This is a genomic window from Sinorhizobium chiapasense (assembly GCF_036488675.1).
GTDB lineage: Bacteria > Pseudomonadota > Alphaproteobacteria > Rhizobiales > Rhizobiaceae > Sinorhizobium > Sinorhizobium chiapasense.
The window spans coordinates 2,944,549-3,000,864 of record NZ_CP133148.1; the positions used below are offsets into that span (position 1 = coordinate 2,944,549).

Sequence of the window (56,316 nt, forward strand, 5' to 3'; positions counted from 1 at the left end):
CCAAACTATGCCAACTGGACGACCCATCCAAACAATCCGATGGCGCGGCCGGCCGCCGAGTGACTCGACGCTGATAAAACAGGAAGGCCGCCGGGTGAGAATTCCGGCGGCCTTCGTATTCGTGGCATGTCAGAACTCGATCACCAGTTTGCCGAACGGCCCGCGATCGAGATGCGCCAGCGCCTCGCGGAACTCGACGAACGTATATCGCCTGTCGATGACCGGTTTCAGGCGCAAGCGGTCGACGGCGCCGACCAGGTCTTCGAGCGCCCGGCGATGTCCCACGCTGATGCCCTGCAGCACCGGGGATTTCAGAAGCAGCGGCGCCGCGGGCCCCGAAATTTCGAAGCCTTCCAACACGCCGATCACGGAAATGCGCCCGTCCGCCGCGACGGCTTTCAACGACTGACCAAGGCCGGCGCCGCCGGCTATTTCCAGAATGTGGTCGGCGCCATGGTCTGCGGTCAGTTGATAGACCCGCTCGACCCAGTCCTCCGATTTGCGATTGATGCCGTGGTCGGCGCCAAGTGCCAGCGCCCGCGTGAGCTTTTCCTGGCTCCCCGACGTGACGATCACCTCCGCACCGTTCGCTTTGGCGATCTGCAGGCCGAAGAGAGCCACGCCGCCTGTTCCCTGGACGACGACGCGATCGCCGGGTCTGAGACGGCCCTTTTCCACCAGCGCGAACCAGGCCGTGAGGCCGGCGCAAGGCAAGGTGCTCGCCTCGGCCGCGTCGAGGCTCTTCGGCGCGGCGACGAACCAATCTTCGGGGAACGCCACAAATTCCGACATGACGCCCGGATGCACGCCGCCAAGCGTCGCATAGGAAGGCGCCCTGCCGCTTCCCGGCCTGAGACCATCGAGCCAGTCGGGGTGGAAGGTCGAGATGACGCGATCGCCGGGCCTAAAGCGCGTCACGCCTTTGCCCACGCTTTCGACGACACCACTCATGTCCGAGGCCGGCACGAAGGGGAAGTTGAGACCCAGTCCCATGCCGGTTTCAAGTATCAGCTTGTCGCGATAATTGAGCGACACGGCCGTCGTCCGGACGAGCACGTCATGGTCACCGATATCCGGCACAGGACGCTCGGCAACCTTGAGATTTTGCGGGCCGATCGCGTCGATGCTCCATTCCCTCATCCATTTCGTCATGATCACTCCTTTCACGTGAATGGTGATGGGACGAGCATAGTGTTGAAGTCAGATCGCCAGTTGCGATAAGATTTCCCATCATTGGTTCTCAAATGGATACAATCCGATGGAGAGGCTGAACGGTATTTCCGTCTTCGTGGAGGTCGCCGATGCCGGCGGTTTCTCCGCCGCCGCCGAGCGGTTGAACCTCTCCCGCTCGGCCGTGGGCAAGACGATCGCGCGGCTTGAGCAGCGACTTGGCGTGCGCCTCTTTCATCGCACCACCCGGACACAAAGCCTGACCGACGAGGGCCAGCTCTTCTACCGAAGCTGCCTGAAGGCGATTGACGAAGTGCGTAACGCGGAAGCGCTGCTAGAATCCGGCAGACAAGAAATTCGCGGTCGCTTGCGTATTTCGATGCCTGTGCTCTTCGGCCGCCAATGCGTCGCGCCGCTCCTGCACGACGTGCTTCGTGCGCACCCGCATCTGGAGCTGGATCTTTCCTTCAATGACCGCGTCGTCGATCTGTTCGACGAGGGCTTCGATCTCGCTATCCGCAACGGTTCCGCGGGCACTGACCCGGGCCTCATGGCACGGGCGATCGCCGATCAGCGCATGACTGTCTGCGCCGCGCCCGCCTATCTCGAAGCACACGGCACACCAACAAGCCTTGATGACCTCACCAGACACCATGCCGTTGTCTACGCGCGGAGCGGATACCAGCGCGCGTGGTCCTTTCCAGTCAACGGGAATACGACCGAAGAAGTGACGCCGAAGACCCGTTTGCGGCTGGATGATCTTGCCGCCATCGCTGATGCCGCGGCCGATGGCCTTGGCCTTGCCTGGCTGCCGTGCTGGCTGGTGCGCGAGCGCGTGCAGCGCGGCGAACTCGTGCGGGTCATTACGGACCGACCCGGTGAGATCTTCAAGGCCTACGCGGTGTGGCCGCAAACACAGCTTATGCTGCCAAAACTCCGGGTGGTGATCGACAAGCTCGCCAAGCGGCTACCCCGGATCATGGAGTAGCATAGGTACCCACGCTATCCGACCGAAGCCACCGGGCGCGCCATGGAAGCGATCGAGTACCGCTAACAATGCGGTCACGAAAACGAAACAGTTTGTGTAGAAAACGTAAGTTGTCGGTACCCGCGATCTGGTTAATAAGGAACGGAATCAGCAATAGCCGGCCAGAACCGGCGAATACCGGGCAGAGTGCTTGACGACCTTTTCCATCAGCGCACGCAAGAAGATACACCTGATCTCGGGGGCCGTGCTCGGCACATTCATCCTCTGCCATTTCTTCAATCATTCGCTCGGCCTGATCTCGATCGACGCCATGGAATCCGGCAGGCGGACGTTCAATCTCCTGTGGCACAGCGTACCCGGGACGATACTGCTCTACGGCGCGCTTCTCCTGCATTTCATGATGGCGCTCGAGAGCCTCTACCGGCGGCAGACGCTCAGAATGCCCGCCCGCGAGGCGTTCAAAATCGTCTTCGGCCTCAGCTTGCCTTTCGTGCTGATGGTGCATGTGGTCGCCGCCCGGGTGGAGCCGATCTTCTCCGGGATTGAAGCCACTTATCCCGACATCCTCCGATCGCTCTGGTCGAGTTCCATTGGCACGACCCGGCAGACGGCGGCGCTTCTGCTTGCCTGGAGCCATGGATGTCTTGGCGCCTGGTTCTGGATGCGCGGTCGAGCCTGGTTTCCGCGTTATGAGATCCTGCTCTACACGATTGCGCTGCTCGTCCCGATCTTCGCGCTGCTCGGCTTCGTCAACGGTGCGCGGTCGCTTGAGCGCGTCTATGCGGAACATGGCGGCTATGGCGACACGGCTTACGTCAGTCACAAGCCGCGGGTCGATCCGGCGCTCATGGAAAACATCCGCCTGGCGCTCTACGCCGGTTTCGGTGGCCTGATCGCGGGCACTCTCGCTCTTCGCGCACTGCCGACGCGCGGCCGGATTCGCGTGCGCTACCCCGACGGCCGTGTCGCGGCGGTGAGCCTTGGCTTCAGCGTCTTGGAGGCAAGCCGTGCCGCGGGTATTCCCCACGTCTCCGTCTGCGGCGGACGTGGCCGCTGTTCTACATGCCGGGTCCGCGTGATCCAGGGGCTCGAGGGCCAACCGGCGCCGGAGACAGCGGAGCGGGCGACATTGGCCCGAATCGGCGCGCCGGACAATGTGCGGCTCGCCTGCCAGTTCCGGCCGGTTCACAGCGTGACCGTCGTCCCCATTCTCGACACCGACAGCCTCGGTATAAAGAAGCAGCTCGCTCAGCAGGACGGCGAGGGCCGCGAGCGTCGGATCGCCGTGCTCTTCTGCGATCTGCGCGATTTCACCCGCATCGCCGAGCATAAGCTACCCTTCGATACGGTGTTCCTGCTCAACCGCTACTTCGAGATGGTCGGCGAAGCCGTCGAAAGTTCGGGCGGCGTGATCGACAAGTTCATCGGCGATGGTGCACTTGCGATCTTCGGACTGAAGAGCCCGTTTCAGGAAGCATGCCTTCAGTCACTCGCGGCCGCAGTCCGATTGTCCAAGGGGATCCAGGCGCTCAATCAGACATTTCACGGAGAGCTCGAACAGCCGCTGCGGCTGGCGATCGGCCTGCACGCAGGCCCGGCGATCATCGGCGAGATGGGATACGGCCGGGCGACTTCGCTGACCGCGGTCGGCGATACGATCAACACCGCAAGCCGGCTCGAGGGCCTGGCGAAGGAGCATGATGCCGAACTCGCGGTTTCGGTCGAACTCGTTCGTCGCGCCGGCCTCGATCTCGAAGGGAACATGCGGCTCGATATTGGCCTGCGCGGCCGGCAGGCGAAACTCGAAACCTGGATCGTCGACAGCGCCGATCACATCGCGGATGCCCTGCCGGCATCGGCTTGACGAGGAACACTCCGGTACCCGGTTCCGCAGGGCTTAGGATGCCGGTTGCTCGCGGACCTGCAGGCCGTCGACGAACAGCCGCTCAAGGAAGCGTGCGGCATCCTCGAAGCGCCCGTCGCCTGCGTTTTCCTGGCCGAGCACCGCGCGCACCTGCACGTCGAAATCGGCGTAGTGCTGCGTCGTCGACCAGATTGCGAAGATCAGGTGATAGGGATCGCACGTGGCGATCTTGCCGGCCTTTGCCCAGGCGCGGATGACTTCGGCCTTCTCGTCAACGAGTTCTTTCAGCGGGCCCTTCAGCTCATCCTCGATATGGGGCGCGCCCTGTAGCACCTCATTGGCGAACAGCCGGCTTTCGCGCGGGAAATCACGCGCCATCTCCAGCTTCCGCCGGATGTAGCTGCGGATCTCGGCGACCGGGTTTCCCTCGGCATTGAACTCGCGGAGCGGATCGAGCCAGGTATCGAGCACGCGGTCGATCAACGCCCGGTGCATCGCCTCCTTGGTGCGGAAGTAATAGAGCAGATTCGGCTTCGACATGCCCGCCACTTCGGCGATCTGATCGATGGTCGAGCCGCGAAAGCCGTGGGCCGAAAAGACCTCCAGCGCGGCCTCGAGGATCTGCTCCTCCTTCTCCTCCTGGATGCGTGTACGCCTCTGGGTTTTGGCCGCTCTTGGAAGTACCATCTTGCCCCCACCCCTAATGCAAACCCAACGATGCCCGCGCCGATTTGCCCAAAAATCGGACGCGCCATTTTTTTGGGCAACAACTCCGATTTTTTCTTTTTCCGGCTTGAGTGCCGCCACGGAAGTTGTAATGTTTACCAACCGGTCAAATTATCAGTCAGATTGCCGACAAAGGCAACGACTGATCGAAGGGCACCAAAAACAAAGCCTGGATTTGACCGGCGGGAACATGAGGGCTGCACCGCGAGGGCAAGCCGAAAAACGAGGAGAACGCCATGGCAGCACCTGGCGAGAACATGCGCGTCAACGCTGACCGCCTGTGGGATTCGTTGATGGATATGGCGAAGATCGGCCCCGGCGTCGCCGGCGGCAACAATCGCCAGACGCTGACGGATGAAGACGGCGAGGGTCGCCGGCTTTTCCAGTCCTGGTGCGAGGCGGCCGGACTTACCATGGGTGTCGACAAGATGGGCACCATGTTTTTCACCCGCCCCGGCACCGATCCGGATGCGCTGCCCGTGCACATCGGCTCCCATCTCGACACGCAACCGACCGGCGGCAAGTTCGACGGCGTGCTCGGTGTGTTAAGCGGTCTTGAGGTCGTGCGAACGATGAACGATCTCGGCATCCGCACCAAGCACCCCATCGTGGTGACGAACTGGACCAATGAAGAGGGCGCGCGATTTGCCCCAGCGATGATCGCCTCAGGCGTGTTTGCAGGCGCGCTCACGCTTGACTACGCCTATGCCCGCAAGGATCCCGAGGGAAAAAGCTTCGGCGACGAACTGAAGCGCATCGGCTGGCTCGGCGACGAGGAAGTGGGTGCACGCAAGATGCACGCCTATTTCGAATACCACATCGAACAGGGGCCGATTCTGGAAGTCGAGAGCAAGCAGATCGGTGTCGTCACGCACTGTCAGGGCCTGTGGTGGCTGGAAGTCACGCTCACCGGTCGGGAGGCGCACACCGGCTCAACGCCGATGAATATGCGGCTCAATGCCGGTCTCGCCATGGCGAGGATCTTCGAGATGGTGCAGAACGTCGCTATCGAAAACCAGCCGGGTGCCGTCGGCGGTGTCGGCCAGGTGTTCTTCTCACCCAATTCACGCAACGTGCTCCCCGGCAAGGTCGTCTTCACCATCGACATTCGCTCGCCCGACCAAGCCAAGCTCGACGGTATGCGCGCGCGGATCGAGGCCGAGGCGCCGAAGATCGCCGAGGCGCTGGGTGTCGGCTGTTCGATCGAGGCGGTCGGCCATTTCGATCCCGTGACCTTTGACCCCAAACTCGTCGCAACTGTGCGCGGCGCCGCCGAGAAGCTCGGCTACAGCCACATGAATCTCATCTCGGGCGCCGGCCACGATGCCTGTTGGGCCGCGAAGGTCGCCCCGACCACGATGATCATGTGCCCCTGCGTCGGCGGGCTCAGCCACAACGAGGCGGAAGATATCTCCAAGGAGTGGGCTTCCGCGGGGGCCGATGTCCTCTTCCATGCCGTGGTCGAAACGGCCGAAATCGTAAAGTGACATTGTGGGCGGGACGACGGTTCCGCCCTTTTTCTTGGCCCTCCGGCGGCCGAAAACACAATCGCAAGGGAACTAGCCAATGAGCACTGTGATCAAGGGTGGTACCATCGTCACGGCCGACCTCACCTACAAGGCCGACGTCAAGATCGATGGCGGCAGGATCGTCGAGATTGGCCCCAACCTCTCCGGCACCGAGACGCTGGATGCGACCGGCTGCTATGTCATGCCCGGCGGCATCGACCCGCACACGCATCTCGAAATGCCCTTCATGGGTACCTATTCCTCGGACGATTTCGAAAGCGGCACGCGCGCGGCCCTCGCCGGCGGCACGACCATGGTCGTCGATTTTGCCCTCCCCTCGCCCGGTCAGTCGCTCTTGGAAGCGCTCACGATGTGGGACAACAAGTCGACTCGCGCCAATTGCGACTATTCCTTCCACATGGCGATCACCTGGTGGGGCGAGCAGGTCTTCAACGAGATGGAGAGCATCGTCAAGGAAAAGGGCATCAACACCTTCAAGCATTTCATGGCCTACAAAGGCGCGCTGATGGTGGATGACGACGAGATGTTTTCCTCGTTCCAGCGCTGCGCCGGCCTCGGCGCCCTGCCGCTCGTCCACGCCGAAAACGGCGACGTCGTCGCCCAGTTGCAGGCGAAGCTGCTCGCCGAAGGCAACAACGGCCCCGAGGCCCACGCCTATTCACGGCCTGCGGAAGTCGAAGGCGAGGCGACCAACCGTGCGATCATGATCGCAGACATGGCCGGCTGTCCCGTTTATATCGTCCACACCTCCTGCGAACAGGCGCATGAGGCGATCCGGCGCGCTCGCGCCAAGGGCATGCGGGTCTTCGGCGAGCCGTTGATCCAGCACCTGACGCTCGATGAAAGCGAATATTTCAACAAGGATTGGGACCACGCCGCTCGCCGCGTGATGTCGCCGCCCTTCCGCAACAAGCAGCATCAGGATAGCCTCTGGGCCGGGCTTGCCTCCGGCTCGCTGCAGGTGGTCGCGACAGACCATTGCGCCTTCACCACCGACCAGAAGCGCTTCGGCGTCGGCGATTTCACCAAGATCCCGAACGGCACCGGAGGCCTCGAAGACCGGATGCCGATGCTGTGGACCCACGGCGTCGCGACCGGCCGCATCACCATGAACGAATTCGTCGCGGTGACCTCGACCAACATAGCCAAGATCCTGAACATCTACCCGAAGAAGGGCGCGATCCTTGTCGGCGCCGATGCCGACCTCGTCGTCTGGGATCCGAAGCGGTCGAAGACGATCTCGGCCAAGACCCAGCAATCGTCGATCGACTACAATGTTTTCGAGGGCAAGACCGTGACGGGGCTACCTCGCTTCACGCTCACCCGCGGCGTTGTTTCGATCGAGGAAGGCGCGCTGAAGACGCAGGAAGGCCACGGAGAATTCGTCAGGCGCGATCCCTTCCCCGCTGTCAGCACGGCCTTGACCACATGGAAGGAAGTGACGGCGCCGCGGGCCGTACAGCGCACCGGCATTCCGGCAAGCGGGGTTTGATCGGGGGCGACGGGGACAGGCTGCTAGCGATGTATGCTCATGAGCGGGCGAACTGGTTTCCACGGCTACACGCGGCGGCTGTCCTCGGGGGCACCTACACGGCGTTTGCGATGCTGATATTCGTCGAGCCTCAGTCGATTTCCGATGTCTCTCTCCCGGCTCTCATCCCGGTCAGCATTGTGTTGCCATGCTTCGCATCCCTGGTCGCATTTCCTGTCTTTGCTCCGGCAAGTTTCGGGCTGTACTGGCTCATGGAGCGGTTTGGCCGACGAAATCTGAGCGACCACTGCCTTGCAGGCGTCGTGTGCGTCGCGCTGACATTCGCATTCATTTGTCTGGCGGCATATGTGGGCTCTCTTTTCGAAAATGCGCCTGAGCGACCGGAGGATATCGGCCTCTACGGCCAGCCATTGGGATGGCAGGATCAACTATTTTTCGCAGCCTGCGCGATCAGCGGCGCAGCAGGGGGAGCAGCCTTCTATTTCGCGCGGAAGACTCGGGGTTCAAGACGCCCGGCGGGGAAAGCAACCGGGGGGCTAACATAGATGGTTCAAGTGCTGTCAGTTCGGGCATCGCTGCCGTTGTTCGCCTACGTCAGCCTCACTGACCTTGCGCCTTCAAGAGGCGAGACCCGGAACTTGCGGCAAGTTGCGGCAATCTCCGCTTCACGGCACCAGCCCGTCCAGTTCGGGCAGCAGTACGACGCTCTCCTGTTCGTTCGGATCTGTCCGGGCGATCACCGCCGAGCACGGCTTGTCGGAGAGATTGGCGGGCAGGTGCGGCACGCCGGCCGGGATGTAGAACATCTCGCCGGCCTTGACGATCACATGCTGTTCGAGCCGGTCGCCGAACCAGGTATGCGCCTCGCCGGCAAGAATGTAGATCGCGGTTTCGTGGCTTTCATGCAGATGCGCCTTGGCCCGCGCGCCAGGCGGAATGGTCAGGAGGTGCATGCAAATGCCCGTCGAGCCGACAGTTTCCGCGGCAATGCCCTCGAAATAGTTAAGCCCTTGCTTGCCGGCATAGGTGTCGCCCGGACGAACCACGCGACAGCCAGAATTGGATGATCGAGACATGAACGCTCTCCAGAATTCGCTGAAAAAACCGCAACAGACGACATCGGCGGCATTGCATGTTGCAGGTTCGGATAGCAGTCTGCCACAGACAAGCCACAATGAGAATCCGCCCATGACATCCAATTCTGCCTCCGTGGTCTCGGCTCGGGACCTCGGCCTCACGTTCCAGACCAGCGACGGGCCGGTCAGCGCATTGACGGGCGTGAACCTCGACGTGGCCAAGGGCGATTTCGTTTCCTTCATCGGCCCGTCCGGATGCGGCAAGACGACATTCCTGCGCGTTATCGCCGATCTCGAGAAACCGACCTCCGGCGCTATCGCGGTCAACGGCATGACGCCGGAAGAGGCCCGCCGTCATCGCGCCTACGGCTATGTTTTCCAGGCGGCGGCCCTTTACCCCTGGCGCACGATCGAAAAGAACATCGCGCTGCCGCTCGAAATCATGGGCTATTCGAGAGACGAGCAGAAGGCGCGGATCGAGCGGACGCTCGAACTCGTCAACCTTTCGGGTTTCGGCAAGAAATATCCCTGGCAGCTTTCCGGCGGCATGCAGCAGCGGGCCTCGATCGCCCGCGCGCTCGCCTTCGACGCCGATCTCCTGCTGATGGATGAGCCGTTCGGCGCCCTCGACGAGATCGTCCGCGATCACCTCAACGAGCAGCTTTTGAAGCTCTGGGCGCGTACGAACAAGACGATCTGTTTCGTCACCCATTCGATTCCGGAGGCGGTGTATCTCTCTACCAAGATCGTCGTCATGAGCCCACGTCCGGGTCGTGTGACCGACATCATCGAATCCACTCTCCCGCGGGAGCGGCCACTCGGCATTCGCGAGACGCCCGAGTTCCTGGAAATCGCCCATCGGGTGCGCGAGGGTTTGAGAGCGGGGCACAGCTATGACGAGTAGCTGTTGGAACGTTTTCACCCCTCCCCAACCCCTCCCCACAAGGGGGAGGGGTTTCATCGCGTACGCCTCACGGTCACGCTCCAACCGCACCATTCGCGCAAGTGGTGGTCGCACGAGAAAGGTCGTGGTCAACAGCAGGGATTCGGTGGGCAGGAGTGTTTGACATGCGCGAAGAGAGCTTCTTCAGAGACAAGCTGCTTCCAATCTCTACAGTGGTCCTCATCCTGATCGCCGTTTGGTACGTCGCCGCCATTTTCCTCAACGCGCCCTTCGAGCGCGATGCGGCCGCACGTGCTGGCACCGAGATCGGATTCTCCGATATCGTCCGGAACACAATGGCGCAGGAGCGGCCCGTCCTGCCCGCCCCTCACCAGGTCGTCGCCGAAATCTGGGATACGACCGCCAACAAGGCGATCACGTCGAAGCGCAGCCTCGTCTATCACGCCTGGATCACGCTTTCCGCAACGCTGCTCGGCTTCGGCATTGGCGCCGCACTCGGTGTGCTGCTCGCCGTCGGCATCGTTCACAACCGTGCAATGGACAGGTCCTTGATGCCGTGGGTAATCGCCAGCCAGACCATCCCGATCCTCGCCATTGCCCCGATGATCATCGTCGTTCTGAACGCGATCGGCATCGCCGGATTACTGCCGAAAGCGCTGATCTCGACCTATCTTTCGTTCTTTCCGGTCGTGGTCGGCATGGTGAAGGGACTGCGCAGTCCGGAGACGATCCAGCTCGATCTGATGCACACGTATAATGCATCGCCGGCGCAGACTTTCTGGAAATTGCGCTGGCCCTCCTCCATGCCCTACCTCTTCACTTCGCTGAAAGTCGCCGTCGCAATCTCGCTTGTCGGCGCAATCGTGGGCGAGCTGCCGACAGGCGCGGTGGCGGGGCTCGGCGCCCGCCTGCTTGCCGGGTCCTATTACGGCCAGACAGTGCAGATCTGGGCGGCCCTGTTCATGGCTGCAGCGCTCGCGGCCGTCCTCGTAATGATTGTCGGCCTCGCCCACACCGCCGTCCTCAAGCGCATGGGAGCCAAGCCGTGAACCTTCCCGTTCTCGCCGGAGCCGTTCTCTTCTGGCTCGCTGCCTGGGCTTTCAACGAATGGCTTGTGCGCCAGCGCTTCGCGCACCCTTCGGCTGCCAACGCCGCGCGTTTCGCCGTTCCCCTCCTCTTCGGCATCACCATTCTTGTGCTTTGGGAGGGCATCGTCCGCGGCTTCGGCATTCCGTCGGTGCTGCTGCCGGCGCCGTCGATGATCTGGCAGCGTCTCGTCAACTCGCTGCCGACGCTGGTGGCCGATTTCCGGCAGACCTTCCTCAAGGCTGTGCTGACCGGCTATGCGCTCGGCTGCGGCCTCGGCTTCGCCGTCGCGATCCTTATCGACCGCTCTCCTTTCCTGCAGAAAGGCCTGCTGCCGCTCGGCAACTTCGTCTCCGCCCTGCCCGTCATCGGCGTCGCGCCGATCACGGTCATGTGGTTCGGCTTCGACTGGCAGTCGAAGGTCGCCGTCGTCGTCATCATGACCTTCTTCCCGATGCTGGTGAACACGGTCTCCGGCCTGGCGGCGGCCAGCCACATGGAGCGCGACCTGATGCGCACCTACGCCGCGACATGGTGGCAGACGCTCGTCAAGCTGCGCCTCCCCGCCGCCTGGCCTTTCATTTTCAACGCGCTCAAGATCAACTCCACGCTGGCGCTGATCGGCGCCATCGTGGCCGAATTTTTCGGAACGCCCATTGTCGGCATGGGCTTCCGGATCTCCACGGAAGTGGGCCGCATGAACGTCGACATGGTTTGGGCCGAGATCGCCGTGGCGGCGGTGGCTGGCTCCGCCTTCTACGGGGTGGTCGCGTTCGCCGAGCGTGCCGTCACCTTCTGGCATCCGTCCATCCGCAGTGGACGGGCTTAACGCATGTCGCCCGAAAGTGTGCAGCGGTTTCGGGACAACGACATGCATGCAAACAAAGACTTAAAGCGCGTCGCCCGGCTCCTGTTGAATGCGACGCGCTTTAAAATGAAGCGACAATGAGAATGAACCAACAATAAGAGGGAACAGACATGAACGAGAAACTTGCGTCTCTGCTTGCTGCAGGCGTCTTTTCGCTTGCCGCCTTCCATGCCAATGCCGCCGACAAGGTCGCGCTGCAACTGAAGTGGGTCACCCAGGCTCAGTTTGCCGGCTACTACGTCGCCAAGGACAAGGGCTTCTACGAGGAAGAGGGCCTCGACGTCGATATCAAGCCCGGCGGTCCGGATATCGCGCCGGCGCAGGTGATTGCCGGCGGCGGCGCCGACGTCATCGTCGACTGGATGCCTTCCGCTCTTGCCACGCGCGAAAAGGGCGTGCCGCTCGTCAACATCGCCCAGCCGTTCAAGCACTCCGGCATGATGCTGACCTGTCTCAAGGAATCCGGCGTGACGAGCCCCGACAACTTCAAGGGCAAGACGCTCGGGGTCTGGTTCTTCGGCAACGAATATCCGTTCCTCTCCTGGATGTCGCACTTGAAGATCCCGACGGACGGTGGCCCGGAAGGCGTGACCGTCTTGAAGCAGGGCTTCAACGTCGATCCGCTGATCCAGAAGCAGGCCGCCTGCATCTCCACGATGACCTACAACGAGTATTGGCAGGTGATCGACGCCGGCATCAAGCCGGAAGACCTCGTTACCTTCAAGTACGAAGACCAGGGCGTCGCCACCCTTGAGGACGGGCTTTACGTGCTTGAGGACAAGCTCAAGGATCCGGCCTTCAAGGAGCGGATGGTGAAGTTCGTCCGCGCCTCGATGAAGGGCTGGAAATATGCCGAGGAGAACCCGGACGAGGCCGCCGATATCGTTCTGGAGAACGATTCCACCGGTGCCCAGACGGAGAAGCACCAGAAGCGCATGATGGGCGAAATCGCCAAGCTGACAGCAGGCTCCAACGGCGCGCTCGACGAGGCCGACTACAAGCGCACGGTTCAGTCGCTGCTCGCCGGGGGCTCCGACCCGGTCATCTCCAAGGAGCCGGAAGGCGCCTGGACGCACGAAGTAACGGACCAAGCGCTCAAGTAATACACGCTGAAGCCGATGGAAACCGGAGCGTGCGGCGCCTGCCGCGCGCTCCTTTTTCTTAAAGCCGGTGACGGCGCAAGATCAGCCGAAGCATTACAGCCCCGTGCGTCTGTTCAGACGCACAAAGGTCGCTGTAGTACTTTGAATTGCCGGATGTTTTGTCCTTAAATCGGCTACGTTTTCAGGACACATGCAGCGGTCAAAATGTCGCGCCGAAGTTGCATCCTCTGCATTCTCGCCATATTGCACTGCGAGATATACGAGAATAAAAATAGTGAGGCACCATCTCTTCGACGACCTTGTAAGCATTTCGCACGACGATTACATAGGCCAAAGCGTTTGGCTGGAGCGGGCGCAGGGAGGAAATCGTTTTCTTAAGCTTTGCCCTTTAGGGAACTTTTTCCTGGACTCGATGTATTCGGTCTGAAACCGGCTGCATTGGGCGAAATTTAAGCTTGTGACCATGTCCGTGGACCTGGCGATCGTCGGCGGTGCAGGGAACACAAGAGAATAACGTGATTTAAGCCAGACCTTCGCCGCCTGGGCGCGATGTCCGGTACTTCATTTTTAGGAAAACAGGCCGATGGCTCAGAAACTTCTATCTCTTTTCGGCGCCTGCGCGGCAATGACACTGTGCGTATTTTCCGTCGCCTTCGCCGAAGAGGCCGCCAAGCCGCAACAATCGCAGACGCTCCCCTCCATCGTCGTCACCGAAGCGGCACAGCGATCGATCAGTGACCGCGTCATCGCCACCGGCTCGATCGAGGCGGTCGAAGAAACCTACGTCTCGCCGCTGGTCGACGGTCTTTCCATCCGATCGCTGAACGTCGATGTCGGCGATAGAGTCGAGGAAGGCAGCACCCTGGTCGTCCTCAACGACGATGCGCTGCTTTTGCAGAGGAGCCAGCTCGAAGCCAATCTCGCCAAAGCGGAGGCGTCGCTCGCCCAACTGCATGCCCAGCTCGCCGAAATGACGGCAAATTCGGAAGAAGCGACACGCGTTGCCGATCGTGCCGTGCGCCTGTCTGAAAACGGCACGGTGTCGACTGCCGAATCCGACCGCTTGAAGGCACTCGCCGCCGCCGCTCGCGCCCGCGTTCATTCCGCCGAGCAATCGGTGAGCGTCGCTACGGCAGACATCAAGGTGGTGCAGGCACAGATCGACGACATCGACCTGCGTCTTGCGCGTACCGCCGTGAAGGCTCCCGTCAGTGGCGTGATCTCCGCCAAGAACGCCAAGATCGGCGCCATCGCCAGCGGTAGCGGTGAGCCGCTCTTCGCCATCATCCGCGACGGTGCGATCGAGATGAAGGCGGATGTCGCCGAGGCAGACATCATCAAACTCGCTGTCGGGCAGCCGGCGACGGTCAGGCTCGCCGGAAGCAGCACCACGATCGAGGGCAGGATCCGGCTGATCGAACCGACCGTAGACCCTCAGACGCGGCTTGGTTCCGTCGACATTACTCTCAGCGACACGTCCAAGGCTCGCGCCGGCATGTATGCGAGCGCGGTCGTCACTGTCGAACAAAAGCAAGCGGTTGTTTTGCCGCAAACGGCTGTTACAGCCGAAGACGGCAAGGCAATCGTCCGCAAGGTCGAAGACGGCGTCGTGCGGCTGGTGCCGGTGGTAACCGGTATCCAGGACGGGCAGTTCGTCGAAATCCTTTCAGGCCTCAAGGCAGGTGAACAGACAGTGGCGAAGGCCGGCGCTTACGTGCGCGACGGCGACCGCGTCAATCCGGTTAAATCCGCGCAGCCGGCAACCAACTGACGGGAACAGAGACCATGAACTTCTCAGCCTGGTCCATCCGCAATCCGGTCGCGCCGATCCTGGCCTTCTTCGTGCTGGTCGTGCTCGGATGGCAGTCGTTCAATTCCCTGCCGATCACCCGTTTCCCGAACATCGACGTGCCGATCGTTCAGATCAGCGTCACACAAAGCGGTGCCGCTCCTGCCGAACTCGAGACCCAAGTCACCAAGGAGATCGAGGATGCGGTCGCGGGTGTCTCAGGTGTGGACCATATCCAGTCGACGATCACCGACGGCACCTCGACCACCGCCGTCATCTTCCGCATGGAGGTGCCGACAACTCAAGCCGTGCAGGACGTCAAGGACGCGATCGACCGCATCCGCAGCGACCTGCCGACCTCGATTGAAGAGCCTATCGTCTCGAAGGTCGACGTCGAAGGCCAGGCGATCCAGACGTTCTCCGTCTCCTCACCCGGCATGACGCTGGAAGAATTGTCCTGGTTCGTTGACGACACGATCAAGCGCGCGATCCAAGGTCAAGTTGGCATCGGCCGCGTCGACCGCTATGGCGGCTCCGACCGGGAGGTGCGCATCGAGCTCGACGAAGACCGCCTGAACTCCTACGGCATCACCGCTGCCGACGTGAACGGCCAACTTCGCCGCATGAACATGGATCTCGGCTCCGGTCGCGGCCAGGTCGGCGGTAGCGAACAGGCAATCCGCACGCTGGGCGACACGCGTGACGTGGCCGAACTCGCGAATACCATGATCGGGCTGCCGAACGGACGCTTCGTCCGCCTGTCGGAACTCGGCAAGGTGATCGATACCTACGAGGAGCCGAAGTCCTTCTCCCGATTCAACGGTCATCCGGGCGTGACGTTCGCCGTCTTCCGCGCCAAGGGCGCAAGCGAAGTCACCGTCGCCGAAACGGTCGCCGAGACGCTCGACGAGATCCGCGCCAAGCACCCGGATGTCACCATCGAGAAGGTCGACGATTCGGTCTACTTCACCTACGGCAACTACGAGGCTGCGATCCATACGTTGATCGAGGGAGCACTGCTCGCCGTCGTCGTCGTGCTGCTGTTCTTGCGCAACTGGCGTGCAACGCTGATTTCCGCGATCGCGCTGCCGCTCTCGGCCATCCCGACCTTCTGGGTGATGGAACTCCTAGGCTTCTCGCTGAACCTCGTCAGCTTCCTCGCAATGACGCTCGCGACCGGTATCCTCGTCGACGACGCGATCGTGGAGATCGAGAATATCGAGCGGCATATCCGCATGGGCAAGTCGCCCTACCGCGCCGCGATCGAGGCGGCAGACGAGATCGGCCTGGCGGTGATCGCCACCACCTTCACCATCATCGCCGTCTTTGTCCCGGTCTCGTTCATGCCAGGCATTCCGGGGCAATACTTCATCCAGTTCGGCTTGACGGTCGCCGTCTCCGTCTTCTTCTCGCTGCTCGTCGCCCGCCTGATCACGCCGGTCATGGCGGCCTATCTGATGAAACCGACGGACGTTGGTGGCGGCCATCACGACGGTGAAGGCTTCATGATGCGGCAGTACACGCGCGTCGTGCGCTTCACCACGAAACGCTGGTACACGCGCTATCTCACGCTGCTTGCCGCAATCTTGCTCTCGATCGGCTCCGTGATCGCACTGATCGTCTTCGTGCCGGGCAGCTTCCTGCCACCGGAAGACAATTCGCGCGTCAGCCTGTCGATCGAATTGCCGCCGGATGCGATGCTTGAAGACACGGATCGGACGACGACAGAAATCTACAACCGCATCAAGGATATGGACGGCGTCGAGAACGTCTTCGTGCTCGGCGGCGCCTCGCCGAAGGGCGATCTTGAGCTGCGGCGCGCTGCTGTCACCGTGCTTCTCAAGAAGCTCGACCACTCGCTCGTCAACAAGGTCGTCAACGACGTCATCGGCCGCATGCCGCTGATCGGTGAGTACCTGCCCAAGCTGCCGCCCGCGGGTCGCATCAAGCCGCAATCGCAGATCGAAAGGGAGATTTTCGCAAACCTGCGCTCGATCCCCGACGTTCGTGTCACCAAGCTCAACGACCGCGGCGAGCGCGATCTGTCGTTCAACCTGCTCTCCAACAACGACGCAGACCTCGACAGCGCCGTCGCAGCTCTTGAAGTCAAGCTGCGCAGTGACCCGCTGCTCGCCAACGTCAGCCCCGATGGCGCGCTGCCGCGGCCGGAACTGCAGATCCGTCCGCGCGCCGATCAGATGTCCCGCCTCGGCATCACCACGCAGCAGATCTCCGAGGTGATCCGCATCGCCACCATCGGCGACATCGACGCGCAACTCACCAAGATCGCGCTCGACGACCGGCTGATTCCGATCCGCGTCCAGCTCAATCGGGATTTCCGCACGGATCTCGCGGCAATCCGCAACCTCAAGGTCCAGACCGCGTCCGGCGCGACCGTTCCGCTTTCGAGCGTTGCGGACATCAACTATTCGGAAGGGCCGAGCTCGATCAAGCGCTATGACCGTTACCGCGTCGTGACACTGGGTGCCGACCTTCCGGTTGGCGTCGCGCTCGACACAGCGTCCAATCGCTTCAAAGAGATCGCAGCCGAAGTTAAGCTGCCGGGAACCGTCGAGTTCCGTGAGGCCGGCGATGCCGAGGTGCAGGCGGAAATGCAGCAGAGCTTCGGCAACGCCATGTTGCTCGGCCTGATGATGGTGTTGGTCGTGCTCATCTTGCTGTTCAAGGATGTGATCCAGCCCTTCACCATCCTGTTCTCCCTGCCGCTCGCGATCGGCGGCGTGGCTGCAGCCCTGATCCTGACCCAGAACGCGCTCTCGATGCCGGTGCTGATCGGCATCCTGATGCTCATGGGCATCGTCACCAAGAACGCGATCCTGCTTGTCGATTTCGGTATCGAAATGATGCATCACGGCATGGACCGCACGCTGTCGATGATCGAAGCCGGCCGCAAGCGCGCCCGCCCGATCGTCATGACCTCGATCGCCATGTCCGCCGGCATGCTGCCGTCGGCGCTCGGCGTCGGTGAAGGCGGCTCCTTCCGCGCGCCGATGGCGATCGCGGTGATCGGCGGCATCATCGTCTCGACCGTCTTGAGCCTCGTCGTCGTTCCCTCCTTCTTCCTGATCATGGACGACCTGTCGCGGCTGCTCGCCTGGATCTTCGGCCGCTTCGTCGGCAAGAAGGACGAGGAGGATCTGCCGCTCGATCGCGAGGCGCTGACAAGGCTCGCCGCCGAGCAGGGCGGCACGATCGAGGAACTGCAGGAACGCATCAACGCGCTGGAAGAGCAGCAGCGTGACGACAAGTCCGGCCGCAAGGTCATCAACCATCCGGCGCTTGCAGCCGAGTAAAGCCGCTCCTGCGCCGTAAGACGCACACTATCCGAGGCCCGCGCCGTCCTGCGCGGGCCTTTTTGTGAGAGTTATTTGATCGGGGTCAATTCGCATCTCTCGATGCCCGATTAGGATCTCTTCGATCCAATTCGGGAATGGCACGGATGAAGACATTGCGATTGACCTCGACCGACAGAAGCGTTCTTCTCGATTCGCGTTTTTTTGCGAGACTGCCGCAACCGACGGCAGAGGCCATCCTTGAGGGCGCAATCGTTTCCACGCACGAGGAACACGATATCCTGTTTCGTCAGGACGACCCGATCGACCATGTCTTCTTCGTGCTCTCGGGTCTCGTCCGGCTCTACCGCTTGGGCAAGGACGGTCGCGAAGCCGACATTGCCGTATTGCCGAAGGGCGAGATCTTCGGCGCAAACGCCATGTTCCTGGAGCATCGTGCGACCGCCAATGCGCAGGCTGCGGAGGCATTGCTCGTCGCGCGGTTCGAAAGCCGCAAGCTCCGCCAGCTTGCCGCGGAAAATACCGATGTCGCCCAGGCGCTCATCGAACTTCTCTGCCGCCATGGCAAGATGACGGAAGACTGCCTTGCCGAGGACCGGTTGCTCACCGCGCCTCAGCGGGTCGCGAGCTATATCCTCAGCCACTGCCCGGACGGTCTGAGCAGCTTCTCGTTCCGCCTTCCGTTCCAGAAGAACGTGCTTGCGGGCAAGCTCGGCCTCGCGCCGGAGGCTTTGTCGCGCGCCTTCTCGACACTCCGCCAATCAGGCGTCACGGTCAAAGGCCGCTTGATCGAAATCCGCGACCGGCAAGCGCTCGAACGGTTTTGAGGCGCTTGCCCGCTGAAAACCGGCGTTGCGCCTCGTGCTTCAGAGCCCGCCTTCCACGGTCAGGAATTCGACGATCCGGTCTATGCCGTCGCCGCGCTTCATGTCCGAAAACACAAACGGCTTTGCCGCGCGCATCCGCTCCGCATCCCGTTCCATCACGTCTAGGTCGGCCCCGACATAGGGCGCGAGGTCCTTCTTGTTGATCACAAGGAGGTCGGACTTGGTGATCCCCGGACCGCCCTTGCGCGGGATCTCTTCGCCCTGGCAGACGGAAATCACGTAGATCGTCAGGTCAGCGAGATCGGGAGAAAAGGTCGCCGCCAGGTTGTCACCACCCGATTCGATGAAGACCACGTCGAGATCCGGAATCCGGCGATTGAGATCGGCGATCGCCTGCAGATTGATCGACGCGTCCTCGCGGATCGCCGTATGCGGGCAGCCGCCGGTTTCGACGCCGACGATCCGCTCCGACGGCAGCGCCTGCATCCGCACCAGCGCTTCGGCGTCCTCCTTGGTATAGATGTCGTTGGTGACGACCGCGACGGAATATTTCTCGCGCATCGCCTTGCACAGCTTTTCGGTCAGCGCCGTCTTGCCGGAACCGACCGGGCCGCCGATGCCGACGCGAAGGGGACCGTTTTTCGATGGCATTTGCTTTTCCTTTCAGGACGCGGCTGCCCGTCAGGAGCGGAACAGGCGGGTATGCAGGGTCTCGTGTCTCAGCGATGAAATATCGGCCATGATCGTCGCGGAGCCAAGCTCGTCCAGCGAGGCTGGCGCAGCGCGATCGGCAACAGCGGCAATGGTGCTCTCGAGGCCTGCCAACACACCGACGCCGCCGCGCTGACCGATGACGCCGCAGCGGATGGCAGCCGAAACGGCGTTCGAGGCCGCAGCACCGAGATAGGCCGCAAGTGCCGGCCGCAATCCCGTGCGATGCGCGCCCGCCACGGCGCCAACCGCCACCGGATAGGCCGCCACCGGTTCGAGCGACTCGAATACGGCGCTCGGCCAACTGCGCGCAGCGGCAAGAAACGCCTCGCCCTGCAGCACGGTTTCCATGTGACGCTCCGACGAACCCGCCATCGCTTCGGCCAGTTCGCTCGCCGCCTTCAGCCGTTGCGGATCGTCATGCCCCTCATAGCTTTCGGCAAGCAGAAGGGCGTCGTTCCACATGGCGCCCCGCGTCAGCAGCGTTTCCAGCCAAAGCCGCAGCTCTTCAGCACCGGTCACGAGGCCATCGTGAACCGCCTGCTCCAGCCCTCCGGAGTAGGCGAAGGAACCGACCGGAAATGCAGGCGATAGCCAGGTGACAAGACGCAACAGCGCCTGCGTGTCGGCCTGGTCAGCCATGATCGTGGTGGTGACCGCCATGACCGTGATCGTGCCCGCCACCATGATAAGCGCCACGCAGCGGTTGGAAGGGTTCGGTCACTTCGCCGACGGCAGCACCCAAGCCTTCAAGCATCGCACGGATGACGGGATCGCGGGCGATCAGGATCCGCCCTTCTTCGACCGCCGCCGGAAGATGTCGATTGCCGAGATGCCAGGCAAGTTCGATGAGATGCACGCCGTCGCTCGCGCGAACTTCGTAAAGCGCCTCGTCGGCGGCCTTGATCCGGATATAGCCGCCACCTTCCAGCACCAGGAGGTCGCCGTCGGCGAGCATCACCGGCTGCTTGAGGTCGAGCATCACCACATCGTCGTTTTCGAGATGGAGCAGCTTGCGCCGCAGATGGCGCTGATCGTGGGTGAGCGTCACACTGTGGAGCGCCGCCTTGTCTGCTGGGCCCGGCGACAGAACTTCGGTCGAGCGATAAGGCACCTCAGATCACCTCTATCTTTTCCGGATGCACGATCTCGATGCGAACCTCTGCCAAGAGATCCGCCATCGCCGCCTCAAAGGCCTTGAGATGCGGCTCGACAAAATGAGCGTCCACCGCCGTCCGGTCTTTCCAGTTCTCGATGAAGACCAGCGTGTCCGGTTCCGCGGGCTTGCGGTAGAGATCATAGCTGATGCAGCCCGGTTCCTTGCGGGTGGCCTCGATCAGCGCCGCCGCCAGGGCGACGACATCATCACCCTTGCCCGCATGTGCCTTCAGATATGCGATAACGTAAACCATCGATTCTTGCCGCGCCCTTTCCGGCTAATGTAACAAGAAAAGGCCCCGGCGCCAGCAGGAAGGCGGAAAGCAAATGGTTTCACGCGACCTATCTGGGAACCGGGGCCCTCAGTCGTTTTCAGCCCTGCACCTCTCGTGAGGCACAGGCATTCACGAACAGATCAGGCGGCGATCTTCGGCGACTTGAGCGCGTCAAGGATGTTTTGCGGCGAGGAAACTCCGTAGGGGTCGCTGTCGCAATTGTCGGAGTAGCCTTCCTCTTCGAACCACTGCTCGACGACGCCGTTGTTGATGACGGCGCCGTAGCGCCACGAGCGCATGCCGAAGCCGAGATTGTCCTTGGCAACCAGCATGCCCATCTTGCGGGTGAACTCGCCCGAGCCGTCCGGGATCAGCTTGACGTTTTCGAGGCCCTGCGACTTGCCCCAGGCGTTCATCACGAAGGCGTCGTTGACCGAGATGCAGTAGAGCTCGTCGATACCTTCGGCGCGGAACTCAGCCGCAAGCTTTTCGAAATCCGGAAGCTGGTAGGTCGAGCAGGTCGGGGTGAAGGCGCCCGGGAGTGAAAACAGCACGACGCGCTTGCCGGCGAAATACTCGTCCGACGAAACATCCTGCCAGCGGAACGGATTGGAGCCGCCGACGGCTTCGTCGCGGACGCGGGTACGGAAGGTTACAGAGGGAACTTTTCTGCCGAGCATCATCATCTCCTTCGGGACAGGCTGCCGGCCGCGATCAGTCTTGGGAGGAAGCGCAGCCGGCCGGAAATTGAGAGCCCTTTCCTATCGGAGTTTCCGCTGCCGTGCAGCATCAAAGCGGCGTTTTCGGTGTCCCCGCATGGCTGCCATGCGGTGGTCGCATGGCTTTCTGCTTTCGCCTGCTGCTCCGAAGCCGGCCGCCTAAAACAGGAAGTAACGTTGTGCCATCGGCAGGACCGTCGCCGGCTCGCAGGTCAGCAGTTCGCCGTCGGCACGGACCTCGTAGGTTTCGGGGTCGACTTCCACATGCGGCGTCAGGCTGTTGTGGATCATCGACGCCTTGCCGATGCCGCCGCGGGTGTTCTGGACGGCGACGAGCTGCTTGGCGACTCCCAGCCGTCCCGCAAGCCCCGCATCGAGCGACGCCTGTGAGACGAAGGTGACGGATGAGTTGGTCCGGTTGCGGCCATAGGCTGCGAACATCGGCCGGTAGTGAACGGGCTGCGGCGTCGGGATCGAGGCGTTCGGATCGCCCATCGGTGCCGCGGCGATCGAGCCGCCGAGCAGCACCATGTCGGGCTTCACGCCGAAAAAGGCTGGGTTCCAGATGACGAGGTCGGCGCGCTTGCCGACTTCCAGCGAACCGATCTCATGGCTGAGGCCATGCGCGATCGCCGGGTTGATCGTGTACTTGGCGATGTAGCGCTTGACCCGAAAATTGTCGTTGTCGCCCTTCTCCTCTTTCAGCCGCCCGCGCTGGCGCTTCATCTTGTCGGCCGTCTGCCAGGTGCGGATCGCCACTTCGCCGACGCGGCCCATGGCCTGGCTGTCCGACGAGATGATCGAGAAGGCGCCGATGTCATGCAGGATATCCTCTGCTGCGATCGTTTCCTTGCGGATGCGGCTTTCGGCAAAGGCGATGTCCTCCGGGATGGAGGGCGACAGATGATGGCAGACCATCAGCATGTCGAGATGCTCCGCCAGCGTGTTGAGCGTGTAGGGCCGCGTCGGATTGGTCGAAGACGGAATGACATTCGGCTGGCCACAGATCTTGATGATATCCGGCGCATGGCCGCCCCCCGCTCCTTCCGTATGGAAGGCATGGATCGTCCGGCCCTTGATCGCGGCGATCGTATCCTCGACGAAGCCGCTCTCGTTCAGCGTATCGGTGTGTATCATCGCCTGGACGTCATATTCATCGGCGACCGACAGGCAGCAGTCGATCGCCGCTGGCGTCGTCCCCCAATCCTCGTGCAGCTTCAGCGAGGTGGCGCCGCCGAGCACCATTTCGACAAGCGCTCCGGGCAGTGAGGCATTGCCCTTGCCGGCAAAGGCGAGGTTCATGGGGAATGCATCAGCCGCCTCGATCATCCGGGCGATGTGCCAGGGACCTGGCGTGCAGGTCGTTGCGAGCGTGCCATGCGCGGGGCCGGTGCCGCCGCCGAGCATGCAGGTGAGACCGCTCATCAGCGCTTCCTCGATCTGCTGCGGGCAGATGAAGTGGATATGGCTGTCCATGCCGCCGGCCGTGACGATCTTGCCCTCGCCGGCGATCACTTCCGTGCCCGGCCCGACGACGATCGTGACGCCCGGCTGCGTGTCCGGATTGCCGGCCTTGCCGATCGCCGCGATCCGTCCGTCCTTGAGGCCGATATCCGCCTTCACGACCCCCCAATGGTCGACGATCAGCGCGTTGGTGATCACGGTGTCGACCGCGCCGCCCTCGCGCGTGACCTGGCTTTGCCCCATGCCGTCGCGGATAACCTTGCCGCCGCCGAACTTCACCTCTTCGCCATAGGTGGTGAAATCCTTCTCCACCTCGATGAAAAGCTCGGTATCGGCAAGGCGCACCTTGTCGCCCACCGTCGGACCGAACATGTTGGCATAGGCCGCGCGCGACATCTTGTAAGGCATGGATCAGGCTCCTTGGGCAAAGTCTGAAGACTGAGATTGATCGAGACGGCGAAGACGGCCTTCGGCGGCAAGCGCTTCGACGTAGCGGCGCTCGGCCGCAAAGGGATGCCATTCCCAGCCGCCATGGCCGAAGCCGGCAAGCACGACATCGTCTCCGGGGCGGACGAAATCGGACAGGATGTCGGCGATCACCACCAGGCCGCTCGACGGCACGACATAGGGCGCCGGCGCGAACCGGGCGAGATCGCGATCGAGCCGCTCGTGCGTTTCCACCGGGATCACCCGATGACGCCGGCCAGTCGCGCGAGCAAAAGCTTCGAAGCCTATCGTATAATCGTCGCAAAAATCGTCGAGATCCGGGTGCGTCTTCATAAGATCCGCCCGCATGGCCCCAAACTTCGCACCCGAACGGACGCTCCAGAACTCGCTCGCCCGCCGCACTGCATCGCTGGTCTTCCACCGTCCTCCACCGAGCATCGACAGCGCAGGGCGACCGGTGTTGCAGACCGCGACAATGTCGGTTTTTGTGCCGCCCTTGCCGACCGAGCGGCAATCGTTGAAGCGGATGACGAGATCGGCGGCGTCGATCGCGGCGGCGGCGCCGTGCGCCACATCGCCATTGCCAACGATGGTGATGGTGCGGCCGCTCAACGGTCAGTTTCCACTCGGTTCGAGGAGTTGCTTCAATTCGGCTGTTCGCTTGCGGGTCAGCTCCGCCAGGCAACCTGAAACCAGCATCGGCTCCATAGAGCCGCCGCGCGCCTCGAACCCGGCCAGCTCGCACTGCCCGTCGCGGTAGCCGATCCAGGCCCGTTGCGCCTTCTTCAATGCCTCTTCCGCGCCGGGATAGGCGGCGTCGATTTCGCCGAGTTCCTTGTCCATCGCCTTCATGGCAGCGACCGCCTGTTTGTAGACTTCATTCAGGTCGGCGTCGGCTTTGCCATAGTCCTGGCCAGCGCAGATATTCATGTCCATCTGCGTCACAGCGTTCTGGCAATCGACCGGTGGCTGTTCTTGCGCGGCTACCGAAAGCGCTGACAGCAGAAGCAAGCCGGATAGAGACGCGAACATCCTCATAGCTTGCCCATGATCGCCTGGCGGAAGCCAAACACCTCGCGCTTGCCTGAAAGCGGGATCAACGTCACTTGCCTCGTCTGGCCCGGCTCGAAGCGCACCGCGGTGCCGGCCGGAATGTCGAGTCGTCTGCCGCGGGCCGCCTCCCGATCGAAGATCAGGCCAGGGTTCGTCTCGGCGAAATGATAGTGGCTCCCCACCTGCACGGGACGGTCGCCGGAGTTGGAAACCTCGATCATGACGGTCTGGAAACCGATGTTCAGTTCGATCTCGCCTTCAGCTGCGATGATTTCGCCAGGAATCATGTCCTCTCCTCTTCAAGCCGCTCGACCGTCCGCGCAACCTTGCGGCTTCAACACGCGCTCCGTCGACGCCGGATATTTCGCAAGCATCGCAGCCGGACGGACCGGCCGGCGAACCAGTTCGCCGCTGCAATTCGGGCAGATTCCGCCAAGCCTCGCCTCGGCACAATCGGCACAGAAGGTGCATTCGAACGTGCAGATCATGGCCTCCCGGTTCTCGGGCGGCAGGTCGCGATCACAGCATTCGCAGTTCGGGCGTAAGCTCAGCATGGTTTTCCCTCAACGTTGACGGCGGGTCCGGTCAGAAGTCGCTCCGCACTCTTCCGCCGTGTCCTAGCGGATCGGTTCGTGTACCGTGACGAGCTTCGTCCCATCCGGAAACGTCGCCTCGATCTGAATGTCATGGATCATTTCGGGGATCCCTTCCATGACCTGGTCGCGGGTCAGCACATGCGCGCCGGCTTCCATCAGCTCGGCCACGGAACGCCCGTCCCGCGCACCTTCGACGACGAAATCGGTGATGAGAGCGATCGCTTCCGGATGGTTGAGCTTCACGCCACGCTCCAGCCTCCGGCGCGCGACCATCGCCGCCATGGAAATCAACAGCTTGTCCTTTTCGCGCGGGGTGAGATTCATGCGTCGCCGTCCAATGAATTGTGGGATCAGAGAGTCCAGACTTTCGGCACAGACGCATCGTTGCGCAAGTGCGAAATAACCGGAACGAGAACTTTTCTAAGTGCGAATCCGTCGGTCGCAGCGATACGCGCGACCAGCTTGTCGCGACCGGCAACCTGAACATGGCTGACACCGGCATTCGCGTGGCTGCCGAGCGTGCCTCGCAGCCTGGGCAGCATCGCTTCGCAATCCGTTCCGACATAAAGCAATGTCGCAAAAGCAGCCGCGCCGCCGAGCACCACGGAACGCTCTGCAAGTGCGGCGATATCATTGGCAAGCGTCAGGTTCTCCGCATGCAGCAGCCGGCCACCGCTTCTCACCCGCCAGCGATCACGAAGGAGACCAGCCTGCACCACTTCGCCCATGGCTTTGCGGCCGAGAAGAACGGCCTCGACCGCCAGAAAGGTTGCATCTCCGGCGAGCTCGACCTCCAGGGAACGCGACAAGGATGCGCAATTGAAAAGGATGGTTTCCTGCGGAAGCCAATCGACCCGGCTTCCGCCAGCAACAGAGATCCGCGTGGAGATATCGGCCGTTCCCGCACTTGCCTTGTAGATTTTTTCGCAGGCCTGCGTCGTCAACGTCAATGCCGTGCCCTCGCCCGCCTCGAACGCCCAGGTCATCCGGTCGCCGCCTGTGATGCCCCCCGAAGAATTGATCAGCACCGCTTCAAGCGACGCATCAAAGGTCTTTGGCAGACGGATCTTGGCGCAGCCTTCCTGATAGAGTTCGGCGATAGCCGTACGGCCGCTCCGGGATTTGGCAACGAGCCGCCCTTTTCCCCACGCCCGCTGCGGAGCGATGATTGCTGCATCATTCATGAAACGCCGTTGGATACTTTTGCGACACACGGCATGCGTCGATGGCGGTATCGTCCGCGAGCCGCCCCCCAAAGTCAAGACGTTGTTTCGCAAGGCGAATTCGCGAGGGATTTGGCGCGACGCTTGTTGCTTATGCCACCCTTTCCGGCGGTCACGACCGGCGAACAAGACGGTGACGTTGTCGACGACCTCATGCCGTTTACGATCGGTTTCTTCCGTCGCGGTCGGCCCGCTTGCCGTGAAAAGCAAAAGGGCGCCGCTCGGGCGCCCCCCACTCTTTCGCTCGAAGACTAGGACCGTGCGAATTCGAGCAGGTCTTGGTTGAGCTGATCCTTGTGGGTGTCGGTGATGCCGTGCGGAGCACCGGGATAGACCTTCACCACGGCCTGCGGGATGAGTTTCTTCGAGGCCCGCGCCGCCGCGTCGATCGGCACGATCTGGTCGTCGTCGCCATGGATGATCAGGGTCGGCACGTCGAACTTCTTCAGGTCCTCGGTAAAGTCGGTCTGCGAGAAGGCGACGATCGAGTCGTAGGTGTTCTTGTGGCCACCCATCATGCCCTGCAGCCAGAAGCTGTCGATCATGCCCTGCGAGACCTTGGCGCCCGGACGGTTGAAGCCGAAGAACGGCCCGGAGGCGATGTCCTTGTAGAGTTGCGAGCGGTCGACGACACTTGCCGCCTGGAGATTGTCGAACACCTCCTTCGGCAGCCCGCCGGGGTTGGTGTCGGTCTTGACCATCAACGGCGGCACCGCCGAGATCAGCCCGGCCTTGGCGACGCGCTTGGTGCCGTGGCGGCCGATATAGCGGGAGATCTCGCCGCCGCCGGTCGAAAAGCCGGCGAGGAAGATGCCGGTCAAGTCCAGTTGTTCGATCAGTTCGGCGAGATCGTCGGCATAGTGGTCCATGTCGTTGCCGTCCCAGGGCTGGCTGGAGCGGCCATGGCCGCGGCGGTCATGGGTGATGACGCGGAAGCCGTTGTTGGCGAGGTGGAAGGCCTGCGCCTCCCAGCTGTCGGAAGACAGCGGCCAGCCGTGGCTGAGCACGATGACCGGGCCGTCCTTCGGACCCCAGTCCTTGTAGTAGATTTCGACGCCGTCGCGGGTGACGATCCTGCTGCCCATGGTCCTTGCTCCTTCGCTGGTTATGGTGGTGGTCTTCGCGGTACTTGCCGCCGAAGTCGGGCGTGCAGCAGATACTGCCGCGGCGGCGCCGAGAGTGCCAGCCAGTACGTTTCTTCGAGAGATGCCGTTCGTCATTGCGCTTGCCCTTGTCGTCGTCATGGGATGCTCCCTTGTTCGTTACTCATTCCGCTCATATCTCACGATTAAATCGTGCACGATATTTATAATGACGAATTCGGCGTGTCAATACCTTGCGATTAGATCGTGAACGATTTATTTTATCCTGTGATCAAATCTGAGTTGGAACAATGACCAAGGCAGACAGCCCCTCTCACGAAGATCTTATGAAACTCGACAATTTTCTGTGCTTCGCGATCTATTCGACGAACCACGCGTTTACGCGTGTCTACAAGCCGCTGTTGGACGAGTTGGACCTCACCTATCCGCAATATCTCGTGATGGTCGTCCTTTGGGAAAAAGACGACCAGACCGTCGGCAGTTTGGGCGAAAGGCTTTTTCTGGAATCGAGCACGCTCACACCCATGCTGAAGCGCCTCGAAGCCATGGGCTACATATCGCGGGCCCGGGATCGGACCGACGAACGACAAGTGCGCGTGAAATTGACCGAAAGCGGCCGCGCCCTGCGGACAAAGGCTGACAATGTTCCGTATGGGATTGCCAGCGCCACGGGGATGGAGCCTGCGGAACTCGTCCGGCTCAAGCAGGAGATCGCGACGCTGCGTACGTCGCTGCTGAGGTAAGGCGCGCTATCCAGGCGATGACGCATGCGCATCGCGACTGCATGTGCACGGCTGTCACAGGAACAAAAAAGACCCGGCGCTTCCACGCCGGGTCCTCCAAAAGCGGAACGAAATGACGACTACTCGTTCTGGAAGTAGCTGTACTTGCCGTCGTCACCCTTCTTCCAGGTGTACATGACGTAGTCCGGGCGGGTGATGTCGCCCTTTTCGTCGTAGCCGAGTTCGCCGATCGCCGTGTTGAACGGACCCTTGGCCTTGATGGCTTCGGCAACGGCCTGCGGATCGTTGCCGCCGGCAGCCTTCGCGCCTTCAGCGATCACCTGGAGAGCCGCATAGGCATAGAGCGTGTAGGCTTCCGGTTCGAAGCCGGCAGTGCGGAACTTCTCGACGAGGTCCTTGGCATTTGGGTTCTTGCGCGGATCCGGCGAGAAGGTCATCAGCGTGCCGTCAACGGCATCACCGGCGATCGAGGCCAGTTCGTTCGAGACGATGCCGTCACCCGACATCATCGTTGCCTTCAGGCCCTGGTCCTTCATCTGGCGCATGATCAGGCCAGCTTCCGTGTGCAGACCGCCGTAATAGACGATGGAAACGCCGGCCTGCTTCATCTTCGCGATCAGCGCGGAGAAGTCCTTGTCACCCGTGTTGATACCTTCGTAGAGCGCTTCGGTGAGGCCGGCTTCGTTCATTGCCTTCTTGGTTTCATCGGCAAGGCCCTGGCCATAGGGGGTCTTGTCGTGAACGACGGCGATCTTCGCGTCCTTGAAGTTGGCGGCGAGGTAGGCACCGGCAACCGCACCCTGCTGGTCGTCGCGACCGCAAGTACGGAACGTGTTCCACAGGCCGCGCTCAGTGAACTGCGGGTTCGTGGAGGCCGGCGTGATCTGCAGGAGGCCGTTCTCGGCGTAGATTTCCGAAGCCGGGATGGATACGCCCGAGTTGAAGTGGCCGACGACGAACTTCACGCCGTCAGCAACGAATTTGTTGGCGACCGAAACGCCCTGCTTGGCGTCGGACACGTCGTCGCCGAGCACAACCTTGATCTGTTCACCGTTGATGCCGCCTGCAGCGTTGATATCGGCAGCCGCCTGTTCCGCACCTTTCTGAAGCTGCGCACCGAACGCAGCATTCGGGCCGGTCAACGGGCCGGCAACACCGACCAGAATGTCAGCCCACGCAGAGCCGCTAAAGGCGACCATTGCCGTCAGCGCAACGGCCGACAAAAGAGACTTTTTCATCTTGTTACTCCCAATAATCGAGCGGGTCTCGTTTCCAAGCCTGCGCAATGCCCACCTTAATTGCGCCGGTGTTCTTTCGCACCGGCCGCAATCGACCGGCACGCGCTGTTCCCTTATTTGGTCTTCCAGGAGAAGGGCGACGCCTTCTCATAGAGCCAGTAGTAGTTATTGGTCATTTGCCTGGTTCGGTAGTATCGGAAACCGGCGGTAGCAAACAACAAAAGCACGATCGTGTCCACGATATAGTACTGCAGGCTGAACATCGTGCCACCGAAAAGAGCGTGATGAATGAAGCGGATAGCCCAACCCAGCAGCGCCACGTAGAGCAGCAGCCGCGGAAAGTTGTGCCACGTATCGGCGACGCTCTTGCCCGTCCGCCAGGCGGTCCAGCCACCCAGCACACAGGTGATGAATAGAAACTGCCAGATGGAGGCTTCTTCGTAGAGAATTCCCTGCATGTCACTTAACTCCAGGCGCGGCGCGTCAATGGCGGCCGCCTTCGAGATAGGCCGAGCGGACCTCCGGATTGGCGAGAAGATCCTTGCCCGTGCCGCTCATGGTCACCCTGCCGTTGACCAGAACGTAGCCGCGGTCTGACAGCTTCAGCGCTGCGAAGGCGTTCTGTTCGACCAGGAATACGGTGAGGCCCTCTTGCTTGTTGAGCTTCTTGATCGCCTCGAAAATGCCCTTAACGATCAGCGGCGCAAGGCCGAGCGAAGGCTCGTCAAGCAACAGCAGCTTCGGTCGGGCCATCAGGGCGCGCCCGATCGACAACATCTGCTGTTCGCCGCCCGATAGTGTGCCGCCGCGCTGGGCCTGGCGCTCCTTGAGCCGCGGAAAGAGCGTGAAGACCTTCTCCACGTCTTCCTTGAAATGCTTCAGATCGTCGAGGCTCGCCCCCATTTGGAGATTCTCGAGCACCGTCATGCGCGGGAAGATCCGCCGTCCTTCCGGCGATTGCGCGATCCTGAGGCGTGCGATCTCATGGGTCGGCAGACGCGTGATATCCTGACCCTCGAAGAAGACGGACCCGGTGCGGGCCTGCGGCCGGCCGCAGATCGTCATCATCAGCGTCGATTTACCAGCGCCATTTGCACCGATCAGCGAAACTATTTCCCCACGGTTGACCTCGACATCGACGCCGTTCAGCGCGCGGATGTTGCCGTAATAGGTCTCGACACCTCTCACATTCAGCAGCGGAGCAGTCATTGCCTGGTGCCTCCCTGCTCGCCTTCGATTTCCTCGATCTGTTCGATCACCTCTTCAACCTCTTCGTCCTCGACACCCAGATAGGCCGCAATGACCCTTGGATCGCTCTTCACGAAATCCGGATTGCCGTCGGAAATCTTCTGGCCATATTCGAGCACGACCACGTGATCGGAGATCTCCATCACCACCGACATGTCGTGCTCGATCAACAGTATGGATGTGCCGGTATCGCGACGGATGCCCTGCAACAGCTCGTTGAGCGCATGCGATTCGCGCGGGTTGAGGCCGGCCGCTGGCTCATCGAGGCAGAGAAGCTCCGGCTCTGTGCACATGGCGCGGGCAATCTCGAGCCGCCGCTGCGCACCATAGGGCAGGTCGCCGGCCGGATCGTCGGCGCGGTCTATCAGTGACGCCCTTTCGAGCCAATGCCTGGCGAACTCGATGGCCTCCTTGGACGCCTGACGATAGGCCGGGAAGCCAACCAGGCCGAGGAAGGTGTAGCCGGACGCCAGCATCAGCTTGTTGTGCTGAGCGACAAGCAGGTTTTCCAGAACCGTCATGCCCGAGAACATCCGTATGTTCTGGAACGTGCGCGCCACCTTGGCCTGCTTGGTGATCTCGAAATCGGGTAGGCGTTCCAGCAGATACTCCTTGCCGGACCGCTGGCGCATGGTGATCATGCCCATCGTCGGCTTGTAGAAGCCGGTGATGCAGTTGAACACCGTCGTCTTGCCCGCTCCGTTCGGGCCGATCAGGGCGGTGATGTCGCCGCGCCCGGCCTCAAAGGAGAAGTCGTTGATGGCCATGAGACCGCCGAAGCGCATCGACAGGTGCTCGACCTTGAGAATGGGATCATTTGTCATTGTGCTAGTCTCGGGGGCCATCAGCCGTGCCCTTCCTTCGTAAAGCTGCCGGAAACGGCCTTGCGTTCGCGCAGGAACGCGGTCGGTTCGCGCGATCCGACGAAGCCGCGCGGCTTCCAGACCATCACGATGACCATGGCCAGGCCAAAGATCAGCATGCGATAGAGTTCAGGCGTGAAGTTCGGTCCGAAGATCACCTTGAGGAAGGTGAGTTCGCGCAGGATCTCTGTGCCGCCGATCATCACAATGGCCGCAACAGCGATACCGGTCAGCGAGCCCATGCCGCCAAGCACGACGATCGCAAGGATGACGGCCGACTCGAGGAATACGAAGGATTCCGGCGAGACGAAACCCTGGCGCACCGCGAAGAACGACCCGGCAAAGCCGCCGAACATGGCGCCCGTGGCGAATGCCGTCAGCTTGGTGGTCGTCGTGTTGATGCCGAGCGACCGGCAGGCGATCTCGTCCTCGCGCAGCGCTTCCCAGGCCCGGCCGACCGGCATACGGCGCAGCCGGATGGTGACGAAGGCCGTGATCATGCAAAGGCCGAGGATCAGGTAGAAGAGGAAGATCTTGTAATAGGCCGATGAGATCGGCAGCCCCATCATCGCCGCGAAGCCGGTCTTCGAGGCATCGAACTTGATGCCGAACAGCGTCGCCTTGGCGATGCCGGACACGCCGAACGTGCCCTTGGTCACTTCGGTCCAGTTGATCAGCACGAGACGGATGATTTCACCGAAAGCGAGCGTCACGATCGCCAGGTAGTCGCCGCGCAGGCGCAGTACCGGGAAGCCCAGAATCATACCCCAGCACGCGGACAGAAGACCGGCGATCGGCAACAGCACCCAGAAGGACAGGCCGAAATAGCTGGAGAGCAGCGCATAGGAGTAGGCGCCGACCGCATAGAAGGCAACGTATCCGAGGTCGAGCAGACCGGCGAGGCCGACCACGATGTTGAGGCCCCAGGCGAGCATCACGTAGATGAGGATCTGGATGCCAAAATTGTCGACCCACTTCAGCGAGCCCTGGACACCGGTGAGAGCCAGGATGACCGGCGGATAGAGAATGAGCGCGACGATCGCGATCTTGGAGAAGTTACGGCTGAAGAAGCCTTCTTCCTTGGCGACCTCTTCGACGGCGGCCTTCGCCGCCTTTCTCTGCGCAAGCCAGGGCTGTGCGTAGGCGACCATCAGAAAGCGGCCGACCATGGCAATGATCACGAACGTCGCCAGCAGACCCCAGCGCTGGGTAAGGACCAGCTCGTTGCGGATGTTCTGGTCGGTCTTGAGGCCGACGAACAGAACGAACAGGCCGAGGGTGACGAGGCCCGCGAAGACAGCCTCGCGCAGGGCCCGCGCCGTCACCTCAGTACCGGCGCTTGCAGTAGTAGATGCAATGTTTGCCATGGAATTATACCTTCTCGACTTCCGGTCGTCCGAGAATACCCGACGGCTTGAAGATCAGGACGATCGCGAGAATCGAGAACGTCGCGACATCCTTGTAGTCGATGGTGAAATAGGCCGACCACAATGACTCGATGAGGCCGATCAGCAATCCGCCGAGAACGGCGCCCGGCAGCGAGCCGATACCTCCGAGAACGGCGGCGGTAAACGCCTTGACACCCGGAGCGAAACCGTCGGTGAAAACGACGACGCCATAATACATGAGGAACATCGTGCCGGCGACGGCAGCGAGCCCCGCACCCATGATGAAAGTTACCGAGATGGTGCGATCGACGTCGACCCCAAGCAGCGCCGCCATCTTGCTGTCCTGCTCGGTGGCACGCTGCGCGCGGCCGAGCGGCGTCTTGTTGACGATGTACCAGAACACCGAGAGCAGAACGGCCGTGATGACAACGATGATGATCTGCTTCAGCGAAATGGCGATGCCGAAGATATCATAGACCGACGAGACAAGCGGCGGGATCGGCTTGTTGCGCGGCCCCTGAGTCACCTGAATGAAGTTCGACAATACGATCGACATGCCGATAGCCGTGATCAGCGGCGCCAGTCGGAAGGACCCGCGCAGCGGACGGTAAGCCACCCGCTCAATGGTCCAGTTCCAAATCGCCGCTGTAAGCATACCGACGATCATCATGAGCAACAGCGCCAGTACAACCGGCACACCCGCCATGAATGTCGTGAGAATAAGAAAGACAATCAACGCGGCAAAGCCGCCCAGCATGAAGATATCGCCGTGGGCGAAGTTGATCATGCCGATGATGCCGTAGACCATGGTATAACCGATCGCGATCATACCATAAATAGACCCAAGCGTCAGCCCGTTGACGAGCTGCTGGACGAAATACTCCATCAATCTTCCCCTGGACCAGATCCTATCGGTCCGATCTCTTGTTATTAGAGCTCATTGGTGAGCGTGCTCTTTGCCCCAATTCCATACCTCTTTCAAACGAAAATGAAAGCTAAAAAACGTTTCTCCTCCAGATTCTTCGGCGATAAAATCGATTTGGCGCATTCGAAGCCAGAAAAATCAAAATTTTAGCAGCGCTCGCACGCAAAATGAGCAAGTTTGGCCGCAAAATCGCGGAAATCGGCTCCAAGAAGCGCCGATATTGCGAGTGGATGACATCCTCACGGCTGCCGCGACCGCTGCCTCGTCACGCGGCGAATGCCGCCGTTAGATCGTGTTCGCGCCCCATCGCCATGAGGTTGTCGAAAAGGGATTCGGCAAAAGAACGCGGGGCGAGCAGCTCGAACACATCTTCCGCGGTACGCGCCAGATTGACGGCGATGTGGCCGCAAAGCGCATTCGCACTGGCACCGGTCGCAAAGGCGGTGGGATGCAGGTCCAGGCCGACACCCTTTGCAAGAATCCGGCGCGTTGACGGGCCGGAAAGCCGGAACAGGACGCGCGCCTCGCTTTGGTCGACGATATGGGCCAGGCCGTTGCAGAGGGCGTCGAGACGACGTTGCAGCCCCTCCGGCGTATCGTTTTCGGAGACGGCCAGCCATTCACCCGGCGCGCTGAACCGCACGGCGAATTCAGTGACGGATGATAACAGCCTTTCGACCGCGTCCTCCTCGCCGGCGCTGGCAAGCACCGCCGCCATCGCCTGCCTATGGCCGATCGCGAGATGATTGGCGCCCGGCGGCCGCGGCGCGCCGCGCAGCTTCTCATCAAGCGCATGACGATTGTAGTAGTCGCGGATCATCGGCGTTCCCTCAGGCTTTCATTCTGGCATTCTCGGGATCGACGAAGACTGGATCGCAGACCTCGGCGATTACTTCCTGATCGCGCAGCTTGTCCCAGACGACAATCCGTTCGCCGTAACGTTCGCGGCCCGACTTCAGGAAGGCGAGCGCGACATGATGACCAAGTACCGGCGAGTGGCAGGCGGAGCTGACCCAGCCCTGGTCGTTGAGGGTCGACGGCTTCATGCCTTCACGCAACAGATGCGCGCCGGCGCGAATGTCCTTTTCCCTGTCCACGGGCTTCAGTCCCACGAGTTGCATGCGGTCTGCGGCCGTCAGCCCGTATCTCGACGAGAGATGCTTGCCGATGAAGTCCGTTTTGTGGGCTGAAACCATGCGGCCCAGTCCGGCGTCGTCCGGCGTCACCCGACCATCGAATTCAGCATGCGTGGGCAAGCCCTTCTCGAGCCGCAGCACGTTGAGAGCCTCCACCCCATAGGCGCAGACATCGAAGGCGCGGCCCATGTCCATCAGCTGATCGGCAACCGCCACGCCAAATCCTGCCGGAACGGCCAGTTCAAAGGCCAGCTCGCCGGAGAAGGAGATGCGGAAAAGCCGCGCTTTCAGGCCCCCCTTGAGCGTTACCGTTCCGGCTGCCAGGAACGGGAATGCCGCGTCGGAGATGTCATCCTCGATAAGCTGCTGCAACAGGCTGCGCGCCTTCGGCCCGGCGATCGCGATCTGCGCCCACTGGTCGGACACGGAGCAGAAACGAACCTTCAGTTCGGGCCAGAGGACCTGCGAGCAATACTCCATGTGGGATATGACGCCGCCCGCCATCGCGGTGGTGGTAGTCACGAGGAAATGCTCGTCCGCGAGCCGGCTCACCGTGCCATCGTCATAGACGAAACCGTCCTCGCGCAGCATCAGGCCATAACGGGCCTTGCCGACCGGAAGCTTTAAGAGAGCGTTGCAATAGAGCCGATTGAGGAATTCAGCCGCATCCGGGCCGAAAAGCTCGATCTTGCCCAGTGTCGAGACGTCGCAAATGCCGACGTTTGCGCGCACGTTCAGCACCTCGCGATCGACGCTCTCGCGCCAGGTCTTTTCGCCCGCGCGGGGAAACCAGGCGGACCGATACCATTGTCCGGCCTCGACGAACGTTGCCCCATGTTTCCGCGCCCATTCGTGCAAAGGCGATTTCCGGACGGGCTGGGCGTGTTTGTCGCGCGCCGTCCCGGCAAGCGCGCCGAAGGAAACGGGCGTATAGAACGGGCGGAACGTCGTGACGCCGACGTCCGCGGGCCCTACCCCGCGCATGCCTGCAAGAATGCCAACGGCGTTGATATTCGAGAGCTTGCCCTGGTCGGTCGCCATGCCGTTGGTCGTATAGCGCTTGGCGTGTTCGACATGGCCGAACCCTTCGCGTAGCGCAAGCCCCAGATCCTTCGCGTGCACGTCGTTCTGGAAATCGACAAAGGCCTTGGACTTTGCTCCGGGCACATACCAAAGGGCAGCGAAGGACGGATCAGCTTCCTGGCCCGTTTCCGGAAGAGCGGCCTGAACGGGCTTGAACCCCAACTCGGATGCGATCGCCGCTGCCTTGGTGGCGCCGTCGCTGATGCAACCCGCGAGCGTGTAGACGCCGCGCGCCGAACCGGCAATACGCAACCCGCCGCCGACATCCGGCGCAACGAACGCACTCAGTTGATCGGACCACACCGGCTTCGCCCCCCGCTGGCAGGCCAGGTGAATGACCGGGCTCCAGCCGCCGGACATGCCGACCGCATCACAGGCGACGAGTTCCTCGAAACCTGACCGCTCGACCACGAGCCCGGAAACCCGCCGGCGTCCCCTGGTATCGACGACAGAGGCCGAACGGATCACGCGCGTGCCTTCGGGCGCGGCGTCTTCTGCCGCTCCACGACTGTCGACGATTGCCGCTATGGCGATGCCCTTGGCATGGAGGTCGCGGGCAGCCTGATATCCGGCGCTGCCGTTCGTAAAAATCGCAACCGATCTGCCGGCCGCCACGCCGTAGCGGTTCGCATAGGTCCTGAGCGCCCCGGCCATCATCACGCCCGGCCGGTCATTGCCGCCGAAAACCAGTGGACGCTCCTCGGCACCGGTCGCAAGAAGCGCCCGCCGCGCGACGATGCGCCAGACCCGCTCCGTCGGCAGCTTGGCCAGAGGCTCTGCCAAGTGCTTCTGAACCCGTTCGACGGCGCCGAACACATTGTCGTCGTACCAGCCGAAGACCGTCGTTCGCGGCAACAGGGTGACGTTCGGCAGCGCCTGCAATTCGGCGACGACACGATCGGCGAAGACATAGGCGGGCGCTGCATCGATCGCCTGCGTTTCCGAAAGAAGCGACCCGCCCAGGCGGAAATCCTCGTCGGCGAGAATGACGCGAAGCCCGGCGCGCGCTGCGGTCAGCGCTGCCATCAGTCCGGCCGGTCCGCCGCCGACGACGAGCAGATCGCAGTGCGCCCAGGATTTCTCATAGGCTTCCGGATCGCGTTCGAGCACCGCGCGCCCGAGGCCGGCAGCACGACGGATCAGCGGTTCGTAGAGCTTTTCCCATAATTGGGCCGGCCACATGAAGGTCTTGTAGTAGAAACCTGCCCCCAGAAACGGCGAGAAAAGATCATTCATCGCGCCGATGTCGAAGCCGAGCGACGGCCAGCGGTTCTGACTGCGCGCGGTCAATCCGGCATAGAGCTCCGCAACAGTCGCCTTCGTGTTCGGATCGCTACGCGCGCCGGAACCGATCGTGACCAGCGCGTTCGGTTCCGACGGGCCCGCACTGACGATCCCGCGCGGCCGGTGATATTTGAAGCTGCGACCGGCCAGCAGCTGGTCGTTGGCAATGAGCGCCGAGGCAAGCGTGTCGCCGGCAAAGCCGCGCAAGGGGCGGCCATCGAAACTGAAACTCAACGAACGGCTGCGATCGACCAGTCCTCCGGTCGTCAGGCGATAGGCGGTCATCGGCCGTTCTCCGTGGCGAACGCAGCACCATCGGTCACGGAATGGACCTCATGGGTGAACGTGTCGCGTTCGACCACCAGGAAACGGCGGCAGCCGGCGACGTGCTGCCAGTGCTCGAGCGTACGCCCCCGCGGATTGGCGCGCACATAGACATAGTCGTGCCAGGCCTCGTCCGATGCAGTCAGCGTCGGGCGAACGAGCGACGCGTCGCCGCGGATCGTAAACTCTTCCTTCGGGCGGACCCCGCAATGGGGACAGGTGATCAGGCTTGCCATCGTCTCGTCCTTGGACCCGCGCGGGTCCAGTTGATTCGAAAATGCGACCGCATGGGAATAGGCGGTTCGTCGCTTCTATTATCAGTGAAGATTGGGTTGGGGACCGGCGCCGGCCTCGTCGATCGCATAGCCGCGGGCAAAGCGATCGAGCCTCAGGGCACGTGCGACCGGATGCGTGTCGTTCTTGGCGATCAGGTGAGCAAAGCAGTAGCCCGATGCGGGCGTGGCCTTGAAACCGCCGTAGCACCAGCCGCAGTTCAGATAGAGATTGTCGATTGGCGTGCGGTCGATGATCGGCGATCCGTCCATGCTCATGTCCATCACTCCGGCCCAGGAACGCAGCACCCGGACGCGCGAAAGACCGGGGATCATCGTCACCCCCTCCTCCATCACATGCTCGGCCGTCGCGAGGTTGCCCCGCTGGGCATAGGACGTGTAACCGTCGATCTCCGCCCCGAAAACAAGGCCGCCCTTGTCGGACTGCGAGATATAAAAATGTCCGCCGCCATAGACGATCACATGATCGATGCAGGGCTTCAGCCCCTCGGTCACGAAGGCCTGAAGCACATGGCTCTCGATCGGCAGCTTCAGGTCCGCCATCTCACCGACGCGAGACGTGTTGCCCGCAGCCGCCAGCGCGAGCTTGCCACAACCGATGAAGCCCTTGGTCGTCTCGACCCCGGAGACGACGCCGTTCTCGCGGCGAATCGCGGTCACTTCGCAGTGTTCGATGATGTCGACCCCATGGCGGTCGGCGCCGCGCGCATAACCCCACGCAACGGCATCGTGCCGGGCAGTGCCGGCGCGTCGTTGCAGGAGCCCGCCGAGGATCGGATAGCGGGCGTGGTCGTAGTTGAGGAAGGGGATCATCTTTTTCAGCTGGTCGCGCTCGATCAGCTCCGCCGCCACGCCTTCCATCCACATGGCGTTGCCGCGCCGGATGTACGCGTCGCGCTGGACGTCGCTGTGGTAAAGCATGATCACGCCGCGCTGCGACAGCATGACATTATAGTTCAGGTCCCGCTCCAGTCCCTCCCAAAGCTTCATCGAGAATTCGTAGAACGGCTCGTTGCCCGGCAGCATGTAGTTGGAACGCACGATCGTCGTGTTGCGCCCGACATTCCCGGAGCCGAGATAGCCCTTCTCCAGCACGGCGACGTTTTTGACGCCGAATTCCTTGGCGAGATAGTAGGCAGTCGCCAGACCATGACCGCCGCCGCCGACAATGACCACGTCATAGTGCGGTTTCGGCTCGGCCTGTCGCCATTGCGGCTTCCATTTCAGATTTCCGGAGAGGGCGTTCTTGACGATCGAGAATGCGGAATAGCGCATGAAGGCATCCAGTTCACTTGCGCGGCCACCTTTGCACAAGCAAAGCGCAACGCAAAGATGCAAGACGCCTTGCGGCTGCAAAATGCCGCGGTGACGCGTCGTTCTGGCGGCAACGCCGGGAGCTTCCGCGATTGCGGCGAAGAGACAGATTTGAGTATGAAGGAGGAAGGCTATCGGTATTCCGGCCGCCCCATGCGAATCGGAGCGATGGCGCGGAAAAAGAAGAGTGACGATGCTGGAAACATTGGAAAGATCGGCTGTCGCAGCCGGAAGGGCGATCCTGGACATTTACAACGCCGGCCCGGCCGTCAGCTACAAAGCCGATACGTCACCCGTCACCGACGCGGACCATAGCGCCGAACGCATAATCCTCGCCGATCTCGCGGTGAGTTTTCCCGGCGTTCCGGTCATCGCCGAGGAAGCGGTTGCGGCCGGGCATGTACCCGATATTTCCGGAAAGCCCTTCTTTCTCGTTGATCCCCTGGACGGTACCAAGGAATTCGTAGGCCGCAGCAGCGATTTCACCGTCAATATCGCCTTGATCGAGAACGGAGTGCCCGTCGCCGGCGTGGTCTATGCCCCCGCGCTCGGCATCCTCTATTCGGCAAGTGCCGGCAAGGCGAGGAAGGCCCTGATCGAGGACGATCGCGTTGCCGGTCCTCACGCGACCATCGGCTGCCGCATCTGCGGCGACCGGCCGGTGGCGCTGACCAGCCGCTGGCACAACAGCGTGGAAACGATCGCCTATCTCGCCGAGCACGGCATTACCGATTATGAGGCTGTCGGGTCATCGCTGAAATTTTGCCTGCTGGCCGAAGGGCTTGCCGACATCTACCCGCGCTTCAGCCGTACCATGGAATGGGACACGGCAGCCGGCGACGCCATCCTGCGCGCAGCCGGCGGCGAGACGCTGACCATGGAGGGAACGCCGCTCACCTATGGCAAGCGTAACCAGCGCCACGACAGCGATTTTGCCAATCCCTGGTTCGTCGCCCGCGGCAGGCCCTGACGTCGGCATCAATCACCGCGCTGGCCATGCGCAGCCGCGATAAGGCTGCCGATCGTCATCTCGTTGAAAGGTTTTTCGATCCTCGGAATTCCGCGCAGGTGCTCCGGTGAAGGAAAGGAGTCACCGTATCCGCTGGTAAACCCGACCATGATCCCGCGCGCGATCATGGCATCGGCGACTACGAAGCTTGTATCGTTGTCGAGATTGACGTCGAGGAGCGCAAAATCGATCGAGTGAGCGGCAACGATTTCCATAGCCTGCTCGGCATTGGTGGCGACATGAACCTCTGCCACTCCCAGAGATGTGAGGATTTCCTCGGCGTCCATTGCAATGATGAAATTGTCGTCCAGAACGAGAACCGTCTTGATTGTCGGCGGAATTTCGTTGCTTTGCACTCCCGACGCCCTTTCAGAACCCTGCAAGACCGAGGCTCGATCTCGAACAGCCAACCTAGGCGCTAAAGAGCGGTTGGGCACTCAAATATGACATATGGCCGGTACATCAGATGAATGGCCGCTTGTGCTCGCTGATACCCTCCCACTCGGCAATTGCAAGCAGCCCATCGACATCGCGCACGTTACATCCACCGTCCACCCACCGAATGAGCCCGCGGTCGGCAAGTTTCTTCAGGGTCTTGTTGGTATGGACGACCGAAAGGCCGAGCGTGTCGGCAACATGTTGTTGGCGGATCGGGATCGCGACTCGGTTGCCGCGAAAGAGGTCCAATACTTTTGCCCGCTGGTAAAGAAAGGCAAGGAGATAGGCGGCCCTCTCAAGTGCCGAACGCCGGCCAATGCTCAGGAGATGCTCGTCAAGCATGCGTTCCTCCCGGGCGGCAATCCAGGTCAGATCGTAGGCAAGATCGTGATGCCTGGTATAAAGCTGATTGAGCCTGTCCCGTTCGAAGACGCAGAGAGTAACCGGAGAAAGCGCCTCGATCGAATGCTGCATTTCTCCCATCAGACTGCCTTGCAGTCCGACAATATCTCCAGGCATGACATAGTTCAGGATCTGGCGCCGACCGTCGTCGAGCATCTTGTATCGAAAGCCCCAACCGGCAAGCACGGTGAAGAGGTGAGCGCTATGCGTGCCTTCGAGGAGTATTGTCGCACCGCTATCGACTGCCAACTCGCCCGTCTTGAAGTCCGAAACGAAGGCGAGCTCCTCGGCTGTGAAATCGCGAAAGACCGCGAGCTGGCGAAGGGGACAATTCTCACAGGGTGTGCGCTTGCTGTTCTTGCTCGTTTGGCTTGCCATGAACCATCTCGTGGCCGGGCGTGCAGAGGAACCTGTCCGTAAGGCCCGAGCATAGAACTAGCGCTCACGCGCTCCCGGGCAAGGTAGCTTGCCGGAAAGCAACGACATTTCAGATGTTTCACGCGCCGGATCGCCGGTGATTGCGATGGACTTGGCGCCGCCTCCGCTCTATCTCTTTCGGAACTTTCCGCCGTGAACGAGGATCGACGCCATGTCCTACGCCGCCATTGCAAAAAACAACGTCGCCGTGATCACCGGAGCTGCCTCGGGTATCGGACTTGCCGCGGCCAAACGATTCGCCGGCCTCGGGCTGAAAGTTGTCCTTGCCGACCTGCCCGGCGAGCGCTTGCAGGCGGCTGCGGCCGAGGTGGCAAAGGTTGCCGCAGGCGGCGCCGGCGATGTCGCCGCGATAGCCACGGACGTCTCCCGGCCCGACGATCTCGTGGCGCTGGCGCGCGCGGCAAGCGAGCGCTTCGGCCACGTGCATGTGCTGATGAACAATGCCGGCATCCAGCCGGGCAGCTCGATGTTTGGCCCGCTGGAGAACTGGGAAGCCGTGATCGCCGTCAATCTCTGGGGCGTGATCAACGGCTCGCGAATTTTCGCGCCCGCCATGATTGCCCATGGCGAGCCGGGGCTGATCATCAATACCGGATCGAAACAAGGCATCACCACGCCTCCCGGCGATCCCGCCTACAACGCATCGAAGGCCGGGGTGAAGGCCTTCACCGAGGCGCTGCAGCATGAACTGCGCAACACTGACGGCTGCAAGGTCGCTGCGCACCTGTTGATCCCCGGCTTCGTTTACACGTCGCTGACCGCCCACGGACGAGCGGAGAAGCCGGCGGGCGCATGGACCCCGGATGAGACCGTGGACTTCATGATGGAAAGCCTCGAACGCGGTGACTTCTATATCCTCTGCCCCGACAACGAGGTCGACCGCTCGACGGACGAGAAACGGATCCTGTGGGCGGCGGGCGACATCGTCGAGAACCGGCCACCGCTTTCGCGCTGGCATCCGGACCATGGCGAAGCCTTCAAGGCCTTCCTCGCTGGCAAAAAAGGCTGAGGGATCCACGGGCGTACCCGGACCCTGAGGGCGGTGTGCAGTTGACGTGCAGAGGGACAAAACGGTGACCAGCGGCATCCACCATATCACCCTAATCGCCCGCAAAGTGCAGGCAAACGTCGATTTCTACGTCGGCTTTCTTGGCCTGCGCCTCGTCAAGCGGACCGGCGGTTACGAGGACCCCAACCAATTGCATCTCTTTTACGGGGATGCGGCGGGGTCGCCGGGCTCGCTCGTCACTTTCCTGATGTGGGAAGATGGCTCGCCCGGACGTGTCGGCCACGGTCAGCCGAGCGAAATCGCCTTTGCCATCCCGCCGGAGAGCATCGGCTTCTGGCTGACGCGCGCATTGCAATTCAACATTCAGGCGACCGGCCCGGCACAGGAGTTCGGCGAGCCGGTGCTGCGTCTCAAGGATCCGGACGGCGTGATCGTGAAACTGGTCGGAACCAACGCGCTTGCCGAACCTGCTCCATGGGCGAGCCGGGATATTCCGGAGACGGACGCGATCAGGCGGCTGCGCGGCGCGACGATCCTCACCGAGAAGCCAAAGGAGACCGCCCACTTCCTTCAAAATCATTTCGGCTATTCGGAGACCGGGGCAACAGCCACGATCCGGCGCTTCACGTCGAAATCAGGAGACGTCATCGACGTGCGCGACGCCACCGGCTTCTGGACGTCCGCGCCCGGCACGGGCACGATCGACCATATCGCGTTTCGCGCGCCGGATGAGGCGACGGTGCTTGCCGTGCGTGCCGATCTCGAGCAGGAGCACGCCGGCGCGACCAACGCGCACGACCGGAAATATTTCTTCTCGCTCTATGTGCGTGAACCGGGCGGTTCGCTCTACGAGCTCGCGACCGACGGTCCGGGTTTTGCGGTCGACGAGTTGCCGGACACGCTCGGATCCAAATTGTTCCTGCCACCGCACCTTGAAGCCGATACGGCCGGGACCTTGGTGAAGCTTCCGCAATTCGCCCTGCCCGGCGAGCCGCGGCTGACCCCGCGCGACCTGCCTTTCATCCACCGCTTCTATCACCCGGATGAACTGAACCACCGCACCTTCGTCCTCTTGCACGGCAGCGGCGGCAACGAGACGGACATGCTCCCCTTCGGCCATCAGGTCGATCCGCACGCCACCCTGCTTGGAGTGCGCGGCCGAAGCACCGAGGAGGGTTTCCCCCGCTGGTTCCGTCGCCTGTCTATGACGACGTTCGACCAGCAGGACATTCGCTCGGAGGCAGAGGCCTTCGTCGCCTTCGTCGAAGGCGGAGGCGAGGGCTACGGCCTCGCGCCTGACAAGACGGTCTTCATCGGCTACTCGAACGGCGCCAACATGCTGGCTGCCGTGATGCTGCTTTACCCCGGCCTCATCAGGAATGTGGTGATGATGCGGGCAATGGCCGCGCTCGAAGACGCGCCGACACCCGATCTTGCCGGAGCAAACATTCTGGTGCTGACAGGCAGGGAAGATCCCTACGGCAAATATGCACCGGCCCTCATAAAGGTCCTCGCCGATACCGGCGCAAACATCAAGGCGCTGGACATCGACACCCATCACGGCATCGGTGACGACGATGTCGAAGCCATTCGCCGCTGGATGGCGGAAAACGGTCTCTGATGCCGCCGCCCTACTGCATGTTTCCAGCAATTCAAAGCGCTACAGCGACCTTTGCGCGCCTAATAGACGCGCGGCGCTTTTAACGCATTACGGTGCTTTCGTCGACGCGACATACTCGGCGAAGGCCGTGAGAAAGTCGCGTAGACGTTCTCTGGTCTGCTCGCCGGTCAATTGCCCCTCGCTATCGAACAACGCGGCGGCCTTCGGCAATATCAACCGCTTGCCCGACCAGAGGTCGGCCCCTAGCGTCCGCATCACGGAGAGCCAGGCATTTTGGCTGAGAATGGTGCCGAAATTCCCAGGGGACGCACCGGCCAACGCAAAGGGCCGACAACCGAACACCTTTTTGATATCGGCCGGCGGGCGACTGAGCCAATCGATGGCGTTCTTGAAAACACCGGGCATCGAGTTGTTGTATTCCGGCGTGAAGAGGATCACGCCGTCGGCCGCGATAATCTTCTGCTTGAGATCGGTCACTGCCGCCGGGATGCCGCTTTCAGCCTCCACATCGCCATCGTAAAGCGGAATGCCGTGCAGCGTCGCGGTCTCGAACTCGATATCGTTGGGCGCGACGGATTTTGCAGCCCTCAGCAACGCCGTATTGAAGGAAGCCTTCCGCAGGCTGCCCGATATGCCGAGTATCTTCGTCATGAATGATGGGTTCCTCTCGTTCATGCATCAGCGGCGCAAGGCCGCCATCCTCACTACAGCGCCGCGCGCGTCTTGTCAGACGCGCAAAGGTCGCTGTAGCACTTTGATTTGCTGCGTGTTTTTGTCCTTAAATCAGTTACGATTTAAGGAAACATGCAGTAGAACTAGAGGTCAAAGGAGAAAAAGAAAGCCGAGAACAATGTCTCGGCCTTGGGATTACTCCAACGGCTTCAACCCGGCCTCGATCTGAGCCCGCTTCGGCTCCAGGAAGGGCGGCAGCGACAGGCTTTCGCCGAGCGTTTCCATCGGTTCGTCGACGGCAAAGCCGGGACCGTCGGTCGCAATCTCGAACAGGATGCCGTTCGGCTCGCGGAAATAGAGCGAGCGAAAATAGAAGCGCTCGACCTCGCCGCTCGACGGCAAGCGGAAGCCGTTCAGCCGTTCCGTCCACTGGTGCAGCGCATCGACGTCGGGTGTGCGGAAGGCCACATGGTGCACGCCACCTGCGCCTTGGCGCGCGATCGGCAGGCCCGGCTGGACCGCGACATGCAGCTCGGCCGCAGGACCGCCCGCGCCCATCGAGAAAACATGCACTTCGCCGACGCCATCGGGCGCGGCGTAGGCGCGCACGTCCGTCATGTTCATGACGTGCGTGAGCACGAGCGCCGTGTTGGTGATATCCGGCACGCTGATCGTAATCGGGCCGAGTCCCTTGATCTGATGCTCGGCGGGAACCGGGCTCTTGTCCCAGGGATGCGACGGCGCAAGTCCGCCATCGTCCAGAAGCCGGAAGCGCTGGCCTTCGCCGTCCTCGAAGTCGACCGACGTCCGGCCATCGATTTCCGTGACCTCACCGGCCGAGACGCTCAGTTCGGCAAATCGGCGCTTCCACCAGCTCACACTTTCGGCGCTGCTAACCCGGAGGCCCGTGCGCGAAATGCTGTGGGTTCCGGGTCCCTCGGGGCCGACCGGCCAGTCGAAGAAGGTCAGGTCGCTACCCGGTGTTGCCTTTCCGTCGGCATAAAAGAGATGATAGGCGGTCGTGTCGTCCTGATTGACGGTTTTCTTGACCAGCCGCAGCCCGAGCGTTTTCGTATAGAAGTGCAGGTTCTCCGGCGCATTGGCCGTGATTGCCGTCAGATGATGGATACCGGTCAGTTGCAAGCTCATGATTTGCCTCCAATTCAATGCATTACGGCGAGGTTTGCGGACCCCGAGGAGACGCGGCGCCGTAAGGCGGGCATTTCGTTGAGCACAATATCGGTCAGCCCGGTCGCTGCAGAAAGAGGAAACGACGCGAACAGATTGTTCTCTAAAAGCGAACATTCAGCGGCGGGGACGCTGCAGGTCCCTGAGATAGGTACTCTCCGACCGCGAAATGGCAAACAGCTCCGGGTCGATTTCGGCGAAGATCAGGGTCTCGTCTGCGGAATTGGCTTTCGCCAGGAGCTGCCCGTCCGGTGAAGCGATGCGCGACGAGCCGGCGAAGGAAAACATCGCGTCGGAACCGCAATGATTGATGTAGGCGACGAAAAGCTGGTTTTCGAACGCCCTTGTCTGAATCATGTGGTGAGTGATGAAGGTGCCCGACCAGCCGGCCGGAAGCGCCGTCGGTACCAGTATCGCATCGGCACCGGCAAGCGCGAGCCGGCGGACATTTTCCGGAAACTCGACGTCGTAGCAGATCAGCATGCCGCACCTGACGCCCTGGTGCTCGAAGAGGCGCGTCGACGGTTCTGCCGGCGTGAACAGCGAGCGCTCGTAGTCGCCATAGAGATGCGACTTGCGATAGACCGTCGGGGCAGCGTCACCGTCGACATAGGCGGCGCTGTTGTAGACCGCATCACCCTCGCGCTCGGCGAAGCCGGCAATGATCGCGATACCGGCTTCGGCAGAAATCCGCTGCAACCGCTGCACGATCGGGCCGTCGGCGCTCTCGGCGATGTCGCGGATCACGTCACCGGCACCGTAGCCGGTAATGCCGAGTTCGGGCGTGACAAGCAGCGTTGCGCCTTGGCGGGACGCCTCCACAGCGGCAGCGCCGATCCGGCCAAGATTGGCGGCAAGATCTCCGCCAACGGATTTCATCTGCAGCGCGGCAAGCTTCATCATTTGCCATCCGATGACATGGCGCCGAGCAGCTTCGGCAGGTCTCCGAACCGGGCGACGAGGCCGAAGATGATCGCGGCCGTCATGACGAAGAGGATCGTCACCGAGGCCATGGTCGGCGTGTAGCCGTAGCGCAGCGCGTTGAAGATCTTGATCGGCAGCGTCTCCATGGTGAAGCCGACGGTCATGTACGCGACGATATACTCGTTGAGCGACAGTACGAACGCAAAGGCATAGCCCGAGACGATGTAGGGGAGGATCAGCGGCAGCACCACGGTGCGGAACACCGTGCGCTCGTCCGCGCCCATGGTCGATGCCGCCTCGACCAGCGAACGATCGATCGACGTCAAGCCGAGGGACAAGGTGACGAGCGGCAAGGTCACGAAGAAGATCGCGTGGCTGACCACCGCCGTCCAGGGCTGGCCGTAGAAGCCGACAGTCGCCCAGAAGGTCAATAGCCCCAGCGCCGTGATCACCGGCGGCAGCGTGAAGGGTGCGACGCCCAGAAGCTGAAAGATGTTCGCCCAGGGCGCTATCCGCCGCCACAGGAACCAGGCAAGCGGCAAGGCAATGGCGACGGCAAGCGCTGCCGAGAGCAACGCAAGCGTGACCGAGGCCATCAGCGCGTTTCGCCATTCGGGGTTCAGGAAGATCTCGCCATACCAGGAGGTCGAAAAGCCCTGCGGCGGAAAGGCGAGCGTCTGCTTCGCGTTGATCGAGACGCCGGCAACCACGATCAGCGGCAGCGCAAGGAAGAGCGCGACCAGGAAGAAATAGAACTTGCGGAAAATGGACGTCATGCCGCCTCTCCCTTTCGTCCCGCAATCACCGTCAAGGCGACCAGCCCGAGCGTCACCAGCACGAGAAACACCGCCATCGCCGCGGCGAAAGGCATGTTCGACTGGTAAATCGCCTGGTCCGTGATCAGCACCGACAGCGTCCAGTGCTGTGGCCGGCCGAGAAGCTGCGGCAGCAGATAGGAGCCGAGCGCAAAGATGAAGACCATGATCAGCGTCGCGACGATCGTGTTCCTCAGCGCCGGAACGACGACGGTGAAGAAGGCCTTGAGCGGCGAGGCTCCGAGCGTTCGCGCAGCCTCGGTCAAGGTCGGATCTAGGCGGACAAGCGCCGGGAACAGGACGAGCACCGTATAGGGAAAGGCCTGATAGACCATGCCCGTCAGCACCGCCGCAAAGCTTGGTGTGAGCGCCTTGGCCTCGCCCATGAGGCCAAGCGCAACAAGGATGTTGGTGATGCCGGCCGTGCGCGAGAAAAGCGTCGACCAGGCGAAGCCGATGATGACCTCGGAGAGCGAGAGCACCGAGAGCAGCGCGACGAGCCAGACGACCTGGACGCTGCGCGCCATCCGCGTCAGCATGTAGGTGAAGGGGAGCGCCAGGACGACGCAGCAGACGGCGACAGCGATCGCCATCATCAGCGAAAAGCCCAGCACGCCGCCGAAGAAAGCCGAAAGAAAGCGGGCGTAATTGTCGAAGACGAAGGCCGGCGTATAGAAGCCGCCCTGCTGGCGCTGGAAGAAGCTTACGGCGATCATCGTACCGAAGGGCACGACGAAGAAGATGGTGAGCATCGCCGCGGGAAAAAGGAGCGGCGCGTAGTCGCCGATGGTCTGGGGCGGTTCGCGTCTCATTTCCTGAGCACCACGCAAACATCCGGAGTGAGCGCGACGCCGACCTGCTGGCCGACGGTGACATCCGGTCGCTCGCGCGGCGTGGAAACCGCGACGATCTGGCGTCCGGCGACATCAACAAACGTTTCGATCGTTCCGCCGAGATCACGCACGAAGGTGACCGTGCCGGAAATCGCTCCGGCATCGGGCGCCGTCAGGTGCACGTCCTCGGGACGAATTGAAAGTGTCGCCTTTGCCGCGCCGCGCGGCAAGGCGAGACCCGGCACCGGCTGGCCGAGCACGGAAACTTGGCCCTGCGTGTCCGCTTCAGCCTCGATCAGGTTGGTCTGGCCAATGAAGTCGGCAACGAAACTGTCCGCCGGCCGGCGATAGATTTCTATCGGCGAAGCCGCCTGGCGGATTTCCCCGCCATTCATGACGACCACTGTATCGGCCATCGTCATCGCTTCGCGCTGGTCGTGCGTGACGACGATCGTCGTAATCCCGAGCTGCTGCTGCAATTGGCGCAGTTCCACCTGCATCGCTTCCCGCAGCTTCGCGTCGAGCGCCGAAAGCGGCTCGTCGAGAAGGAAAAGTTTCGGCGAGATTGCCAGCGCGCGGGCGATTGCAACACGCTGGCGCTGGCCGCCGGAAAGCTTGGAGACCGGCCGTTCCGCATAGCCCGAGAGGTGGATCATCGACAGCAGTTCGTCGACCCGCCGCTTCTGGTCCTCCTTCGGCGCCTTGCGGATGCGCAAGGGATAGGCGATGTTTTCGCCGACGGTCAGATGCGGGAAGAGCGCCAGCGACTGGAACACCATGCCGAGATTGCGCTTGTGGGTCGGCACGCGGGTGATGTCTTCGCCATCGAGGCGGATCGCACCTCCGGTCGGCAGATCGAGCCCGGCGATCATGCGCAGCAACGTCGTCTTGCCGCAGCCAGACGGCCCGAGCATGCAAACGAAGGTGCCGTGCGGCACCGTGAGTTCGACATTGTTGACGGCCCTGAAGGACCCGAATTCCTTGACGACGTTCTGAAGGGCAAGTCCCGACATATATTTCCCGTCCTGCAGCACCGTGCGCCATTTCAGACGCGCAAAGGTCGCTGCATCGCTTTGAATTGCTGCATGGTTTATCCCTAAATCGGTTCCCGATCTAAGGAAACATGCAGTAGCGCCTCATGCGCAGATGGTTCATCGAGCGGGAATGAGGAAAGTGTGAAACAGCTTTCCGCCCGGATTCCGCTCAGTCTTTCAAAGTCGACCTCCCGCCCGCCGGCGGGAGGTCGATCCCGGTTGGCGATCAGCCGACGATCAGCTCCGTCCACTTCTGGTTCAACCAGTCCGACTTGGTCTGGTAGAGATCGTAGCGCGGGATGATCGGCTCGATGTCCGACGAAACGGCTGCAAACTCCTTGTCTGTGAGATCAGTCGACTCGCGCTTGACGGTCGGCGAGGTGCCAACCTTGCGCGACAGCGTCGCCTGAATCGACGGCTGGCACATATAGTCGATGAAGATGTGCGCTTCCTCTGCCTTCTGCGAAGCGCGCGACAGCGCCCAGCAACCGGAATCCTGGATGCCGCCTTCCTTCGGGAAGGTGGAGCGGACCGGATGGCCATCGGCGGCCGCAAGGCCGGTCACGTCGTGATAATACTGGCCCATCGGAATTTCACCCGACTTCAGCGCCTGCTCGAACTGCGCTTCGTCACGATACCAGAGCCGGACATTCGGCTTCACTTCGGCGAGTTTCTCGAATGCCTTCAGGATGCCCTCCTCCGTGTCGAGCGCATTGGTGCCGCCCATGAAGGTTTTGGCGGTCACCTCGAGCAGGAAGGAATTGGAGACGAGCGCGAGCAGCCCGAGCTTGTCGGCATTTGCCGGATCCCAGAAGGCGGTCCAAGAGGTCGGCGCTTCCTTGTAGACGTCGGTGTTGGTGACGAGCGTGATGTACCAGGAAACGGCCCCGATGCCCGCGACGCGGCCATCCGGATACTTGTTGATGAACCGGTCGATCAGATGCGAGGCGTTCTTGATCTTCGCCATGTCGAGCGGCGCCCAGAGATCGGTCGCCTGACCCTTGAGCATTGCCACCTGCGACATCATCGATACATCCGCCGGAGCCTGGCCGGCGCGAGCCGCCTGTTCCAACTGGACGAGCCAGGCCTCACCGGTCGGCTCGGCGACCGACTCGATCGCGATGCCCGTCGCCTTGGTGAATTCCGGGAATATGTTCTTGTCGAACGAATCCTTGAAGTAGCCGCCATAGACGCCGACCTTCAGCGACTTGTCCTGCGCTCTCAGTACCGCCGGCATCGCCAGCATCGATGCACCGGCAAGCCCCGCCCCCAGCAGCGTGCGGCGCTTGATGGAATTGATGTTCATTGCATGTCTCCTTTGTTTTGGCGGCAGCCGCCGCGTTCCCTGTTGTAGTTGATTCCCTGCATCTTTTCGGCTCGCTCCGCCAGCATTTCCAGCCGAAGGAATGGCCTTATTCGATCAGCGTATGGCAAGGCGCGAGTAAGCCCGCAATCAGCTCATCCGCCGTGAAAAACTCTGCGTCCGCATTATCGACTGCATTGGCCATTCTGAGAAGCGCCTCGCACCCGACCGCTACGCACATCAGAGCAACCAGCTCCCGATCCCGGAAAAGGCGTCATCGTCGTCCCCGGACTGGAAGTTTGCTAGTTCCGGCTCTCGCCGGGCCGCCGCTTCCAGTTCGGCGGCCTGGCGATCTTCAGGCGATCTTCACGCGTGTCAGCCGGCCTTGCCGGTGATCGCAGGGCTGAAAACCATCAGGCTCAGGATCTCGAAAAGCACCTGCGCGCCGGCATGCGCGGTATTGGTCGTCGCGTCATACTGCGGGGCGACCTCGACGACATCGCCGCCGACAAGATTGACACCCTTGAAGCCGCGGATGAGTTCGAGCACCTCACGAGTCGTCAGGCCGCCGACTTCCGGCGTCCCGGTGCCCGGAGCGAAACTCGGGTCAAGGCTGTCGATGTCGAAGGAGAGATAAGTCGGACCATCGCCGACGATCTTCTTCGCCTTCTCGATAATGGCCGGAATGCCGAGACCGGTGACCTCTTCCGCATGGATCACGGTCATGCCGGACTCGTAAGAAAACTCCCAGAGATATTCGGCCGAGCCGCGGATGCCGATCTGGACGACGCGGGTCGGGTCGAGCACGCCGTCGAGAACCGCGTTGCGGAACGGACCGCCATGATGGAACTTCGTGAGGTCATAGGCGCCGCCGGTGTCGCAATGGGCATCGATATGAATCATGCCGACCGGACGCTTCTTGCCGACTGCCTTCAGGATCGGATGGGTGATCGAATGGTCGCCGCCGACCGAAAGCGGCAAGACGCCGGCATCGACAATCTGGTTGATGCGCTTTTCGATATCTTCATGGCTGAGCTCCAGCCGATAGCGGCTTTGGAACGCAACATCGCCGATATCGGCCACGCGGAGATCGTGGACGGGCGCGCAGCCGAGCACATGGTTATAGGGACCAATGCGTTCGATCGCACGGAGCGCCCGCGGTCCGAAACGGGAGCCCGGACGGTTGGTGACACCGAGGTCCATCGGTATGCCGACGATCGCCACCTGAAGATTGCCGAAATCCGGTTCTTGGTTGTCGACCGGCATGTAGGGCGCTGCCAGGAAGGTCGGGATGCCGGAATAGGGCGCCAGCCGCGTGCCGCTCTTCGTGAAGATCTTGTCCGCGACCTTGCGGAACGTCGGATCGAAGAGTTCGCCGCCATGGCTTTCGCCATATTTCGCCTTCAATTCGCTGAGCTTCTGTTCATCCCAGGCCATGCGCCCGAACCTCCATGTTTTGCCGCCGGGGATGCGCTGGACGCGCCGCAAACCGCGATCTGCGGATTTCACCGGTTCGACTGGCGCCGTCGTGTTCCCCAGGCTTTTGCCTTTGTTGGCGCATATTAGGAGACAATTCTGGTGGAAAATCAATTGACATTGTTATAGCGTTTCGTGTGAGAAAAATTCACATTCTCGCCTCGCCTTCCGGAGCCCATTTTGTCGAGCCGCCTGCCTCCTCTCAACCCGCTGCGTGCCTTCGAGGCAACCGCCCGGCGCGGCTCCGTTTCGGCCGCAGCGCGCGAGCTCAACGTCACCCACGGTGCGATCAGCCATCAGATCCGGGCGCTCGAACTCTCCTTCAACGCCACGCTTTTCGAGCGCGGCGGCAAACGGCTGAGGCTGACGCCGCAAGGTGCCCTGCTGCTGCCCGCCGTCACCCATGCCTTCGCGGAAATCGCCGCCGCCACCGCTGCCATGACACGCCCGGCGACAAGCGGCGAACTCAGGATCACCTGCGTCCCGGCGCTGCTTTCCTTCTGGATGATCCCGCGCCTGCACCAGTTCACCGAACAATTTCCGGACGTCAGGCTGACGCTGATCGCCTCCAACGATGCGGCACATCTCCATTCCCCGGACGTTGATATCTGCCTGCTCTACGGCGACGGTAACTGGAACGACTGCTGGGCGAAGCTTTGGAGCCGGCTTGAGCTTTTCCCGGTCGTCAGCCCGACACTGCTCAATATGCGGCCGCTGCGCTCCGTGCGGGATCTGCGCGACCACGTCATGCTTCACGGCGACGACGGCCGCGAGTGGAACACCTGGCTGGCCGCCGCCGATGCGATCGATCTGCAGCGCGGCCGCCAGCATTTCATGAGCGATGCGCGGCTTTCGACCGAAGCGGCGTTGCACAATCAGGGCGTGGCGCTGGGCGACACGATCACCGCGGGAAGCCTGATCGCGCGCGGCGAGCTGATCGCCCCCTTCGATCTGACCGTACCGGCCAACGACGCGTTCTTCGTCGCCTGCCGCAACGAAATCCGCGCCGCGCCGATTGTCCGCGTCTTCATCGACTGGTTGTTCGCCGCCCTCGAGAGTGACCCGATGCCGGAGCTCCAGGTTTCCGCCCGCACGATCATTCGCAGCCGCATGTCGAAGCCCGAAACCACACGAAAGACGGCTGCAGACGGTTTTCAACCGATCTCGTCGCCGTCACGCATACGTCGCCCGGGACACCCCCAGAAACGCAAGGCCAAATCATAAAACGAGACCGAGAGCCCGGCGCAATTCTCCGCCAGCCCTTGGTTCCCGCTTACCAGCAACAGGAAGGTTCAAATGCCGCATTTCAATCCCCTCGTCGAAAAGCTCTCGCCGCCGCCGGTTCCCTCGGTGCTCGCCTGGGCGAAGGCCTACGACGGGGCAAGAGGGCCGCTGATCGACCTTTCGCAGGCGGTGCCGGGTTATCCCGCGCATCCGGACATGCTGAAATGGCTCGGCGAGACATCCGCCTCGGCCGCCTACACCGGTTATGGCGCGATCGAGGGCGAGGTGGAATTGCGCACGGCCTATGCCGCCCATGTCGCCGACCTCTACGCTGCGGCGGTTACGGCCGACAACGTTCACATCACCTCAGGCTGCAACCAGGCCTTCATGTGTGCCGTCATGGCGATCGCCGGCGCCGGCGACACGGTCTTGATGACCAACCCCTATTATTTCAATCAGGAAACAACACTGGCGATGCTCGGCATCAATGTCGAGCTGGTACCCTGTGACGCCGGCGCCGGGTTCCTGCCGGAAGTTGAGGAGATCGCCTCAGCGCTTCGCCCGGGCATTCGCGCGCTCGCCCTCGTCTCGCCCAACAACCCGACCGGCGCTGTCTATCCGCCGGAATTGCTTGAGCGCATCCACGAAGCCTGCCGCAAGAACGGCACCTGGCTGATCCTCGACGAGACCTATCGCGATTTCCTGCCATCGGCCGACATCGCGCCGCACGGCCTGCTTCAGGCGAAGGACTGGCAGGACAGCTTCATCGGCCTCTACAGCTTCTCGAAATCCTTCTGCATTCCCGGCCATCGCCTCGGCGCAATCACCGCCGGTCCGGCGCTCGTCGAACAGGTCACCAAGGTCATGGACAACCTGCAGATCTGCGCCCCGCGCGCCGCGCAGGCCGCAGTCGCCAAGGCCATTCCGGCGCTCGCAGATTGGCGGCTTGCGAACCGTGTTGAAATTGCCGCACGCGCCGACGCCCTCAAGGAGGTCATGAGCCGCCTGCCGAAATGGAAGCTGCAGGCGGCCGGGGCCTATTTCGCCTATATCCGCCACCCCTTCCCCGACATCGATTCGCAATTCGTTGCCGAAAAGCTGGCGAAGCTCGCCGGTGTGGTCTGCCTGCCGGGCGACTATTTCGGCGAAGGACAGGAAAACTACCTGCGCTTTGCCTTCGCCAATGCCGATGTCCCGACGATCCGCAAGCTCGAAGAACGGCTCGCGGGCTTCGAACTGCCCGGCATCTGAGCGTAAGAGATTATCCGCGGCGGGCGATCAGGATCCCGACGAGCACGATCGCGCCGCCGATCGCCTGAGCAGGGCCCACCGATTCGCTGAGCACCACCCAGGCGAGGATCGCCGCCACGACCGGCTGCAGCAGCAGCGTCAATGACGAGAAGGCGGCCGGCAGGTAGGCGAGCGCATAGGTGATCGCCACCTGCCCGCCCGCATGGCTGACAAAGGCGAGACCGAACAGCGTCGCCCATCCGAAGGCACTTGCCGGGAAGAGCGTGGGTTCGGCGACGAGCGTCATCGGCAGCATGCAGACGGCAGCCGAGGCCGTGCTCCAGATCATGATCCGGTTGGTGTCGAAGCGGCTCCGCAACTTGCCGATCGCAAGGATATAGCCCGCATAGAACATCGCGGCCACGACCGCGATGCCATCGCCGAGAACGTCGCCCTCAGCGAGCGCGGCCGGCCCTCCCTTCAGGATCACGACGCCGGCGATCGCGGTCGCGAGCCCCGCGACGAAGACGCGGCTGACCGGAGCGCGAAACAGCGCCCAGCTTGCGAGCGTGACGAAAACCGGCGCAAGATTCGCGAGCAGCGTCGCATTCGCGACCGATGTCATGGTCAGCGCGAGGTGCCAGGCAGCGAGATCGATCGCCAAAAAGACGCCGGGCAGGACGAGCATGGCATAGTCGAAAAATTGCTGCGGCCGCCTGTCGCCCACTGCCCCGTTGCGCAGCCACGACCAGGCGACAAGCGGGATCAGCGCCAAGGCGACGCGCCAGAAGGCGGTCGCCATCGGCCCTACCTCGGAAAGCCGAACGAAGATCGGCGATCCACCGATGGCGGCACCGCCGAGCAGCAGCGCTGTCATCGCAATCGATTTGCGGGAGGAAACGGTAGCAGCGGCTTGGGTCAAGGCGATGTCCAGGGGGTAAACTGATGACGGATGCCGCATGGCACCCCCGCGAACCAGCTACCAGAACCCGGCTGCCGGCAACAGCAGCCACCCGCTAATTTAGCGACAAAAATTCAGCCGGTGGGCGAGCACCGGCTGAATCTCGTCATGGCAGAGGATCAGGCCGCGTCCGGTACGTGAACGGCCTTCACTTCCAGGAAATCCTCAAGGCCGAACAGGCCGCCTTCGCGGCCATTGCCGGACTGCTTATAGCCGCCGAAGGGGCTGCCGTAGCGGTGCGGGCCGCCGTTGATATGCACCATGCCTGCGCGCAGCCTCGCGGCGACGCGTTCGGCCCGTTTCGGATCCCCGGTCTGGACATAGGCTGCCAGCCCGTAATTGGTGTCGTTTGCAATCCGGATCGCTTCCTCCTCCGTGTCGAAGGGAATGATCGCCAGCACCGGACCGAACACTT

General features: G+C 62.0%; 57 protein-coding genes (2 of these 57 cut by a window edge). 19 read left to right on the forward strand and 38 right to left on the reverse strand.

The genetic code is table 11. The annotated features are described in order from the left end of the window. Nucleotides 1-63: the end of an NAD-dependent dihydropyrimidine dehydrogenase subunit PreA gene (gene preA / locus RB548_RS14250; RefSeq protein ID WP_331371939.1), read on the forward strand. Its footprint begins 1,251 nt before the window's first position; only the last 63 of its 1,314 coding nucleotides appear in the window; its start codon lies beyond the left edge, outside the window; it ends in the stop codon at nt 61-63. Between the two features lie 66 nt (nt 64-129). On the opposite strand, the gene RB548_RS14255 is transcribed toward preA, so the two are convergent. After that, entirely contained in the window at nt 130-1,152 is a 1,023-nt protein-coding gene (locus tag RB548_RS14255) for a zinc-dependent alcohol dehydrogenase family protein (RefSeq protein WP_331371940.1), read from the reverse strand. Nucleotides 1,153-1,258: 106 nt separating this feature from the next. On the opposite strand from RB548_RS14255, the gene RB548_RS14260 reads away from it, so the two are divergent. Both RB548_RS14260 and RB548_RS14265 read left to right on the forward strand, forming a co-directional pair. Next, nucleotides 1,259-2,158: a LysR family transcriptional regulator gene (locus RB548_RS14260; protein WP_331371941.1), complete on the forward strand. Its 900-nt coding sequence runs from the start codon at nt 1,259-1,261 to the stop codon at nt 2,156-2,158. Nucleotides 2,159-2,348: 190 nt separating this feature from the next. Then, a complete protein-coding gene (locus tag RB548_RS14265; protein ID WP_331371942.1) occupies nt 2,349-4,022 on the forward strand; it encodes an adenylate/guanylate cyclase domain-containing protein in 1,674 nt (557 codons plus the stop codon). A gap of 33 nt (nt 4,023-4,055) precedes the next feature. On the opposite strand, the gene rutR is transcribed toward RB548_RS14265, so the two are convergent. Next, complete coding sequence (gene rutR, locus RB548_RS14270) at nt 4,056-4,709, reverse strand: HTH-type transcriptional regulator RutR (RefSeq protein WP_331371943.1); 654 nt, start codon at nt 4,707-4,709, stop codon at nt 4,056-4,058. A gap of 275 nt (nt 4,710-4,984) precedes the next feature. Between rutR and RB548_RS14275 the strand changes: the two genes are divergently transcribed. From RB548_RS14275 to RB548_RS14285, 3 genes are all read left to right on the forward strand, one after another. Beyond that, entirely contained in the window at nt 4,985-6,235 is a 1,251-nt protein-coding gene (locus RB548_RS14275) for a Zn-dependent hydrolase (RefSeq protein ID WP_331371944.1), read from the forward strand. Nucleotides 6,236-6,314: 79 nt separating this feature from the next. Then, nucleotides 6,315-7,769, forward strand: a complete 1,455-nt coding sequence (gene hydA, locus RB548_RS14280; RefSeq protein ID WP_331371945.1) for a dihydropyrimidinase — start codon at nt 6,315-6,317, stop codon at nt 7,767-7,769. A 110-nt stretch (nt 7,770-7,879) separates the two neighbouring features. Then, nucleotides 7,880-8,314: a hypothetical protein gene (locus RB548_RS14285; RefSeq protein WP_331371946.1), complete on the forward strand. Its 435-nt coding sequence runs from the start codon at nt 7,880-7,882 to the stop codon at nt 8,312-8,314. A gap of 120 nt (nt 8,315-8,434) precedes the next feature. Here RB548_RS14285 and RB548_RS14290 read toward each other — a convergent pair whose 3' ends face one another. Next, on the reverse strand, nt 8,435-8,845 hold the full coding sequence (locus RB548_RS14290; RefSeq protein WP_331371947.1) for a cupin domain-containing protein: 411 nt from the start codon (nt 8,843-8,845) through the stop codon (nt 8,435-8,437). Nucleotides 8,846-8,957: 112 nt separating this feature from the next. On the opposite strand from RB548_RS14290, the gene RB548_RS14295 reads away from it, so the two are divergent. The 7 genes from RB548_RS14295 (at nt 8,958) to RB548_RS14325 (ending at nt 18,736) form a co-directional block, all read left to right on the forward strand. Continuing rightward, the gene (locus tag RB548_RS14295; protein ID WP_331371948.1) at nt 8,958-9,749 is read left to right on the forward strand and encodes an ABC transporter ATP-binding protein; all 792 of its coding nucleotides are present in this window, start codon (nt 8,958-8,960) and stop codon (nt 9,747-9,749) included. A gap of 164 nt (nt 9,750-9,913) precedes the next feature. Further along, nucleotides 9,914-10,798 (forward strand): ABC transporter permease, encoded by an 885-nt coding sequence (locus RB548_RS14300; protein WP_331371949.1) that lies wholly within the window; start codon nt 9,914-9,916, stop codon nt 10,796-10,798. After that, nucleotides 10,795-11,664 carry an ABC transporter permease gene (locus RB548_RS14305; RefSeq protein ID WP_331371950.1) on the forward strand — a complete coding sequence of 290 codons (870 nt, stop codon included), beginning with the start codon at nt 10,795-10,797 and terminating at the stop codon, nt 11,662-11,664. Before RB548_RS14300 ends, RB548_RS14305 begins: the two co-directional genes overlap by 4 nt. A gap of 149 nt (nt 11,665-11,813) precedes the next feature. Continuing rightward, the gene (locus RB548_RS14310) at nt 11,814-12,806 is read left to right on the forward strand and encodes an ABC transporter substrate-binding protein (RefSeq protein WP_331371951.1); all 993 of its coding nucleotides are present in this window, start codon (nt 11,814-11,816) and stop codon (nt 12,804-12,806) included. 583 nt (nt 12,807-13,389) lie between these two features. Continuing rightward, entirely contained in the window at nt 13,390-14,577 is a 1,188-nt protein-coding gene (locus RB548_RS14315; protein ID WP_331371952.1) for an efflux RND transporter periplasmic adaptor subunit, read from the forward strand. Nucleotides 14,578-14,591: 14 nt separating this feature from the next. Beyond that, complete coding sequence (locus tag RB548_RS14320; protein WP_331371953.1) at nt 14,592-17,909, forward strand: efflux RND transporter permease subunit; 3,318 nt, start codon at nt 14,592-14,594, stop codon at nt 17,907-17,909. Nucleotides 17,910-18,055: 146 nt separating this feature from the next. Beyond that, nucleotides 18,056-18,736 (forward strand): Crp/Fnr family transcriptional regulator, encoded by a 681-nt coding sequence (locus tag RB548_RS14325; protein WP_331371954.1) that lies wholly within the window; start codon nt 18,056-18,058, stop codon nt 18,734-18,736. 39 nt (nt 18,737-18,775) lie between these two features. Here the strand turns inward: RB548_RS14325 and ureG are convergent, their stop codons facing one another. From ureG to RB548_RS14390, 13 genes are all read right to left on the reverse strand, one after another. Then, nucleotides 18,776-19,387 (reverse strand): urease accessory protein UreG, encoded by a 612-nt coding sequence (ureG, locus tag RB548_RS14330; protein WP_331371955.1) that lies wholly within the window; start codon nt 19,385-19,387, stop codon nt 18,776-18,778. A gap of 30 nt (nt 19,388-19,417) precedes the next feature. Continuing rightward, on the reverse strand, nt 19,418-20,089 hold the full coding sequence (locus tag RB548_RS14335) for an urease accessory protein UreF (RefSeq protein ID WP_331374974.1): 672 nt from the start codon (nt 20,087-20,089) through the stop codon (nt 19,418-19,420). Beyond that, complete coding sequence (ureE, locus tag RB548_RS14340) at nt 20,082-20,561, reverse strand: urease accessory protein UreE (protein WP_331371956.1); 480 nt, start codon at nt 20,559-20,561, stop codon at nt 20,082-20,084. The genes RB548_RS14335 and ureE overlap by 8 nt, the downstream gene beginning before the upstream one ends. Before the next feature lies 1 nt (nt 20,562). Next, on the reverse strand, nt 20,563-20,859 hold the full coding sequence (locus tag RB548_RS14345) for a putative quinol monooxygenase (RefSeq protein WP_331371957.1): 297 nt from the start codon (nt 20,857-20,859) through the stop codon (nt 20,563-20,565). 161 nt (nt 20,860-21,020) lie between these two features. After that, nucleotides 21,021-21,560, reverse strand: coding sequence for a peroxiredoxin (locus RB548_RS14350; protein WP_331371958.1), 540 nt, complete (start codon nt 21,558-21,560; stop codon nt 21,021-21,023). A gap of 198 nt (nt 21,561-21,758) precedes the next feature. Continuing rightward, nucleotides 21,759-23,471, reverse strand: coding sequence for an urease subunit alpha (ureC, locus tag RB548_RS14355; RefSeq protein ID WP_331371959.1), 1,713 nt, complete (start codon nt 23,469-23,471; stop codon nt 21,759-21,761). A 3-nt stretch (nt 23,472-23,474) separates the two neighbouring features. Then, on the reverse strand, nt 23,475-24,122 hold the full coding sequence (locus RB548_RS14360) for a Urease operon accessory protein (protein WP_331371960.1): 648 nt from the start codon (nt 24,120-24,122) through the stop codon (nt 23,475-23,477). Between the two features lie 3 nt (nt 24,123-24,125). Then, nucleotides 24,126-24,548, reverse strand: coding sequence for a lysozyme inhibitor LprI family protein (locus RB548_RS14365; protein WP_331371961.1), 423 nt, complete (start codon nt 24,546-24,548; stop codon nt 24,126-24,128). Then, nucleotides 24,545-24,850, reverse strand: coding sequence for an urease subunit beta (locus RB548_RS14370; protein ID WP_331371962.1), 306 nt, complete (start codon nt 24,848-24,850; stop codon nt 24,545-24,547). Before RB548_RS14370 ends, RB548_RS14365 begins: the two co-directional genes overlap by 4 nt. Before the next feature lie 12 nt (nt 24,851-24,862). Continuing rightward, on the reverse strand, nt 24,863-25,117 hold the full coding sequence (locus tag RB548_RS14375) for a DUF1272 domain-containing protein (protein WP_331371963.1): 255 nt from the start codon (nt 25,115-25,117) through the stop codon (nt 24,863-24,865). 63 nt (nt 25,118-25,180) lie between these two features. Beyond that, on the reverse strand, nt 25,181-25,483 hold the full coding sequence (locus tag RB548_RS14380) for an urease subunit gamma (RefSeq protein WP_026618115.1): 303 nt from the start codon (nt 25,481-25,483) through the stop codon (nt 25,181-25,183). 26 nt (nt 25,484-25,509) lie between these two features. Further along, nucleotides 25,510-26,343 carry an urease accessory protein UreD gene (locus tag RB548_RS14385; protein WP_331371964.1) on the reverse strand — a complete coding sequence of 278 codons (834 nt, stop codon included), beginning with the start codon at nt 26,341-26,343 and terminating at the stop codon, nt 25,510-25,512. Nucleotides 26,344-26,633: 290 nt separating this feature from the next. Next, the gene (locus RB548_RS14390; RefSeq protein WP_408642418.1) at nt 26,634-27,467 is read right to left on the reverse strand and encodes an alpha/beta fold hydrolase; all 834 of its coding nucleotides are present in this window, start codon (nt 27,465-27,467) and stop codon (nt 26,634-26,636) included. A 308-nt stretch (nt 27,468-27,775) separates the two neighbouring features. On the opposite strand from RB548_RS14390, the gene RB548_RS14395 reads away from it, so the two are divergent. Continuing rightward, the gene (locus tag RB548_RS14395; RefSeq protein ID WP_331371966.1) at nt 27,776-28,228 is read left to right on the forward strand and encodes a MarR family winged helix-turn-helix transcriptional regulator; all 453 of its coding nucleotides are present in this window, start codon (nt 27,776-27,778) and stop codon (nt 28,226-28,228) included. Between the two features lie 119 nt (nt 28,229-28,347). Here RB548_RS14395 and RB548_RS14400 read toward each other — a convergent pair whose 3' ends face one another. From RB548_RS14400 to RB548_RS14445, 10 genes are all read right to left on the reverse strand, one after another. After that, nucleotides 28,348-29,466 carry a branched-chain amino acid ABC transporter substrate-binding protein gene (locus RB548_RS14400; protein WP_331371967.1) on the reverse strand — a complete coding sequence of 373 codons (1,119 nt, stop codon included), beginning with the start codon at nt 29,464-29,466 and terminating at the stop codon, nt 28,348-28,350. 113 nt (nt 29,467-29,579) lie between these two features. Then, the gene (locus RB548_RS14405; RefSeq protein WP_331371968.1) at nt 29,580-29,924 is read right to left on the reverse strand and encodes a DUF6867 family protein; all 345 of its coding nucleotides are present in this window, start codon (nt 29,922-29,924) and stop codon (nt 29,580-29,582) included. A gap of 25 nt (nt 29,925-29,949) precedes the next feature. Beyond that, a complete protein-coding gene (locus tag RB548_RS14410) occupies nt 29,950-30,675 on the reverse strand; it encodes an ABC transporter ATP-binding protein (protein WP_136505870.1) in 726 nt (241 codons plus the stop codon). After that, nucleotides 30,672-31,559, reverse strand: coding sequence for an ABC transporter ATP-binding protein (locus RB548_RS14415; RefSeq protein WP_331371969.1), 888 nt, complete (start codon nt 31,557-31,559; stop codon nt 30,672-30,674). Before RB548_RS14415 ends, RB548_RS14410 begins: the two co-directional genes overlap by 4 nt. After that, nucleotides 31,559-32,944: a high-affinity branched-chain amino acid ABC transporter permease LivM gene (gene livM, locus RB548_RS14420; RefSeq protein WP_331371970.1), complete on the reverse strand. Its 1,386-nt coding sequence runs from the start codon at nt 32,942-32,944 to the stop codon at nt 31,559-31,561. The genes RB548_RS14415 and livM overlap by 1 nt, the downstream gene beginning before the upstream one ends. Nucleotides 32,945-32,948: 4 nt before the next feature. Next, on the reverse strand, nt 32,949-33,851 hold the full coding sequence (locus RB548_RS14425) for a branched-chain amino acid ABC transporter permease (protein WP_331371971.1): 903 nt from the start codon (nt 33,849-33,851) through the stop codon (nt 32,949-32,951). Between the two features lie 304 nt (nt 33,852-34,155). After that, nucleotides 34,156-34,710 carry a sarcosine oxidase subunit gamma gene (locus RB548_RS14430; RefSeq protein WP_331371972.1) on the reverse strand — a complete coding sequence of 185 codons (555 nt, stop codon included), beginning with the start codon at nt 34,708-34,710 and terminating at the stop codon, nt 34,156-34,158. Between the two features lie 10 nt (nt 34,711-34,720). Continuing rightward, the gene (locus tag RB548_RS14435) at nt 34,721-37,678 is read right to left on the reverse strand and encodes a sarcosine oxidase subunit alpha family protein (RefSeq protein WP_331371973.1); all 2,958 of its coding nucleotides are present in this window, start codon (nt 37,676-37,678) and stop codon (nt 34,721-34,723) included. Continuing rightward, nucleotides 37,675-37,953: a sarcosine oxidase subunit delta gene (locus tag RB548_RS14440; RefSeq protein WP_331371974.1), complete on the reverse strand. Its 279-nt coding sequence runs from the start codon at nt 37,951-37,953 to the stop codon at nt 37,675-37,677. The genes RB548_RS14435 and RB548_RS14440 overlap by 4 nt, the downstream gene beginning before the upstream one ends. 81 nt (nt 37,954-38,034) lie before the next feature. Next, on the reverse strand, nt 38,035-39,285 hold the full coding sequence (locus RB548_RS14445; protein WP_331371975.1) for a sarcosine oxidase subunit beta family protein: 1,251 nt from the start codon (nt 39,283-39,285) through the stop codon (nt 38,035-38,037). Nucleotides 39,286-39,517: 232 nt separating this feature from the next. On the opposite strand from RB548_RS14445, the gene cysQ reads away from it, so the two are divergent. Beyond that, the gene (gene cysQ / locus RB548_RS14450; RefSeq protein ID WP_331371976.1) at nt 39,518-40,294 is read left to right on the forward strand and encodes a 3'(2'),5'-bisphosphate nucleotidase CysQ; all 777 of its coding nucleotides are present in this window, start codon (nt 39,518-39,520) and stop codon (nt 40,292-40,294) included. 8 nt (nt 40,295-40,302) lie between these two features. On the opposite strand, the gene RB548_RS14455 is transcribed toward cysQ, so the two are convergent. Further along, nucleotides 40,303-40,620, reverse strand: coding sequence for a response regulator (locus RB548_RS14455; protein WP_408642419.1), 318 nt, complete (start codon nt 40,618-40,620; stop codon nt 40,303-40,305). A gap of 175 nt (nt 40,621-40,795) precedes the next feature. Next, nucleotides 40,796-41,551 carry a Crp/Fnr family transcriptional regulator gene (locus tag RB548_RS14460; protein WP_331371978.1) on the reverse strand — a complete coding sequence of 252 codons (756 nt, stop codon included), beginning with the start codon at nt 41,549-41,551 and terminating at the stop codon, nt 40,796-40,798. A gap of 211 nt (nt 41,552-41,762) precedes the next feature. On the opposite strand from RB548_RS14460, the gene RB548_RS14465 reads away from it, so the two are divergent. Both RB548_RS14465 and RB548_RS14470 read left to right on the forward strand, forming a co-directional pair. Further along, the gene (locus RB548_RS14465; RefSeq protein ID WP_331371979.1) at nt 41,763-42,620 is read left to right on the forward strand and encodes an SDR family NAD(P)-dependent oxidoreductase; all 858 of its coding nucleotides are present in this window, start codon (nt 41,763-41,765) and stop codon (nt 42,618-42,620) included. Between the two features lie 64 nt (nt 42,621-42,684). Beyond that, nucleotides 42,685-44,241: a VOC family protein gene (locus RB548_RS14470; RefSeq protein WP_331371980.1), complete on the forward strand. Its 1,557-nt coding sequence runs from the start codon at nt 42,685-42,687 to the stop codon at nt 44,239-44,241. Nucleotides 44,242-44,328: 87 nt separating this feature from the next. Here the strand turns inward: RB548_RS14470 and RB548_RS14475 are convergent, their stop codons facing one another. The 8 genes from RB548_RS14475 to speB form a co-directional block, all read right to left on the reverse strand. Beyond that, nucleotides 44,329-44,892, reverse strand: coding sequence for an NADPH-dependent FMN reductase (locus tag RB548_RS14475; RefSeq protein ID WP_331371981.1), 564 nt, complete (start codon nt 44,890-44,892; stop codon nt 44,329-44,331). Nucleotides 44,893-45,108: 216 nt separating this feature from the next. Beyond that, nucleotides 45,109-46,062, reverse strand: a complete 954-nt coding sequence (locus tag RB548_RS14480; RefSeq protein ID WP_331371982.1) for a ring-cleaving dioxygenase — start codon at nt 46,060-46,062, stop codon at nt 45,109-45,111. Between the two features lie 156 nt (nt 46,063-46,218). Beyond that, nucleotides 46,219-47,004, reverse strand: coding sequence for a carbon-nitrogen hydrolase family protein (locus tag RB548_RS14485; protein ID WP_331371983.1), 786 nt, complete (start codon nt 47,002-47,004; stop codon nt 46,219-46,221). Further along, nucleotides 47,001-47,801, reverse strand: coding sequence for an ABC transporter permease (locus RB548_RS14490; RefSeq protein WP_331371984.1), 801 nt, complete (start codon nt 47,799-47,801; stop codon nt 47,001-47,003). The genes RB548_RS14485 and RB548_RS14490 overlap by 4 nt, the downstream gene beginning before the upstream one ends. Continuing rightward, a complete protein-coding gene (locus RB548_RS14495) occupies nt 47,798-48,652 on the reverse strand; it encodes an ABC transporter permease (protein WP_331371985.1) in 855 nt (284 codons plus the stop codon). Before RB548_RS14495 ends, RB548_RS14490 begins: the two co-directional genes overlap by 4 nt. After that, on the reverse strand, nt 48,649-49,686 hold the full coding sequence (locus RB548_RS14500) for an ABC transporter ATP-binding protein (protein WP_331371986.1): 1,038 nt from the start codon (nt 49,684-49,686) through the stop codon (nt 48,649-48,651). The genes RB548_RS14495 and RB548_RS14500 overlap by 4 nt, the downstream gene beginning before the upstream one ends. 247 nt (nt 49,687-49,933) lie before the next feature. Then, nucleotides 49,934-51,013 (reverse strand): ABC transporter substrate-binding protein, encoded by a 1,080-nt coding sequence (locus RB548_RS14505; RefSeq protein WP_331371987.1) that lies wholly within the window; start codon nt 51,011-51,013, stop codon nt 49,934-49,936. Between the two features lie 372 nt (nt 51,014-51,385). Then, on the reverse strand, nt 51,386-52,447 hold the full coding sequence (gene speB / locus RB548_RS14510; protein WP_331371988.1) for an agmatinase: 1,062 nt from the start codon (nt 52,445-52,447) through the stop codon (nt 51,386-51,388). A 219-nt stretch (nt 52,448-52,666) separates the two neighbouring features. On the opposite strand from speB, the gene RB548_RS14515 reads away from it, so the two are divergent. After that, on the forward strand, nt 52,667-53,710 hold the full coding sequence (locus tag RB548_RS14515; RefSeq protein ID WP_331371989.1) for a LysR substrate-binding domain-containing protein: 1,044 nt from the start codon (nt 52,667-52,669) through the stop codon (nt 53,708-53,710). A gap of 72 nt (nt 53,711-53,782) precedes the next feature. Beyond that, nucleotides 53,783-54,961: an aminotransferase gene (locus RB548_RS14520; protein ID WP_331371990.1), complete on the forward strand. Its 1,179-nt coding sequence runs from the start codon at nt 53,783-53,785 to the stop codon at nt 54,959-54,961. A gap of 10 nt (nt 54,962-54,971) precedes the next feature. Here the strand turns inward: RB548_RS14520 and RB548_RS14525 are convergent, their stop codons facing one another. Continuing rightward, a complete protein-coding gene (locus tag RB548_RS14525; protein WP_408642375.1) occupies nt 54,972-55,862 on the reverse strand; it encodes a DMT family transporter in 891 nt (296 codons plus the stop codon). Between the two features lie 158 nt (nt 55,863-56,020). After that, nucleotides 56,021-56,316 carry the 3' portion of an aldehyde dehydrogenase family protein gene (locus RB548_RS14530; protein WP_331371991.1) on the reverse strand. The gene runs 1,138 nt beyond the window's last position, so only the last 296 of its 1,434 coding nucleotides appear in the window; its start codon lies beyond the right edge, outside the window; its stop codon occupies nt 56,021-56,023.

Excerpts from the sequence above, each read along its gene's own strand:
- RB548_RS14375 (WP_331371963.1), bottom strand. The coding sequence starts at position 25,117 with ATGCTGAGCTTACGCCCGAACTGCGAATGCTGTGATCGCGACCTGCCG.
- RB548_RS14500 (WP_331371986.1), bottom strand. The coding sequence starts at position 49,686 with ATGTCGGGACTTGCCCTTCAGAACGTCGTCAAGGAATTCGGGTCCTTC.
- RB548_RS14255 (WP_331371940.1), bottom strand. The coding sequence starts at position 1,152 with ATGACGAAATGGATGAGGGAATGGAGCATCGACGCGATCGGCCCGCAA.
- RB548_RS14395 (WP_331371966.1), top strand. The coding sequence starts at position 27,776 with ATGACCAAGGCAGACAGCCCCTCTCACGAAGATCTTATGAAACTCGAC.
- speB (WP_331371988.1), bottom strand. The coding sequence starts at position 52,447 with ATGGCCTGGGATGAACAGAAGCTCAGCGAATTGAAGGCGAAATATGGC.
- RB548_RS14365 (WP_331371961.1), bottom strand. The coding sequence starts at position 24,548 with ATGAGGATGTTCGCGTCTCTATCCGGCTTGCTTCTGCTGTCAGCGCTT.
- rutR (WP_331371943.1), bottom strand. The coding sequence starts at position 4,709 with ATGGTACTTCCAAGAGCGGCCAAAACCCAGAGGCGTACACGCATCCAG.
- RB548_RS14400 (WP_331371967.1), bottom strand. The coding sequence starts at position 29,466 with ATGAAAAAGTCTCTTTTGTCGGCCGTTGCGCTGACGGCAATGGTCGCC.
- RB548_RS14345 (WP_331371957.1), bottom strand. The coding sequence starts at position 20,859 with ATGGTTTACGTTATCGCATATCTGAAGGCACATGCGGGCAAGGGTGAT.
- RB548_RS14455 (WP_408642419.1), bottom strand. The coding sequence starts at position 40,620 with ATGGACGCCGAGGAAATCCTCACATCTCTGGGAGTGGCAGAGGTTCAT.
- RB548_RS14460 (WP_331371978.1), bottom strand. The coding sequence starts at position 41,551 with ATGGCAAGCCAAACGAGCAAGAACAGCAAGCGCACACCCTGTGAGAAT.
- RB548_RS14290 (WP_331371947.1), bottom strand. The coding sequence starts at position 8,845 with ATGTCTCGATCATCCAATTCTGGCTGTCGCGTGGTTCGTCCGGGCGAC.
- ureG (WP_331371955.1), bottom strand. The coding sequence starts at position 19,387 with ATGCCATCGAAAAACGGTCCCCTTCGCGTCGGCATCGGCGGCCCGGTC.
- RB548_RS14310 (WP_331371951.1), top strand. The coding sequence starts at position 11,814 with ATGAACGAGAAACTTGCGTCTCTGCTTGCTGCAGGCGTCTTTTCGCTT.
- RB548_RS14260 (WP_331371941.1), top strand. The coding sequence starts at position 1,259 with ATGGAGAGGCTGAACGGTATTTCCGTCTTCGTGGAGGTCGCCGATGCC.
- RB548_RS14370 (WP_331371962.1), bottom strand. The coding sequence starts at position 24,850 with ATGATTCCTGGCGAAATCATCGCAGCTGAAGGCGAGATCGAACTGAAC.
- RB548_RS14285 (WP_331371946.1), top strand. The coding sequence starts at position 7,880 with ATGCTGATATTCGTCGAGCCTCAGTCGATTTCCGATGTCTCTCTCCCG.
- RB548_RS14445 (WP_331371975.1), bottom strand. The coding sequence starts at position 39,285 with ATGCGCTATTCCGCATTCTCGATCGTCAAGAACGCCCTCTCCGGAAAT.
- RB548_RS14275 (WP_331371944.1), top strand. The coding sequence starts at position 4,985 with ATGGCAGCACCTGGCGAGAACATGCGCGTCAACGCTGACCGCCTGTGG.
- ureC (WP_331371959.1), bottom strand. The coding sequence starts at position 23,471 with ATGCCTTACAAGATGTCGCGCGCGGCCTATGCCAACATGTTCGGTCCG.
- RB548_RS14320 (WP_331371953.1), top strand. The coding sequence starts at position 14,592 with ATGAACTTCTCAGCCTGGTCCATCCGCAATCCGGTCGCGCCGATCCTG.
- RB548_RS14410 (WP_136505870.1), bottom strand. The coding sequence starts at position 30,675 with ATGACTGCTCCGCTGCTGAATGTGAGAGGTGTCGAGACCTATTACGGC.
- RB548_RS14485 (WP_331371983.1), bottom strand. The coding sequence starts at position 47,004 with ATGATGAAGCTTGCCGCGCTGCAGATGAAATCCGTTGGCGGAGATCTT.
- RB548_RS14425 (WP_331371971.1), bottom strand. The coding sequence starts at position 33,851 with ATGGAGTATTTCGTCCAGCAGCTCGTCAACGGGCTGACGCTTGGGTCT.
- RB548_RS14350 (WP_331371958.1), bottom strand. The coding sequence starts at position 21,560 with ATGCTCGGCAGAAAAGTTCCCTCTGTAACCTTCCGTACCCGCGTCCGC.
- RB548_RS14325 (WP_331371954.1), top strand. The coding sequence starts at position 18,056 with ATGAAGACATTGCGATTGACCTCGACCGACAGAAGCGTTCTTCTCGAT.
- hydA (WP_331371945.1), top strand. The coding sequence starts at position 6,315 with ATGAGCACTGTGATCAAGGGTGGTACCATCGTCACGGCCGACCTCACC.
- RB548_RS14300 (WP_331371949.1), top strand. The coding sequence starts at position 9,914 with ATGCGCGAAGAGAGCTTCTTCAGAGACAAGCTGCTTCCAATCTCTACA.
- livM (WP_331371970.1), bottom strand. The coding sequence starts at position 32,944 with ATGGCAAACATTGCATCTACTACTGCAAGCGCCGGTACTGAGGTGACG.
- RB548_RS14475 (WP_331371981.1), bottom strand. The coding sequence starts at position 44,892 with ATGACGAAGATACTCGGCATATCGGGCAGCCTGCGGAAGGCTTCCTTC.
- RB548_RS14315 (WP_331371952.1), top strand. The coding sequence starts at position 13,390 with ATGGCTCAGAAACTTCTATCTCTTTTCGGCGCCTGCGCGGCAATGACA.
- RB548_RS14495 (WP_331371985.1), bottom strand. The coding sequence starts at position 48,652 with ATGAGACGCGAACCGCCCCAGACCATCGGCGACTACGCGCCGCTCCTT.
- RB548_RS14295 (WP_331371948.1), top strand. The coding sequence starts at position 8,958 with ATGACATCCAATTCTGCCTCCGTGGTCTCGGCTCGGGACCTCGGCCTC.
- RB548_RS14480 (WP_331371982.1), bottom strand. The coding sequence starts at position 46,062 with ATGAGCTTGCAACTGACCGGTATCCATCATCTGACGGCAATCACGGCC.
- RB548_RS14465 (WP_331371979.1), top strand. The coding sequence starts at position 41,763 with ATGTCCTACGCCGCCATTGCAAAAAACAACGTCGCCGTGATCACCGGA.
- RB548_RS14435 (WP_331371973.1), bottom strand. The coding sequence starts at position 37,678 with ATGACCGCCTATCGCCTGACGACCGGAGGACTGGTCGATCGCAGCCGT.
- RB548_RS14405 (WP_331371968.1), bottom strand. The coding sequence starts at position 29,924 with ATGCAGGGAATTCTCTACGAAGAAGCCTCCATCTGGCAGTTTCTATTC.
- RB548_RS14335 (WP_331374974.1), bottom strand. The coding sequence starts at position 20,089 with ATGGCTGACCAGGCCGACACGCAGGCGCTGTTGCGTCTTGTCACCTGG.
- RB548_RS14520 (WP_331371990.1), top strand. The coding sequence starts at position 53,783 with ATGCCGCATTTCAATCCCCTCGTCGAAAAGCTCTCGCCGCCGCCGGTT.
- RB548_RS14385 (WP_331371964.1), bottom strand. The coding sequence starts at position 26,343 with ATGAATGATGCAGCAATCATCGCTCCGCAGCGGGCGTGGGGAAAAGGG.
- RB548_RS14490 (WP_331371984.1), bottom strand. The coding sequence starts at position 47,801 with ATGACGTCCATTTTCCGCAAGTTCTATTTCTTCCTGGTCGCGCTCTTC.
- cysQ (WP_331371976.1), top strand. The coding sequence starts at position 39,518 with ATGCTGGAAACATTGGAAAGATCGGCTGTCGCAGCCGGAAGGGCGATC.
- RB548_RS14430 (WP_331371972.1), bottom strand. The coding sequence starts at position 34,710 with ATGATCCGCGACTACTACAATCGTCATGCGCTTGATGAGAAGCTGCGC.
- RB548_RS14440 (WP_331371974.1), bottom strand. The coding sequence starts at position 37,953 with ATGGCAAGCCTGATCACCTGTCCCCATTGCGGGGTCCGCCCGAAGGAA.
- RB548_RS14390 (WP_408642418.1), bottom strand. The coding sequence starts at position 27,467 with ATGGGCAGCAGGATCGTCACCCGCGACGGCGTCGAAATCTACTACAAG.
- RB548_RS14415 (WP_331371969.1), bottom strand. The coding sequence starts at position 31,559 with ATGGCCCCCGAGACTAGCACAATGACAAATGATCCCATTCTCAAGGTC.
- RB548_RS14505 (WP_331371987.1), bottom strand. The coding sequence starts at position 51,013 with ATGAACATCAATTCCATCAAGCGCCGCACGCTGCTGGGGGCGGGGCTT.
- RB548_RS14380 (WP_026618115.1), bottom strand. The coding sequence starts at position 25,483 with ATGAATCTCACCCCGCGCGAAAAGGACAAGCTGTTGATTTCCATGGCG.